The sequence below is a fragment of the Mesorhizobium sp. M0715 genome (assembly GCF_040320355.1).
Taxonomy (GTDB): Bacteria; Pseudomonadota; Alphaproteobacteria; order Rhizobiales; family Rhizobiaceae; genus Mesorhizobium.
The window spans coordinates 1-56,565 of record NZ_JAMYPL010000006.1; the positions used below are offsets into that span (position 1 = coordinate 1).

General features: G+C 63.0%; 54 protein-coding genes and 1 pseudogene (1 of these 55 only partly in view). 31 read left to right on the plus strand and 24 right to left on the minus strand.

Features of this window, described 5'->3' with window-relative positions; genetic code table 11:
• Positions 1–125, plus strand: a pseudogene (locus NKI21_RS09180) (IS5/IS1182 family transposase); the annotation flags it as partial.
• 237 nt (positions 126–362) lie between these two features.
• Here NKI21_RS09180 and NKI21_RS09185 read toward each other — a convergent pair.
• The 7 genes from NKI21_RS09185 to NKI21_RS09215 all read right to left on the minus strand — a co-directional run bounded on the left by NKI21_RS09185 (position 363) and on the right by NKI21_RS09215 (position 5,943).
• Positions 363–854 carry a F0F1 ATP synthase subunit B gene (locus NKI21_RS09185; RefSeq protein ID WP_027035998.1) on the minus strand — a complete coding sequence of 164 codons (492 nt, stop codon included), beginning with the start codon at positions 852–854 and terminating at the stop codon, positions 363–365.
• A gap of 10 nt (positions 855–864) precedes the next feature.
• Positions 865–1,464: a F0F1 ATP synthase subunit B gene (locus NKI21_RS09190; protein WP_352440006.1), complete on the minus strand. Its 600-nt coding sequence runs from the start codon at positions 1,462–1,464 to the stop codon at positions 865–867.
• 63 nt (positions 1,465–1,527) lie between these two features.
• Complete coding sequence (locus NKI21_RS09195; protein WP_006206606.1) at positions 1,528–1,752, minus strand: F0F1 ATP synthase subunit C; 225 nt, start codon at positions 1,750–1,752, stop codon at positions 1,528–1,530.
• Between the two features lie 85 nt (positions 1,753–1,837).
• The gene (locus NKI21_RS09200; RefSeq protein WP_023808677.1) at positions 1,838–2,596 is read right to left on the minus strand and encodes a F0F1 ATP synthase subunit A; all 759 of its coding nucleotides are present in this window, start codon (positions 2,594–2,596) and stop codon (positions 1,838–1,840) included.
• A 59-nt stretch (positions 2,597–2,655) separates the two neighbouring features.
• Complete coding sequence (locus NKI21_RS09205; RefSeq protein ID WP_023808678.1) at positions 2,656–3,063, minus strand: AtpZ/AtpI family protein; 408 nt, start codon at positions 3,061–3,063, stop codon at positions 2,656–2,658.
• A 255-nt stretch (positions 3,064–3,318) separates the two neighbouring features.
• Entirely contained in the window at positions 3,319–4,503 is a 1,185-nt protein-coding gene (locus NKI21_RS09210) for a cell wall hydrolase (protein ID WP_023808679.1), read from the minus strand.
• 144 nt (positions 4,504–4,647) lie between these two features.
• Entirely contained in the window at positions 4,648–5,943 is a 1,296-nt protein-coding gene (locus NKI21_RS09215) for an MFS transporter (protein WP_128302468.1), read from the minus strand.
• 119 nt (positions 5,944–6,062) lie between these two features.
• Here NKI21_RS09215 and NKI21_RS09220 point away from each other — a divergent pair, with 119 nt between their 5' ends.
• On the plus strand, positions 6,063–6,986 hold the full coding sequence (locus NKI21_RS09220) for a LysR substrate-binding domain-containing protein (protein ID WP_352440007.1): 924 nt from the start codon (positions 6,063–6,065) through the stop codon (positions 6,984–6,986).
• A 28-nt stretch (positions 6,987–7,014) separates the two neighbouring features.
• Here NKI21_RS09220 and der read toward each other — a convergent pair whose 3' ends face one another.
• Both der and NKI21_RS09230 read right to left on the minus strand, forming a co-directional pair.
• A complete protein-coding gene (der, locus tag NKI21_RS09225; protein ID WP_352440008.1) occupies positions 7,015–8,451 on the minus strand; it encodes a ribosome biogenesis GTPase Der in 1,437 nt (478 codons plus the stop codon).
• On the minus strand, positions 8,448–9,113 hold the full coding sequence (locus NKI21_RS09230) for a tetratricopeptide repeat protein (RefSeq protein WP_023808683.1): 666 nt from the start codon (positions 9,111–9,113) through the stop codon (positions 8,448–8,450). Before NKI21_RS09230 ends, der begins: the two co-directional genes overlap by 4 nt.
• Positions 9,114–9,327: 214 nt before the next feature.
• Between NKI21_RS09230 and NKI21_RS09235 the strand changes: the two genes are divergently transcribed.
• Positions 9,328–10,326, plus strand: a complete 999-nt coding sequence (locus NKI21_RS09235) for a polysaccharide deacetylase family protein (RefSeq protein WP_023808684.1) — start codon at positions 9,328–9,330, stop codon at positions 10,324–10,326.
• Positions 10,327–10,360: 34 nt separating this feature from the next.
• On the opposite strand, the gene sbmA is transcribed toward NKI21_RS09235, so the two are convergent.
• The 3 genes from sbmA to NKI21_RS09250 all read right to left on the minus strand — a co-directional run bounded on the left by sbmA (position 10,361) and on the right by NKI21_RS09250 (position 13,229).
• The gene (gene sbmA / locus NKI21_RS09240) at positions 10,361–11,620 is read right to left on the minus strand and encodes a peptide antibiotic transporter SbmA (protein ID WP_128302466.1); all 1,260 of its coding nucleotides are present in this window, start codon (positions 11,618–11,620) and stop codon (positions 10,361–10,363) included.
• Between the two features lie 113 nt (positions 11,621–11,733).
• A complete protein-coding gene (locus NKI21_RS09245) occupies positions 11,734–12,894 on the minus strand; it encodes a YbfB/YjiJ family MFS transporter (RefSeq protein WP_128302465.1) in 1,161 nt (386 codons plus the stop codon).
• 113 nt (positions 12,895–13,007) lie between these two features.
• Complete coding sequence (locus NKI21_RS09250) at positions 13,008–13,229, minus strand: hypothetical protein (protein ID WP_128302464.1); 222 nt, start codon at positions 13,227–13,229, stop codon at positions 13,008–13,010.
• A gap of 94 nt (positions 13,230–13,323) precedes the next feature.
• Between NKI21_RS09250 and NKI21_RS09255 the strand changes: the two genes are divergently transcribed.
• From NKI21_RS09255 to NKI21_RS09265, 3 genes are read left to right on the plus strand one after another with little or no spacing between them, the layout of a single operon-like run.
• Positions 13,324–14,316 carry a LysR substrate-binding domain-containing protein gene (locus NKI21_RS09255; RefSeq protein ID WP_352440009.1) on the plus strand — a complete coding sequence of 331 codons (993 nt, stop codon included), beginning with the start codon at positions 13,324–13,326 and terminating at the stop codon, positions 14,314–14,316.
• Entirely contained in the window at positions 14,313–15,569 is a 1,257-nt protein-coding gene (locus NKI21_RS09260; protein WP_352440010.1) for an aminopeptidase, read from the plus strand. The genes NKI21_RS09255 and NKI21_RS09260 overlap by 4 nt, the downstream gene beginning before the upstream one ends.
• Positions 15,570–15,588: 19 nt before the next feature.
• Positions 15,589–15,945 carry a DUF488 domain-containing protein gene (locus tag NKI21_RS09265; protein ID WP_352440011.1) on the plus strand — a complete coding sequence of 119 codons (357 nt, stop codon included), beginning with the start codon at positions 15,589–15,591 and terminating at the stop codon, positions 15,943–15,945.
• Between the two features lie 223 nt (positions 15,946–16,168).
• Here NKI21_RS09265 and NKI21_RS09270 read toward each other — a convergent pair whose 3' ends face one another.
• On the minus strand, positions 16,169–16,516 hold the full coding sequence (locus NKI21_RS09270; protein ID WP_352440012.1) for an ArsC family reductase: 348 nt from the start codon (positions 16,514–16,516) through the stop codon (positions 16,169–16,171).
• 159 nt (positions 16,517–16,675) lie between these two features.
• Here NKI21_RS09270 and NKI21_RS09275 point away from each other — a divergent pair, with 159 nt between their 5' ends.
• Both NKI21_RS09275 and NKI21_RS09280 read left to right on the plus strand, forming a co-directional pair.
• The gene (locus NKI21_RS09275) at positions 16,676–17,032 is read left to right on the plus strand and encodes an ArsR/SmtB family transcription factor (protein WP_352440013.1); all 357 of its coding nucleotides are present in this window, start codon (positions 16,676–16,678) and stop codon (positions 17,030–17,032) included.
• Positions 17,029–17,508, plus strand: coding sequence for an SRPBCC family protein (locus tag NKI21_RS09280; protein ID WP_352440014.1), 480 nt, complete (start codon positions 17,029–17,031; stop codon positions 17,506–17,508). Before NKI21_RS09275 ends, NKI21_RS09280 begins: the two co-directional genes overlap by 4 nt.
• Positions 17,509–17,611: 103 nt before the next feature.
• Here NKI21_RS09280 and NKI21_RS09285 read toward each other — a convergent pair whose 3' ends face one another.
• The 8 genes from NKI21_RS09285 to NKI21_RS09320 all read right to left on the minus strand — a co-directional run bounded on the left by NKI21_RS09285 (position 17,612) and on the right by NKI21_RS09320 (position 24,724).
• Positions 17,612–17,779, minus strand: coding sequence for a SnoaL-like domain-containing protein (locus tag NKI21_RS09285; protein WP_352865345.1), 168 nt, complete (start codon positions 17,777–17,779; stop codon positions 17,612–17,614).
• Positions 17,780–18,076: 297 nt separating this feature from the next.
• A complete protein-coding gene (locus tag NKI21_RS09290; RefSeq protein ID WP_128302459.1) occupies positions 18,077–18,685 on the minus strand; it encodes a 2'-5' RNA ligase family protein in 609 nt (202 codons plus the stop codon).
• Between the two features lie 97 nt (positions 18,686–18,782).
• On the minus strand, positions 18,783–19,868 hold the full coding sequence (locus tag NKI21_RS09295) for an ABC transporter ATP-binding protein (protein ID WP_352440015.1): 1,086 nt from the start codon (positions 19,866–19,868) through the stop codon (positions 18,783–18,785).
• Positions 19,858–20,466: a cupin domain-containing protein gene (locus tag NKI21_RS09300; RefSeq protein WP_352440016.1), complete on the minus strand. Its 609-nt coding sequence runs from the start codon at positions 20,464–20,466 to the stop codon at positions 19,858–19,860. Before NKI21_RS09300 ends, NKI21_RS09295 begins: the two co-directional genes overlap by 11 nt.
• Positions 20,467–20,535: 69 nt before the next feature.
• The gene (locus NKI21_RS09305) at positions 20,536–21,606 is read right to left on the minus strand and encodes an ABC transporter substrate-binding protein (protein WP_023808698.1); all 1,071 of its coding nucleotides are present in this window, start codon (positions 21,604–21,606) and stop codon (positions 20,536–20,538) included.
• Positions 21,591–22,460, minus strand: a complete 870-nt coding sequence (locus NKI21_RS09310; protein ID WP_023808699.1) for an ABC transporter permease — start codon at positions 22,458–22,460, stop codon at positions 21,591–21,593. The genes NKI21_RS09305 and NKI21_RS09310 overlap by 16 nt, the downstream gene beginning before the upstream one ends.
• Entirely contained in the window at positions 22,457–23,341 is an 885-nt protein-coding gene (locus NKI21_RS09315) for an ABC transporter permease (protein WP_023808700.1), read from the minus strand. Before NKI21_RS09315 ends, NKI21_RS09310 begins: the two co-directional genes overlap by 4 nt.
• 102 nt (positions 23,342–23,443) lie before the next feature.
• Positions 23,444–24,724 (minus strand): NAD(P)/FAD-dependent oxidoreductase, encoded by a 1,281-nt coding sequence (locus NKI21_RS09320; RefSeq protein WP_023808701.1) that lies wholly within the window; start codon positions 24,722–24,724, stop codon positions 23,444–23,446.
• A 236-nt stretch (positions 24,725–24,960) separates the two neighbouring features.
• On the opposite strand from NKI21_RS09320, the gene NKI21_RS09325 reads away from it, so the two are divergent.
• From NKI21_RS09325 to NKI21_RS09345, 5 genes are all read left to right on the plus strand, one after another.
• Positions 24,961–26,118 carry a fumarylacetoacetate hydrolase family protein gene (locus NKI21_RS09325; RefSeq protein ID WP_023808702.1) on the plus strand — a complete coding sequence of 386 codons (1,158 nt, stop codon included), beginning with the start codon at positions 24,961–24,963 and terminating at the stop codon, positions 26,116–26,118.
• A gap of 344 nt (positions 26,119–26,462) precedes the next feature.
• Positions 26,463–27,398, plus strand: coding sequence for a substrate-binding domain-containing protein (locus tag NKI21_RS09330; protein WP_013532868.1), 936 nt, complete (start codon positions 26,463–26,465; stop codon positions 27,396–27,398).
• A gap of 114 nt (positions 27,399–27,512) precedes the next feature.
• Positions 27,513–28,499 (plus strand): ABC transporter permease, encoded by a 987-nt coding sequence (locus NKI21_RS09335; protein ID WP_128302453.1) that lies wholly within the window; start codon positions 27,513–27,515, stop codon positions 28,497–28,499.
• A gap of 3 nt (positions 28,500–28,502) precedes the next feature.
• A complete protein-coding gene (locus NKI21_RS09340; protein WP_023808705.1) occupies positions 28,503–29,294 on the plus strand; it encodes an ATP-binding cassette domain-containing protein in 792 nt (263 codons plus the stop codon).
• Between the two features lie 190 nt (positions 29,295–29,484).
• The gene (locus NKI21_RS09345) at positions 29,485–30,507 is read left to right on the plus strand and encodes a LacI family DNA-binding transcriptional regulator (RefSeq protein WP_128302452.1); all 1,023 of its coding nucleotides are present in this window, start codon (positions 29,485–29,487) and stop codon (positions 30,505–30,507) included.
• A 329-nt stretch (positions 30,508–30,836) separates the two neighbouring features.
• On the opposite strand, the gene NKI21_RS09350 is transcribed toward NKI21_RS09345, so the two are convergent.
• Positions 30,837–31,427, minus strand: a complete 591-nt coding sequence (locus NKI21_RS09350; RefSeq protein WP_023808707.1) for a TetR/AcrR family transcriptional regulator — start codon at positions 31,425–31,427, stop codon at positions 30,837–30,839.
• A gap of 243 nt (positions 31,428–31,670) precedes the next feature.
• On the opposite strand from NKI21_RS09350, the gene NKI21_RS09355 reads away from it, so the two are divergent.
• From NKI21_RS09355 to NKI21_RS09365, 3 genes are read left to right on the plus strand one after another with little or no spacing between them, the layout of a single operon-like run.
• On the plus strand, positions 31,671–31,925 hold the full coding sequence (locus tag NKI21_RS09355; protein ID WP_023808708.1) for a hypothetical protein: 255 nt from the start codon (positions 31,671–31,673) through the stop codon (positions 31,923–31,925).
• On the plus strand, positions 31,919–35,095 hold the full coding sequence (locus tag NKI21_RS09360) for an efflux RND transporter permease subunit (RefSeq protein WP_352440017.1): 3,177 nt from the start codon (positions 31,919–31,921) through the stop codon (positions 35,093–35,095). Before NKI21_RS09355 ends, NKI21_RS09360 begins: the two co-directional genes overlap by 7 nt.
• Positions 35,096–35,110: 15 nt before the next feature.
• Complete coding sequence (locus NKI21_RS09365) at positions 35,111–36,262, plus strand: efflux RND transporter periplasmic adaptor subunit (protein ID WP_352440018.1); 1,152 nt, start codon at positions 35,111–35,113, stop codon at positions 36,260–36,262.
• 22 nt (positions 36,263–36,284) lie between these two features.
• Here the strand turns inward: NKI21_RS09365 and NKI21_RS09370 are convergent, their stop codons facing one another.
• The gene (locus NKI21_RS09370; RefSeq protein WP_352865352.1) at positions 36,285–37,217 is read right to left on the minus strand and encodes a LysR substrate-binding domain-containing protein; all 933 of its coding nucleotides are present in this window, start codon (positions 37,215–37,217) and stop codon (positions 36,285–36,287) included.
• Between the two features lie 102 nt (positions 37,218–37,319).
• On the opposite strand from NKI21_RS09370, the gene NKI21_RS09375 reads away from it, so the two are divergent.
• From NKI21_RS09375 to NKI21_RS09410, 8 genes are all read left to right on the plus strand, one after another.
• On the plus strand, positions 37,320–38,108 hold the full coding sequence (locus tag NKI21_RS09375) for a HalD/BesD family halogenase (protein ID WP_023808712.1): 789 nt from the start codon (positions 37,320–37,322) through the stop codon (positions 38,106–38,108).
• A 106-nt stretch (positions 38,109–38,214) separates the two neighbouring features.
• The gene (locus NKI21_RS09380; RefSeq protein ID WP_023808713.1) at positions 38,215–38,907 is read left to right on the plus strand and encodes a GntR family transcriptional regulator; all 693 of its coding nucleotides are present in this window, start codon (positions 38,215–38,217) and stop codon (positions 38,905–38,907) included.
• A 34-nt stretch (positions 38,908–38,941) separates the two neighbouring features.
• Positions 38,942–40,048 (plus strand): mandelate racemase/muconate lactonizing enzyme family protein, encoded by a 1,107-nt coding sequence (locus NKI21_RS09385; RefSeq protein ID WP_352440020.1) that lies wholly within the window; start codon positions 38,942–38,944, stop codon positions 40,046–40,048.
• Position 40,049: 1 nt separating this feature from the next.
• Complete coding sequence (locus NKI21_RS09390; protein ID WP_352440021.1) at positions 40,050–41,234, plus strand: mandelate racemase/muconate lactonizing enzyme family protein; 1,185 nt, start codon at positions 40,050–40,052, stop codon at positions 41,232–41,234.
• A 237-nt stretch (positions 41,235–41,471) separates the two neighbouring features.
• Positions 41,472–43,136 (plus strand): ABC transporter substrate-binding protein, encoded by a 1,665-nt coding sequence (locus NKI21_RS09395; RefSeq protein ID WP_352440022.1) that lies wholly within the window; start codon positions 41,472–41,474, stop codon positions 43,134–43,136.
• Positions 43,137–43,207: 71 nt separating this feature from the next.
• Positions 43,208–44,161 carry an ABC transporter permease gene (locus NKI21_RS09400; RefSeq protein WP_352440115.1) on the plus strand — a complete coding sequence of 318 codons (954 nt, stop codon included), beginning with the start codon at positions 43,208–43,210 and terminating at the stop codon, positions 44,159–44,161.
• Positions 44,158–45,036 carry an ABC transporter permease gene (locus tag NKI21_RS09405; protein WP_352440023.1) on the plus strand — a complete coding sequence of 293 codons (879 nt, stop codon included), beginning with the start codon at positions 44,158–44,160 and terminating at the stop codon, positions 45,034–45,036. The genes NKI21_RS09400 and NKI21_RS09405 overlap by 4 nt, the downstream gene beginning before the upstream one ends.
• Entirely contained in the window at positions 45,029–47,071 is a 2,043-nt protein-coding gene (locus NKI21_RS09410; protein ID WP_352440024.1) for a dipeptide ABC transporter ATP-binding protein, read from the plus strand. Before NKI21_RS09405 ends, NKI21_RS09410 begins: the two co-directional genes overlap by 8 nt.
• 26 nt (positions 47,072–47,097) lie before the next feature.
• Here the strand turns inward: NKI21_RS09410 and NKI21_RS09415 are convergent, their stop codons facing one another.
• Positions 47,098–48,000 (minus strand): LysR family transcriptional regulator, encoded by a 903-nt coding sequence (locus NKI21_RS09415; protein WP_023808720.1) that lies wholly within the window; start codon positions 47,998–48,000, stop codon positions 47,098–47,100.
• A 113-nt stretch (positions 48,001–48,113) separates the two neighbouring features.
• Here NKI21_RS09415 and NKI21_RS09420 point away from each other — a divergent pair, with 113 nt between their 5' ends.
• The 7 genes from NKI21_RS09420 to NKI21_RS09450 form a co-directional block, all read left to right on the plus strand.
• Complete coding sequence (locus NKI21_RS09420; protein WP_023808721.1) at positions 48,114–49,769, plus strand: ABC transporter substrate-binding protein; 1,656 nt, start codon at positions 48,114–48,116, stop codon at positions 49,767–49,769.
• An 89-nt stretch (positions 49,770–49,858) separates the two neighbouring features.
• Positions 49,859–50,656: a DUF427 domain-containing protein gene (locus tag NKI21_RS09425; RefSeq protein WP_245273042.1), complete on the plus strand. Its 798-nt coding sequence runs from the start codon at positions 49,859–49,861 to the stop codon at positions 50,654–50,656.
• Between the two features lie 79 nt (positions 50,657–50,735).
• Entirely contained in the window at positions 50,736–51,500 is a 765-nt protein-coding gene (locus tag NKI21_RS09430) for an SDR family oxidoreductase (RefSeq protein WP_127291028.1), read from the plus strand.
• A gap of 419 nt (positions 51,501–51,919) precedes the next feature.
• Complete coding sequence (locus NKI21_RS09435; protein ID WP_127291030.1) at positions 51,920–52,894, plus strand: ABC transporter substrate-binding protein; 975 nt, start codon at positions 51,920–51,922, stop codon at positions 52,892–52,894.
• A 78-nt stretch (positions 52,895–52,972) separates the two neighbouring features.
• Positions 52,973–54,058: a quaternary amine ABC transporter ATP-binding protein gene (locus NKI21_RS09440; protein WP_352440025.1), complete on the plus strand. Its 1,086-nt coding sequence runs from the start codon at positions 52,973–52,975 to the stop codon at positions 54,056–54,058.
• Entirely contained in the window at positions 54,055–56,037 is a 1,983-nt protein-coding gene (locus NKI21_RS09445) for an ABC transporter permease (RefSeq protein WP_352440026.1), read from the plus strand. The genes NKI21_RS09440 and NKI21_RS09445 overlap by 4 nt, the downstream gene beginning before the upstream one ends.
• A 7-nt stretch (positions 56,038–56,044) precedes the next feature.
• Positions 56,045–56,565, plus strand: partial view of a hypothetical protein gene (locus NKI21_RS09450; protein WP_352440027.1) — the 5' portion only. 280 nt of this gene lie beyond the right edge of the window; 521 of the gene's 801 nt are visible here — the first part of the coding sequence; it begins with the start codon at positions 56,045–56,047; its stop codon lies off the right edge, out of view.

Consider the following 56,565-nt stretch of genomic DNA (forward strand, 5'->3'; position numbering starts at 1 on the left):
CCACCTTGAAGAACCGCATGCGGCTTTGCGCCATCCGCTACCGCGGCTTGGCCAAGGCGGCAGGACAGATCCTCATCGCCGCCATCGCCTTCAACATGCGCCGCTGGGTGACGCTGGCGACCTAATACAGGGTCGCATTGCGCCCGAAATCCGCCGAACCCGTCAAACCCCAGCCAATCCGGCCTCAAACCCGAGCCGCAAGGCACCCCACATTGGCCTGACCCTCCCTCCTTGCCCCTATAACTTAATAACGCAACGGGCCCTTGTGGGGAGATTGACCGCTTCCGCGTCTCACGCACTCTCCAAGCAAAAAAGCCGCCAGGTTGCCCGGGCGGCTTTAATTGTATGAGGGCTGTGAGGGCTCAGTTCAGCTTCGACTTCACGTCCGCAAGCGAAGCCTTGAACAGATCGGCACCGGCCTTGGCGTCGATCTTGCCGGCAAGCAGCGCGCGCGCTGCCTCGACGGCGATATCGACGGCGCTGGCGCGGACTTCGCTGATGGCGTCACGCTCGGCCTGGCCGATCTTCTGTTCGGCAAGCGCGGTGCGCCTGACAACATAGTCCTCGGTTTTCTTGTGCGCCTCGGCGGCAAGCATATCGGCTTCGCGCTTGGCGGCGGCGACGATGTCGGCGGCCTCCTGCTCGGCTTCCTTGCGCTTGCGCTGATACTGGCCAAGCAGTTGCTGGGCCTCCTCGCGCAGTCGGCGTGCTTCGTCCAGTTCATTGCTGATCCTGGCGGCGCGGGCGTCGAGCGCCTTGGCGATCAGGCGAGGCACCTTGATGTAGACGGCAATGCCCAGGAAGATGACCAGGGCAACCGTGGCCCAGAGCGTTGCGAGAGATGTGGCGTCCATGATGCGCTCCTCACCGGGCCACGGATTTGACCGCGGCCGCGATCTCGGCCTTGCTGGCCTTGCCGCCAACCAGGGCTTCGACGATCGCCGAAGCGGTGTCCTCGGCGATGCTGCCGACTTCCTTCATGGCATTGGCCTTGATGGAAGAAATGCGGGCTTCGGCTTCGCCAAGCTTGGCGTCGAGCGCGGCCTCGACCTTCTTGCGCGCGGTATCGGCCTCGGCCTTGGCCGCGTCGCTGGCCTGCTGGCCGATCGCGTTGGCCTTGGTCTTGGCTTCCGCCAGTTCCTGCTCGTAGGCAGCAACGGCGGCGTCGGCCTCGCCCTTCAACTTGGCCGCCTGATCAAGGTCCTGCGTGATGCGATCGTTGCGGACATCGATGATGCCGCCGACGCGCGGCATCACCACCCGCTTCAGGAAGAGATAGAACAGCCCGAAGGTGATCGCCAGCCACAGAAGCTGCGACGGGAACGTCGCCGGATCGAATGGCGGAAACGTGCCATGCGCTTCAGCAGGCACGCTGGTGCTGGAATGCGTGTCGCCTTCCGTCGCAGCGTGGCTGGTATCGGCTGATGGCGCGGACTCTTGCGCAAAGGCAGATGTCACGAACATGGACTATCCCCGAAATTCAGGCCCGCCGCTCGCGCGGCCGGCCTGTCCAATCTTCCCGAGTGCTCAGCCGAACAGGGCCAGAAGCGCGATGAGAAGCGAGAAGATGCCCAGAGCTTCGGTCACGGCGAAGCCGAAGATCAGGCGGCCGAACTGGCCATCGGCAGCCGACGGGTTGCGCAGTGCGCCCGCCAGGTAGCTGCCGAAGATGTTGCCGAGGCCAATGCCCGCGCCACCCATGCCCAGGCAAGCGATGCCGGCGCCGATGTACTTTGCTGCTTCTGCGTCCATTTGTTCAACTCCTTTGGATCTAAAATTCCGTTGCGATTCCATCCGGCGCCTATGTTGGAAATTCCTGGGCCGGAAACTTTTGGACCTAATGCCCGGGGTGCAGGGCGTCGTTGAGATACATGCAGGTCAACACGGCAAAGACGTAGGCCTGCAGGAAGGCGACCAGCAGTTCCAGTGCCGTCAGCGCCACCGCCATCGCCAGAGGCAGGATAGAGCCGGCGACGCCGACCGCGCCGAGCGCGCTCAGGCTGACCACGAAGCCGGAGAACACCTTCAGCGTGATGTGGCCGGCGAGCATGTTGGCGAACAGACGAACCGAGAGGCTGACCGGGCGCGACACGAAGGAGATCACCTCGATCAGCACCACCAGTGGCAGCAGGAAGACCGGCACGCCATGCGGCACGAACAGTTTCAGGAAGCCAAAACCATGCTTCATGAAGCCGTAGACGACCACGGTTGCGATCACCAGCACGGCAAGGCCGAAGGTGACGATGATGTGGCTGGTGACGGTGAAGAAATACGGGAACAGGCCAAGCAGATTGGCGACGAGCACGAACATGAACAGCGAGAACACGAGAGGGAAGAACTTCATGCCTTGCGTGCCGGCGGCATCGCGCAACATGTTGCCGACGAACTCGTAGGCCATCTCGGAGACCGACTGAAGCCGCCCGGGAACCAGGCTGCGGCTCGACGTCGTGAGAAACAGGAATCCAGCCGCGACGATCACGGTTGCGACCATGAACAGCGCCGAATTGGTGAAAGACAGGTCATAGCCGCCGATGTCGATCGGAATCAGCTTGTTGATATGGAACTGGTGGATCGGATCGACCTTGTCAGCTGCCACGTTCAAACCCCGTCAATGCCGCGTACGGCCTCGTTACCATTACCGCACATGAAGCGCGGTCATTTCTTGTCGTCTTGGTCACGGCGCGATTTATCGCCCTGTCCAAATTCTGCCACAACGCCGGCGGAACGCATCACATTGAGCACTCCGGCGCCAAAACCAAGCAGCAGAAACACGATCAGACCCCATGGCGATGTCCCCGCCAGACGGTCGATGATCCAGCCGATGCCGGCACCCACCACCACCCCGGCGATAAACTCGCTGGAGAGTTTGAGCGCCTGACCATAACCGGCCACACTGCCCGCTTTCGCGTCGTCTTTCCCCTCGAGCCGGCCCGGCCGCCTTGTCGCAAGCGAAGCTTCAAGGTCACGGCGGCGGCGCTCAAGATCGTCGTCGCGGATATCGGGTTCATGCTGATTGCCGCGGCCGGTTTTTCCGGTTCCGTCTGGCCCATTCTTGTCGGCCATCGCAACCCCCCCTGCCCGGTCAGACCGTCACCGTCCGTCCGCTTCTAAAGTCGCCGGCAACATAGTTAGAGGGTTTGCGCCCGTCAAGCCACGGGCGGAAGTTCATTGCCATGTATTTTAGGCAATAAAATCAATCAATTAGAAAGGTGCGACATCGTGCCCGCCATGATGACGAGGATGCATGGCGCGAATCCCCTGCGCAATGGCTCTTCGATAGGCTGCGCGCCACATCAAAGATCAGCGGCTGCTCTGCACTCAGCTCCAGCCGCCGCCATAGGTCCGATAGAAGATATGCAGGCCGATCTTGGTCATCTTCTGCATTGTGCGCGCCCAGCCGGGATGGACATATTGGGCATAGTAGTGGGTCGACGATCCGACCTCCGGGATGAAGATCTTGCCGGCAGTGACGGCCATGGCGATCTCCTGGGCGGTCTTGTAGGCGGCTGGGCTATCGATGCGCTTCTTCCTGCCGTCGCAGGCGAAGGAGAACTGGCAGCGGTTGAACCAGCTGTCGTTCTGGTAGACGACGCCGCAGATCGAATTCGGATAGGTCGGATTGCGGACGCGGTTGAGGATGACCTGGGCGACAGCGGCCTGGCCGCGCACGGATTCGCTCCTCGCCTCGAAATAGATGCCGTTGGCAAGGCATGCCTGCTCCTTTTGGGAGAAGACACTGGCGGGCAGCGGGTTCTGGATCCACGAATGATCGCCCTTCGCCATCGGCGGAATGAAGCGGCCCTCATTGGGCTGCTCGTCCTGAAGGAGGGCTTCGAAGGGCGATGCCTTGGCATAATCAGGCTCGGACTGCGCGTAGGCGGTGGCCAGCACGTCCGGATGGTCGTTGTTGACCAGCGCTGCCAGCATGGCCGGCACGCCGGGATCCGGCTTCTTGTCCTCGCGCGCATGGAATGCCGCGGCGATCTGGATTTCCTTGCCTTTGATCTGCGGCTTGGCGAAAGCCATTTTCAGGCCGCTGTCCATGCTGGGCCGCAGCAAGGAGGAGGTGCGCTCGAAGATCGAGCCGGCGTTGAAGTTCTTCGGCGGTGCGACGGGAGACATCTGGACGATGCGCCCTTTCTTCTCGGCGCGCACGACGCGGTCCTCATCGGGCGTGCCGCTGACTTTGCCGCCCTTGCCGCGAAACGACACGTTGCCGACACCGGCCAGGTGGACACCCGATCCGGAGATGGAGCCGGTGACATCAGAATCGGCAAAGGGCATCTCGGCCGCATGGGTCGAGCCGGCGACGGATTTCTCGACATAGGAATTCCAGCGCGTGCTCGATGCTTCGAGGCCGGAAACCAGGCTCGTCATGTCCTGATAGGCGGCGACCGTCGGAAAGCCGATCCAGATGCCGAAACCGATGACGAGCGGAGCCAGAAAGCCACGTTTTCTCTCACCGGCGGCGGCAACCAGCCGCTTCAACACACGTCGATGCACGGAACACTCTCCAGGAACGCGACTGACCCCACTGGAGAGCAAAATGATGCATTAACCTTGATGGGACGTTAACGGCTTCGATCGGGTTTTCCCGGCCGACCCGAGGTCGTGGTTGCGAAGTCAGGCGATTTTGCGGCCGACTATTCAGGCCGGACGCAGGAAGATCGGCCGGGCGATCAGCGCGCAGATGGCGGCCGCCAGCCAGACGCCGGACCAGGACCAGAGGTGCAAGAGCCCCGGAATGGCCACCGGTACCAGAAAGAAGCCGACAAAAACAAAGGTGTTGGCAAGACTGAGCGCGGTCCCGACATGGCTGGCGCCGGCAAGGGTGGCAAGCTCGGTGTATGCGACGCCGTGCCAGGCGGAGACGGAGATGCCTGCGACAATAAGCACGACTGGAAGGACCGCCAAGCAGATGAGCTGGCCGCCCGGAACGGTTGGGCCGAACAGGACCAGCAGCCAAAGCATGGCGAAGGCAAGGGCGCTGAACGCGCTGCACAAGCGAAGAAATTGGCGGCGGTTGCCGTGACGGTCGGTGAAGCGGCCGCTCCAGATGCGCATGACCATGGCGCCGATCTGAACGGCGGCGAGGCTCGCGCTGATAGCCGCCGTTCCCAACCCAACGAAATCGTGCAGGAACACGGAGGCGAAGGTGAGCACGGCCACCTGCGGAAAGCAGAGCAGGCCGATGGCGGTCGCGATACGCCAAACATCGCGGTTGCGCAGCGGCGCCGGTCCGGCCACAGCCGAAGCGAGATGGCCCTCCCCCGCCGTCGGCGGCTCGTGCAGCCAGCGCCAGGCGAACAGGGCAGACAGAGCGGATGCGCCCGCCAGCACCCCGAACACCGCGCCAAAGCCGAAAGCCAGCGCAAGCGAGGGCAGCACGAGCGCGCCAAGGCCGCCGCCGAGCGGCACCGCCGTCTGCCTGATGCTCATTGCGAAGCCGCGCTCGTTTTCCCGGAACCAGCCCATAATGGCGCGGCCGCTCGAACCGTTGACGCTGCCGCCGAGCAGTCCGGTGATGAGCAGGCTCGCGGCGAGCAGCGTGACGCCGGGAGTACCGGCCTTTGTCGGCACAACCAGCATCGCCATGACCAGGAGCCACACCGCCGTCGCGCCGAGCCCGATCAGGAGCACGCGGCGATCGCCCCAGCGATCGGTGAGCAGGCCCCAGGGCAGTTCGCTGAGCGCGACCCCCAGCCCGAGAAGGCCGAGCGCCAGGCCGAGCTCGGCATTGCCCAGGTGATAGCCCTGGCGAAGAACGACCGCCGTCGCCGGGATGCCGGAGAACGTAGCCGAGAAGGCGGCATTGGCGGCGACGCCGATGCCCAGAACCTTCCAGCGATGGCCGGGCTTGAATACCCTTTCGGCGGAACCGGCTGCCGTATCTTCCAGGAGTTCTGACGGCTGCCGGTCGGTGCAATTGACAATGGCGGACATGACTTCATTTCCCGTGCTGGCCAGTGGTCCGGCCTTGACGATCTGTCCCTACCGCCATAATTTCATCCTGAAAATCAGGAAGTTTTGGACATACAATCCTGAAAATCGGGACTTCACACATGCGACGCGTAACTTTCGACCTCGACGTCCTGCGCAGTTTCGTCACCGGTATGGAGCTGGGTAGCTTTGCCAAGGCCGCTGACCGGCTTGGCCGGTCGACGTCGGCGGTCAGCGCGCAATTGAAGAAACTGGAAGAACAGGCAGCGACGCCGATCTTCCGCAAATCAGGACGCGGCCTCGCTTTGACCGAGGCCGGCGAGACTATGCTCGGCTATGCGCGCCGGCTGATCGAATTGAATGACGAGGCGGCATCCGCCATCCATGATGTCGAGTTGGAAGGCTGGGTACGGCTCGGCTTGCAGGAAGATTTCGGCGAGGCGGTGCTGCCGGACGTGCTCGGCCGATTTGCCCGGGCGCACCCCAAGGTCAAGATCGAAGCCAGGATCGCACGCAGCCACGACCTTGCCGAAAGGGTCATGTCAGGCAGTCTCGACATCGCGCTCGCCTGGCACTGCGGCGAAACGCTGCCCTACAGCCAGCATGTCGCCGATGTGCCGATGCGTTGGATCGGGCCGGCAAAGCGCATCGAGACCAGCCTGCGCCACGGTGAGCCACTGCCGCTGGTGGCGCTCGAGGCGCCATGCCTTTTGCGTACGGTTGCAACTGAAACGCTCGACCGTGCCGGCCTGTCGTGGCGGATGGCCTTTTCCAGCCCAAGCCTTGGCGGCATCTGGGCCGCGGTTGCTGCGGGGCTGGGGCTGACGATCCGCACCGACATCGGCCTGCCGGCCAGCGTCAGCGCAATGACGCCGGAGATCGCCGGATTGCCCGCCCTGCCCAAGATGGCGTTGTTCCTGCATCGCAAGGACGCCGAGGCGGAGCCGGTGGCGGCCCGCCTCGGCGATATCCTGCTGGACGCCGCACGGCAAGCGCTGCCCGAAAATGCGCGGGTCAGCGACAACGGCCTGCGCAACGTGGCGTGATCATGAAGCGCCAGGTGGGCGCCGACGATCAGCTGCGTTTCTTGTTTGACCTGCCGGCGAACGGGTTGTCCGACGTGCGCAGCGCAATGCGGATCGGCACGCCGGGCATGTCGAAGGCTTCGCGCAGGCTGTTGGAGAGGTAGCGGACATAGGATTGCGGCATCGCGTCGGGCCGCGAGCACTGGACGACGAAGCCCGGCGGACGGGTCTTGGCCTGGGTGACGTACTTGACCTTCAGCCGGCGCCCGGCAACAGCAGGCGGCGGATGATGCGCCAGGATGCCCTCCAGCCAGCGGTTGAGCTTGCCGGTCGAGACGCGGCTGTTCCACACCTTGTGGGTCTTGATGACGGCATCCATCAGCTTGTCGAGGCCGCGCCCGGTCTCGGCCGAGACGGGTACGGCCTGCATGCCGCGCGCCTGGGGAAGAAGCCGTTCCGTCTTCTCGCGCAGTTCGGCCAGAAGCTCCTGGGGATGGTCGATCAGATCCCATTTGTTGAAGGCGATCACCGGCGCCCGGCCTTCCCTGATGATCAGGTCGGCGATCTGCAGATCCTGCTTCTCGAAGGGGATGGTGGCGTCGAGGACGATGATGACGATCTCGGCAAACCGGATGGCGCGCAGACCGTCCTGCACCGACATCACTTCCAGCTTTTCGTGGATCCTGGCCTTGCGGCGCATGCCGGCCGTGTCGAACAGTTTCAGGCGGCGGCCATGCCAATCCCAATCGACCGAGATCGAATCACGGGTGATGCCGGCTTCCGGTCCGGTGAGCAGCCGCTCTTCACCGATCAGCGCGTTGATCAGCGTCGACTTGCCGGCATTGGGGCGGCCGACGACGGCAATGCGCATCGGTTTGGTGTCGTCATAGGCGTGCTCGGCATCCGGATCGGCGATATCCTCGCCGATCAGCACCTCGCCGGCAGCGACGTCTTCGTCTTCGCCATCTTCTTCTTCGCCGAAGGCGCGCGCTTCGCCGAGCGCGCCGATCACGGCGTCGCGCAAATCGGGCATGCCCTGGCCATGCTCGGCCGAAACCGGGATCGGCTCGCCAAGGCCGAGCTCCCAGGCTTCCAGCATGCCGCCCTGGGCGCCCTTCGCCTCGGCCTTGTTGGCGACCAGCACGACCGGCTTGCCGGACTTGCGCACGATCTCGGCGAAGGTCCTGTCGTCAGGCAACAGGCCGGACTTGGCGTCGATGGTGAAGAAGATCAGGTCGGCTTCGCGGATGGCGATCTCGGTCTGCGCACGCATGCGGCCGGGCAAGGTCGAGGCGCCAGCGTCCTCGAAGCCGGCGGTGTCGATGACATCGAAATGCAGGTCGTAGAGCTTGGCGGCATGGACGCGACGGTCGCGGGTGACGCCCGGCGTGTCGTCGACGAGCGCCAGCTTCCTTCCCACCAGCCGATTGAAAAGAGTCGATTTGCCGACGTTAGGTCTGCCGATGATGGCGACTTTGAAGGTCACGACGCACTGCCCGACCCGCGGATCAGCTCGGACATCAATGTTGCGCGCTCGCGGGTGTTGCGCGGGGCGCCGTCATCGGCGGCGATCTGGTCGAACAGTTTCAGCGCATCCTGCGTCTTGCCTTCCTTCCAGGCGGAAAGGCCGAGTGCCTCGCGCGCCGTGTGGCGCAGCGTGTTGGTGTCGGATGTGAGCGCTTCGACACGGCTGGAGACGTCGGCAAAGGAGCCGTGGTCGACAAGCAGCAGTGCTGCCCGCAGGCGCGCCATGTCGCGAATGCCCTGGGGAATGGCCGTATCGGCGGCGACTTCGTCGAAATCCTTGACGGCGGCGGGGACGTCACCCTTGTTCGCCTTGACGGTCGCGCCGCGCATGCGGGCGAGCAATGGATAAGCGCCGTAGCCATCCTTCTCCAACTGATCGAGCGCGGTCAGCGCCTCATCGTTCTTGCCGTCATTGGCGAGCTTCAGCGCCTGCGAGAACGCATCGCCCGAGCGGTTGGCGCGCGTCTCGTCCCAATAGCGGTAGCCGACGAAGGCGGCGGTGCCGAGCACCACGAGGATCGCAACGACAATCAGAGCGGGGCCAAAACGGTCCCACAGCGCCTGCGCCTGTTCGCGACGGATCTCGTCGTTGACTTCACGGATGAAACTGTCGTCGGACATCAAATCAAACCATTCCTGCCCCGTCGGGCCTTTGTCAGCCCGCGTTTTAGCGAAATTTTGCCGGCATGGAAGGGGTTCAACCGGAAAATCGCCTATTGTCCGGGGCAAACGGATGTTTGCCCCGGACAAGCAGCCGAAAAGGCTCATCGCACCCACGCCACATTTAGGCGATAGCCGGCTTGCAGACGTTCCCCGAGTGAAGATCAGATTGCCTATGCTTCGTCCGTTCCGCGTTGTTGCGTTTTCGCTTGCCGCGCTCACCACTGGTGGCGGGGCTTTGGCCGATCCGCCGGTGCCGGCAAAGCCGAAACAGGTCGTCATCATCTCATTCGACAGCGCCCGCGATATTTCGCAATGGAAACGCAGCCGGGCATTGGCTGAGCGCACCGGCGCGCATTTCACCTATTTTCTGTCCTGCGTCTTCCTGCTGTCGACGGAGACGCGCAAGGAGTACACCGCACCCGGCAAAAGCGCCGGCAAATCCAACATCGGCTTTGCCGCCTCCAAGCAGGAAGTCACCGAGCGGCTCGAACAGATCGGCCTTGCCGCGCATGAAGGCCACGACATCGCCAGCCATGGCTGCGGCCATTTCGACGGCAAGGACTGGAGCAAGGCGGACTGGCTGAAAGAGTTCAGTTCGTTCGAGCACATTCTCGAAAACGCCTATGCGATCAACGGCATTGCACCCGAACCACAGGGCTGGCGCGATTTCGCGCGGCATGCGGTGGTCGGCTTTCGCGCGCCGTACCTGTCGACCAGCAAGGCGCTTTACGAAGCGCTGCCGGCGGCCGGATATCAATTCGATGCCAGCGGCGTCTCGCAAGGCCCTGCCCGACCGACGGCCAGCAACGGCATCATGCACTTTTCCCTGCCTCAGATTCCCGAAGGACCGAAGTCGCGGCCGGTGATTGCCATGGACTACAATCTCTATGTCAGGCATTCCGGCGGCTTCGAGCGGCCAAGCCAAGCGGGCGAGTTCGCCAACCGGACCTATGCTGCCTTCCGCGCCGCCTTCGACAGGCAGTATGCGGGAAAACGCATTCCGCTGGAACTCGGCTTCCACTTCGCGCTGATGAATGACGGCGCCTACTGGAACGCGCTGGAGCGCTTTGCCGGCGACGTCTGCGTCAAGGCGGATGTCGAATGCATCAGTTTTCGCGACTATGTTTCGCGCCAGGATGCTGGCCAAAGGCAGGTCTCGGTCGGCGGCTGAGCCGCCAACCCGGTTCGATTTCCAACCTCGGTCTTTAGGCTGGGTCCTCGGCGCCCTGCCTTGCCAGATAGCGCTGGTCGATTTCAGGCAGCGGCTCGCCTTGGAGCGTCGCCTCGAAGGCGCGCAGGCGCTTGTGGACCGATTGCAGCTCGACGATGGTCGACCAGGAGGTGAGCAGAAACTGCAGCGAACCGGTCACCTTGCCGAACGCGTTCGAAATCTGGTTCAGCGCGCCGAACGTTATCTTGTGCGCCACCAGCGAGGGACCGAGGATCAGCAGCGAGAAAATGTTGTCGGCCTGCAGGTAGGTGTAACGGACGACGTTGAAATAGATGTAGTGAAAATAGAGCCTGAAATAATTGTGACGAACATTCTCGAACAGCTCGGCAGTGGTGGCCGGCTGGGCCCGGTCCGCATGATCCTCGCCGTAGACGAGTTCCTTGCGGTAGGCGGCTTCGACACGCTGGTTGCGGAACTGCAGCCCTGGAAGCTTCAAACCGGCAACCATGACCGAGATCGTCCCGAACAGACACCAGGCAAGGGCCGCGACAACCAATGGCTGCGGGATCGCGCCGATAATCGGCAACTCGGTGATATGGGCCTGCAACTGAATCATGACCGGCAGGAATGCGATCAACGTCATGATCGACTGGACGAAGCTGGAGCCGAGATCTTCCATGATCTGCGAGAACCGCATCGTGTCTTCCTGGATACGCTGCGAGGCACCCTCGATATGGCGCAGCCTGCCCCAGTTCTCGACGAAGTAGTTGTTCATCGCCGTGCGCCAACGGAAGATCCAGTGACTGACGATGAAGGCATTGACCACCTGCACATTCATGCCGACCAGCGCCAGCCACGAAAAATCGGCCAATCCGATATAAAATTCGCTGTTGGTAGACTTTCCAGTCCCCGACATCAGGCCCTGCACATAGTCGAAGAAAGGCCCATACCAGGCGTTGACGGCGACACTGACCTGCACATTGAAATAGATGAAGAACAGAATGACCGCGGTCATCAGGATCGACCAGCGCTGCCATGGATGCGGCGAATACCAACTCCAGAATGCATAGAAGACGAGCACGCAGAACGCGAAATAGAGATAGAACCAGAGGAACGGCTTCGATACGAGGATGGCGATGCCGATGAGGGGCGGCGCGCCGGCCGCGGCGGGCGGCAATCCGAAAACCGCACCCAATTGTTCACCACCGAAGAACCAGAACAGGATCGCCGCAAGGCTCCAGATGGCGGCCGAAGTGAAAAAGAGCTTCGGCTGCGGGAAAAAGGATACGAACACTGTGGCGAATTCCTCGATCTAGGCGCAAATCAGCTGACGACAGCGGGCATAAAGTCACACATTAGTGGGAAAGAAAATGCCCGTGCCCGATGCCCGGCACAGCAAGCCCACAATCATGGCGATTTTGGCGCAGCCGACCAGGTGATGGCGCCCGAGACGACCAGCATGGTTGCGGCGGTGATCGAGGCGAGGAAGAAATCGCCGGACATTTGCGCCAGAAATCCGGCTGCGACCGGACCGATGATCTGGCCAAGGCCGAACGCAGCCGTCATCAGGGCAAAGATCCGCCGCGGCGCCTCTGGCGCCTGCTGCCGGGCGGCTTGCAGGCCAAAGGCGGTAATGGCAATGAAGGTGCCGCCGAGCAGCACGCCGGCAAGCAGCGGCCCGGTGGCTCCGCCGATGGCGACGCTGGCGGTGACGCCGGCAACTTCGATGAAGCACGCCAGCGCATAGGCGGCATAGAGGCCGGTCCGGGCCGCGATCTTCTGCCAGAGCCAGACGGAGGGAAAGCCCGCAAGACCGGCGACCATCCACACCATGGCCTCGAAGATGCGGCTGCCGCCGCCTTGCCGAACGATGGCGACCAGGAATGTCGCCGTCACCACATAGCCAAAGCCGAACAGGCCGTAGGCGATGATGACCTTGACCAACGACCGGTCCATCCGCAGTGCCGGCTCGCGGGTGACTTCGCCGTTGCCGAGCGGACCCTCATTGACCAACAGAGCGACGAGGACGAAACCACAGGCCGAAATCGTCGCCGACCACAGCCAGCCTGCCGCCCAGCCCGAATGCTCGGCGACCAGCACCGCCATCATCGCCGCCGATGCCGCTATGCCGAGCCCGACGCCGCCGAAATGCCAGGCCTGCAGGTCGTTGCGACCGGCAGCCGCGATATGGCTGAACACGATGCTGGCCATGAACACCATGACGAAGGCGCTGGCCAGACCGGCCAGAAAGCGGATGGCGAGAAAGGCCGCCATCGCTTCGGTCAGCCCCATCAGCGCGGCAAGGACCGCACTGGCGCCAAGCCCCGCCAGCATCAGCAGGCGCTCGCGCCCATGCGCCCAGCCGCCCGCCGCTGCCAACGCGCCGACGAGGTAGCCGAGATAATTGGCCGACGCGATCCAGCCGGCATCGGCAGGCGACAGATGCAGTTCCTGCATCATCCCGGGCAGGATCGGCGTGTAGACGAAACGGCCGATGCCCATGGCAATCGCCATGGCAATCATGCCGGCGAGAGCGAACCGCAGCGCTGTCGAGGTGGCTGATGTCATTGCACTGCACAATAAGTGCAGGGATCGCTGAAACAATCGCCATCTGTTGGGCCAGTGCGTACGCGGGACGTGCTCGCCTCGACTTTCCTCGAGCCGGAACGCTTGGCACCTGCTCAGCAGCGACCGCCGGCGCATAGTGGAACCGTCTCGTGCACTGTCCGCCGTGCCGTCAGCCTGAACGGCACATCGCCCAGTTCGCGCTCCGACATGGTGTTCAGCACCGGATGCGAAAGCGGATCGATCAGCCATCTCTGCGTTTCGCTGTCCTGGCGCGGCTCATGCGAAGTAGTCGCAGCGAAAAAGACCCTCAGCGATGACGACAAGATCCTCAGCATTTCCGGCTCCACGGGTCTGTCTCTCCCGACAAAATCTGCCGTTTAGACATGCCTTTCAATTGAGATTTCAGCCGGATCAGTTTAGAAAAACTCAATGGCCATGCTCAACCGCGTCCATCTCAACGGCCTCCGCGCCGTCGAAACCGTTGCCCGGCTCGGATCGCTGGCGGCGGCGGCCGGTGAACTCAACGTTTCCGTCAGCGCCGTCAGCCAGCAGATAAGCCGTACCGAAAAACAGCTCGGCCAGGCGCTGTTCGAGCGAACGGCGAGCGGTCTGGTGCTGACTGAGTTCGGCACCGTCTTCGCGGTCCGCCTTGGTGCTGGATTTCGTGAGCTTTCCCAGGCCGTGGCGCTGGCCGACGAGGCTACGCAATGCACATTGGTGGTTTCGGTGGCGCCGGCCTTTGCCTCGAAGTGGCTGTTGCCCAGACTATCTCGCCACTTCGACCGGCATCCCAACGTGCTGCTGCGCATCGACGCTTCGGTGCGGCTGGCCAATCTCGATCACTCGGACATCGACATCGCCATCCGGCTCGGCGACGGCAAATGGCCGGGCGGGCGCACGGAACTGCTCCTGGCGCAGGAAGTCTTCCCGGTCTGCGCGCCGGCGATCGCCCAAAAACTGAAATCGATCGAGGACCTTGCCCAGACCTGCGCGATTACCGACGAGCGGGCGATGATCAACTGGGAAAGCTGGTTCGAAACGGCCGGTGTCCCACCTGTCACCTTCCTCAAGGGTGCGCGTTTCACCGACCCGATGCTGTGCCTGGAGTCGGCGATTGCCGGCCATGGCGTGATGCTGGGCTGGCAATTGCTCGCCGCGGATGCGCTGGCCGACGGGCGGCTGGTGGCGCCTTTCGGAATCCGCGCCCAGAGCGGGCTCGGCTATTGGCTGGTGACCTCGTCCGTCAAGGCGGAAAGCCGCAAGGTCCGGGATTTCAAGCTCTGGATCAGGGAAGAGATCGAGGCAACCATGGCGCGGTTCGGGTCCGCGAACGCAGAACCCACCGTCGCGATCGCGGTGGAAAGGACGGGGGCACCGAGCTATGTAGAGTCGGACATCAAACTACGACAGGCAGGATCATGACCACACATTCGCGCGGCGTTTCCGCATCGATCGACCCGGTGAAGCTCGACAGGCTGGCGGAAGTCGCCATCAAGGTCGGGCTGCAATTGCAGCCAGGCCAGGATCTGGTGTTGACTTCGTCGATCGCGGCACTGCCGTTGACCAGGCGGATCGTCGAGCATGCCTACAAGGCCGGCGCCGGGCTGGTGACGCCAATCTTCAACGATGACGAGATGACGCTGGCCCGCTACCGTTTCGGCGCCGACGCGAGCTTCGACCGCGCCGCCGGCTGGCTTTATGAGGGCATGGCGAAAGCCTTTGCCAACAATGCGGCCAGGCTTGCCGTGCGCGGCGAGGATCCATCGCTGTTGTCGGCTCAGGATCCGGCGAAGGTGGCGCGCGCCAACAAGGCGAATTCGATGGCGTATCAGCCGGCGCTGGAAAAGATCACCGGCTTCGACATCAACTGGAACATCGTCGCCTATCCGGACCTCGCCTGGGCCAGACAGGTCTTCCCCGGCGATGCCGACGACGTTGCCGTGGTGAAGCTTGCCGATGCCATCTTCGCCGCCTCGCGGGTCGATGTGGAGGACCCGATCGGCAACTGGAAAGCGCACAACGCAGCGCTGCGCAGCCGCACCGAATGGCTCAACGGCCATAATTTCCATGCGCTGCATTTCACCGGGCCAGGCACCGACCTGACCGTTGGGCTGGCGGACGGCCATGAATGGATGGGCGGCGCCTCGACCGCCAAGAACGGCATCACCTGCAACCCCAACATCCCGACCGAGGAGGTCTTCACCACGCCGCACGCAAGGCGGGTCGAGGGTCATGTTTCCTCGACCAAGCCGCTGTCCTACCAGGGCACGCTGATCGACGACATTTCGGTGCGTTTCGAAGAAGGCAGGATCGTCGAGGCCAAGGCATCGAAGGGCGAGGACGTGCTGAAGAAGGTGCTCGATACGGATGAGGGCGCGCGCCGCCTCGGCGAGGTGGCGCTGGTGCCGCATTCCTCGCCGATCTCGGCGAGCGGGCTGTTGTTCTTCAACACGCTGTTCGATGAGAACGCCGCCTGCCACATCGCGCTCGGCCAGTGCTATTCGAAGTGCTTCGTCGACGGCGCCTCGCTCAGCCAGGACGAGATCGCGGCGCGCGGCGGCAACAAGAGTTTTATCCACATCGACTGGATGATCGGCTCGGACAAGATCGACATCGATGGTGTCCACAAGGACGGCGCCCATGTGCCCGTCATGCGCAAGGGCGAATGGGCCTGACCGGCTTACGGAGGGTCCGATGGCCTTCGACCTGGCGGTCAAGCGTATCTACGAGCCACCCGCGCCCGATGACGGGCAACGGGTTCTGGTCGACCGAATCTGGCCACGCGGCGTCAGCAAGGAGGACGCCGCGCTGGCGCTGTGGCTGAAGGACATCGCGCCGAGCGACGATCTGCGCAAATGGTTCGGCCATGAGGCGGCGCGCTGGGCTGAGTTTCAGAAGCAGTACCGAGTTGAGTTGGACGGGAATGAAGATGCGGTGGGTGAATTGCGCGGCCTGCTTCGCCACGGCAAGGTGACACTGCTCTACGGCGCGCATGACGAGGCGCACAACAATGCGGTGGCGCTGGCGGCATTTCTCAGAAAGACGGATTGAAGGGCGCCCACAATCTGTAAGGTCGGCGATTGGCCAATCTCCCCCCTTGCGGGGGAGATGCCCGGCAGGGCAGAGGGGGGTGCTGTCCCGCCGACCTGTCAGCCAATCACCGGCCAAATTCTGAGACGAACAGTCAAAGGGTGGCGATTCTTCACACCCCCCTCTGACCTGCCGGCCATCTCCCCCGCAAGGGGGGAGATTGCAGCGTCGCCGTCTCGCTACGCTACCTCACCGCCGCTTCATAAACATCAGCCTTGAATCCAACCAGCACCCGATCCCCAACCTCCAGCACCGGTCGCTTGATCATGGCCGGCTTGGCCAGCATCAGCGCCTTGGCCTTCTTTTCGTCGAGGCTCTGCTTGTCGTTGTCCGGCAGCTCGCGAAACGTGGTGCTACCCTTGTTGAGCAGCTTTTCCCAGCCGACCTTGCCCGCCCAGCCATCCAGCCGCTTCGCGTCCAGTCCCTCTGCCCTGAAATCGTGAAACCGGTAGGCCACGTCATGGCCTTCCAGCCAGAGGCGCGCCTTCCTGACCGTGTCGCAGGTGGTGATGCCGTACATGGTGATCGTCAAAACAGTGGCCCTTCGGATTTCGAATCTGACCGCAGATTAAGGACGCTCTGCGCGCTTTGCCAGCGCTCTCCGGCGTGCCTTGCTTTTGCGCTTGCAAATACTAAGGATTTTTCCTAAGTTTTTGTCGAGCCGCTTTTTGACGGTGCCCAGGGACCGACCATGACAAGCCTTCAGACCGCAACTCCCAGCCCTCCGCCAATCGATGGCATCTTTCGCGCACTGTCCGATCCGACGCGGCGACGCGTGGTGGAGCGGCTGAACCGCAGCCCTGCCTCGGTCAGCGAGCTTGCCCAACCGTTCGACATGGCCCTGCCCTCCTTCATCGAACATCTCAAAATCCTCGAGGGTTGCGGGCTGGTGCGCTCGCAAAAGACCGGCCGGGTCAGGACCTATCAACTGGCACCCGAGCCGCTGAAGCTTGCCGAAAACTGGCTGGCCGAACAGCGCACGCTGTGGGAGCGCCGTCTCGATCAGTTCGACGCCTATGTGATGAGCCTCAAGGAGAACGAAAAATGAGCTATCCCCTCAAGCCGGATCCCAGACTGGACCTCGTGCTGGAGCGCATCATCGATGCGCCGCGCGAATTGCTGTGGCGCGCCCTGACGACGCCGGACCATGTCAAGCAATGGTTCACGCCGAAGCCCTGGATGGTGACCGACTGCGAGATCGACCTCAGTCCGGGCGGGCTGTTCCGCACGCGCATGCAGTCGCCCGACGGCAAGGAGGTCAACGACCGCCATTGCTGCTATCTCGAAATCGTGCCGAACGAGCGACTGGTGTGGACGGATGCACTGCTGCCGGGCTATCGGCCGTCAGGCGAGCCGTTCATCACAGCGGTCATTTCCCTGCAACCGGACGGCAAAGGCACGCGCTACACCGCCACCGCCATCCATCGCGACGAGGCGACCCGAAACAACCATGAAGAGATGGGTTTCTTAGACGGCTGGGGCACGGTGGCCGATCAGCTTGCGCAGTACGTGAAGACCATTTGAGCCTCTCACATGGCGGCCTGGGACATCGTCCCGGCCGCCATGCTTATTTTTCAACCTCCAGCGACGAGATCGAGCTCCCGCAAGCCGATGGTATTTCACGGCCTCAATAATAGAAGCGCTCTTCGGTGATCTTGCCGTTTTTGACCGTGTAGAGGCCAACTTCATCCATGGTGACACGCTCGCCGGTAGCCTTGGGCGTTATGTCGAACTTGAAGCGCACCGCGAACTGGTCTCCGTTGACGTAGGGGCCCTCGACCGAGCCGCCATGCACTTCATTGTTCTCCTGCCACCATTGGCCCTTCTGCCTGAGCGCCTCCTTGCCATGGGAGATGCCATCGGCCCCGCCATGGCTTCGAGACTGATTATATCATCGGCGTTGTACTTCTCGGCAGCAGCTTCGTTATCGCCCTGCTTGAGCAGCTCGGTGAAATCCTTGGCAATTTCCGCGATGGTCATTTGTATTCCTCCTGTCAGACGCACTGCAAATGGGGAACAGCTTGCTGGCCTCCATCGTCGGAACGTGCGGTAGCTGACAATCCGTGTCAGGACGGATCGCCCAGCTTGCGAACTACGATGCCAACGGCAAAGGCCAACGATCCAGGAAGAGGTATTTTGTCAGGCCGCGCAGGCTGTGAACAAAGATGAAGTCATGGGCAACGAAGCTGATCGGTTCGATGGGCTGCCGAGAGATGAACTTTTGATCGTAGGCAAGTGTCAGATGCGGAACGAAATGATCCGACGCTTTGAGCCCATTCCTGAGCATCTCGACACCAAGCAATTTGTGAAGTTCAAAAACCGGTCCATCATCGGCGAGAAGCACAAATGGGCGATGAGGTGGCCTGCCCCTTGTTGCCGGGCGACCGGGAAAGCTGCCGACGTGGCCAAACGTGACCTCGAAAGCAGGCATGTGGACACGCTGACCCGATCGAGATCCCGCAAAGACGGTCTTGGACCGCAGCCGCTTGTAGTCGCCGGCATGTTGCAGGCTCAGATGGAACCGTTCAGCCGACAGCAGCGATTCACCGACTTCATGTCGATGACAAAGCTGCGTCTGCAGATTGGCGAATGAACCATAGTCCTTCGGCTGCAAGAACAACCCGAAGAAGGCACGATCCGGCCGCTTCGGTTGCCACGGAGGCTCTGGTATGCCGAAATCGAATTCACCTTGCCGATACATACCCATACGCCCGGCGAAGAACGCTCCTGTTTCTCATCTACGGTTAGAACAAAACAGGAACAATCCTTGGAGTCAAGCGTGGATTTGATCGATGAAACTAACCTGGTAGCACCGGGCAGTTGGCACCACGGCGCAGGCTGATATGCGCCACGTCGCCGACCTGGAATTGAAAACCCTCGGCTTGGCGCGGCGCGTCTATGACAACAGGTGCGCCCTGCCCGAGTTCAGCGTGCAGACGCAACGTGCGGCCGTGAAAGACGATGCTGTTGACGCGTGCCGGCGCTGTGCCGGGCGCGGCCTCGGTCATCGCCAGGAGATCTTCCGGCCGCACGCCGACGGTGTGCATGGCATCCTCGGCGAGAGCTTCGCCGGTTTCAGAAATGGCCTCCAGCGGTAGGGCGCCGGCGGCGAAGCGCAGGCGATCGCCGTCTCGGCCGACGAAGCGCGATTGCAGGAGATTCATGGTGCCGATGAAGCTCGCCACAAACTTCGTGGCGGGCCGGTCATAAAGTGTGGCCGGCGGCGCAATCTGCTCGATGCGGCCCTTGTTCATGACGACGATGCGGTCGGAGATCGACAGCGCTTCGGTCTGGTCGTGGGTGACCATGACGAAGGTGGTGCCGAGCCGCGACTGCAGCCGCTTCAGTTCAACCTGCATCTGCTCGCGCAGATGCGCATCGAGCGCCGACAGCGGCTCGTCGAGAAGCAGTACGCGTGGCTCGCAGACGATGGCACGCGCCAGCGCGACGCGCTGGCGCTGGCCGCCAGACAGTTCGGAGACGCGGGCGCCAAGCTTGTCGGCGAGGCCGACCATGTCGAGGGCTTCGCCGGCGCGCTTTGCCTGTTCGGCTCCAGACAGTTTGCGCAGCGACAGGCCAAAGCCGACATTTTCGGCGACATTCATGTGCGGGAACAGTGCGTAATCCTGGAACACGGTGTTGACCGGCCGGTCGAACGGCCGAAGGGCCGTGATATCGCGACCATCGAGCAACACCTTGCCGCTCGACGGGCTTTCGAAACCGGCGATAACGCGCAGGCTGGTGGTCTTGCCGCAACCCGACGGCCCGAGCAGCGTGACAAACTCGCCGCTGATAATGTCGAGATCGACGGCGTCGAGCCCGACGATGCCGCCAGGAAAAATCTTCGAGACCGCCTGCAGCCGCACAAGTGGATCAGGCGCCATCGCGAACCTCGGACGGCTTCGTGGTGTTGACCCAGAGGATCTGGCAGCGCTCGGCGCCCGGATTGCGGAAGGCATGCAAAAGCGTGCTCTTGAAGGCAAAACTGTCGCCGGCCTTCAGCACGTATTTGGTCGAATCCACCACCAGCTCGACCTCGCCCGACAGGACGAAGCCGAACTCATGGCCGGCATGGGCATAGGCTTCGGCCGTGCCGCCGCGGGCTTTCACCGTCACCAGCATGCCGGTCAGCGTCGCGCCCGGCGGAGACAGCAATGCCTTGGCAATGCCTTCCGATTTGACCGGGATTTGCCGCCGCTTGTCGGCACGCACGCAATAGAGATCGTTGACGGCATCGTTGCCGTCGGCGATCAGCGCCGACGGCTCGATGTCGAGGGCGGCGGCGAGCGGCCAGATCACTTTGACGCGCAGCGAGGACATGCCGCGCTCGATCTGGCTCAATGCACCGATCGACACGCCGGCTTTTGCCGCAAGATCGGCCAGCGACAGGTTGCGCTCCAGCCGCAGCGCCCGCACGCGCCGGCCGACCCGCACATCGGCATCGTCCTTCGGCTTCTCAGCAGCTTCGTCCAGTATGTCCATCAATTCCCGACCTCGTTTGCAGTGTCTCGGGTGACACCGCGTGGCTGACGCCGCGCGGTGCTCTAGGGTTCAGCCGCCTGCCTTGACCTTTTCGAACATCTTGGCGAGGTCGTCATTCTGTTTCATCGGTCCGGTGAAGATGGTGGTCTTCAGCATCACTTCCGGGTCGGATGGCAGCTGCAATTTCTCCAGTTCCTCCTTCGGCACGGTGGCAAAAGCGGAGCTCAGCGAACTGCCATAGCCATAGGCCTCGATCAGGTATTTGCCGGAGTCGGCTTCCAGCCGGCTGTTGATGAAGTCATAGGCGAGGTCGACATTCTTGGCGTCCTTGAGCATGACGAAGCCGCAGGCCCAGGTCAGCATGCCCTCCTTCGGCTTCATGAACTCGACCGGCACGCCCTGCTTCTTCAGCGAGGTGGCCGACGCGTTCCAGGTCATGGCGGCGACCAATTGGCCGCTGGCCAGCGCCTGTTCGACGGAGGTCATGTCGGTGGTGTAATTGGAGAGCAGCGGGCGCTGCTCGCGCAGCTTCTCGGCCACCTTGTCCATTTGCTCCGGCGTCATGTCGAACGGATTAACGCCGGCGAGCAGTGCGGCAACGACCGGCGTGTCGTGCACCGCGTCTATCGTCGCCATGCGACCGGCATACTGCTTGTCCCACAGAAGATTCCAGCTCGCTTCCGGGTTCTTCACCAGATCGGTGCGGTAGAGGATCGAGGTGTTGCCCCAGTCCCATGGCACCATCCAGACCTTGCCGTCGCCGGCCTGCAGGTCGGGCAGGTTCTTGAACACCGGGAAGATCGAGTCCCAGTTCTTGATCCGCTTGGTGTCGATCGGCTGCAGCAGGCCTTCCTTGTTCCAGCGCGCCACCTTGTCATAACAGGGATGCGCGATGTCGGGGCGGAAGCCGGCCTTGACCTTGGTGAAGGCGTCATCGTCGTCACCGAAGATCGAGGCCTCGACGCCGTCGGGGTGCGCAGCCAGAAAGCTCTTGTTGAAATCGGGCAGTTCATAGCCCGACCAGGTGAAATATTGCAGCTTGTCGCCGGCGAAAGCGACGGTCGACGACAGCGCCAGCGCGAACGCCGTCAATCCAGCGCAAACAGTCTTTGCAGAGATCGATTTCAGGTCGAATGCCATTGCAGTTCTCCTCTCTTGGTTTGTTTTGGTTGTGACGGATCCGCGGGCTTTGGCGCCGTGGCGGACAAGCCGCGATGGCGCAGGATTTCAGCCGCTGCAGCGATGATGAAGGACACAGCCAGGATCGACGTGCCCAGCGCCATCACCGTCGGCAGCGACTTTGGAAAACGCAGCTGGCTCCAGATGTAGAGCGGCAGCGTCGGCTCGGTGCCGGCCAGGAAGAAGACGACAATGAATTCGTCGAAGGAGATCAGGAAGGCCAGCATGAAGGCCGAAACGATGGCCGGCAGGCTGAGCGGCAGCATGATCCGCCGGAACGTCGTCCAGTCGGAGGCGCCGAGATCGAGCGCCGCCTCGCGAATGGTTTTCGGGATGGCGGCGAAGCGGCTGCGCATGATCACCACGGTCGTCGGCAGCGCCACCAATATGTGACCGAGAACGATGGCGATGCGCGATGGCCCCAGACCAATGAGATTGATGAGGATCAGCAGCGATATGCCGACGATGACGCCGGGGATCAGGATTGGCAGCCGGGCGATGGCGCTGATGGTGGCGGCCAGCGGCGAGCGGCCGTAGAGGTCCATGTAGGATACGGTGATGCCGCACAGCGTCGCACTCGTGGCGGCAATGGCGCCGATGACGAGGCTGTTCAGGAGTGCACCGGTCAGCGCCGAATTGCCGAACAAAGTCGCGTACCATTGCAAGGTGAAGCCTTGCAGCGGAAACGCTGCCTGGATCGAGTTGTTGAAGGAAAACAGCGGGATCAGCAGCACCGGCAGATAGAGAAAGACCAGATAGGCGACGACGTAGACGCCGAGCCAGCGGCCGCCTCCCTGCGTGCGTGCAGCGCTCATGTGCGGCTGCCAAATCTGCGGTCGGCGAAACGCGCGACCAGCACCACGCACAGGATGACCAGCATGACGGCGACGGAGAGTGCGGCGCCAAACGGCCAATCGTTGGCCTTGCCGAATTGCGCCTGGATCAGCGTGCCGATCATGGTGCTGGCCGGGCCGCCGACGAGCGCCGGCGTGACATAGTCACCGACCGTCGGCACGAAGACGACAAGGGCTGCCGCCAGCACGCCCGGCATCGAATTGGGCAGCACGACACGGCGGAAAGAGGTGAAGGGCCGCGCGCCGAGATCGGAAGCGGCCTCGATCAGCGATTTCGGGATGGTGTCCAGCGCCACGTAGATCGGCAGGATGGCAAAAGGCGCGTAGGCGTGCGCCAGCGTGACGACGACGGCGGCCGGCGTGTTGAGAAAGGCCAATGTCGGCTCGGACCAGATGCCGCTTTCGATCAGCGCCGAGTTCAAAACGCCATTGTAGGCGAGCACGATCTTCCAGGCGAAGACGCGCAGGAGATAGCTGGTCCAGAATGGCAGCGTCACCAGAAACAGCAGAAGGCCGCGCCGCCGGCCGGCGTGGAAGGCAAGATAGTAGGCGACGGGATAGGCAGTGACGACGGTCGCCAGCGTGACCAGAGCGGCAATGATCAGCGAACGCAGCGTCACCGTCCAGTACAGCGGATCGGACACCACAGTTGCGAAGTTCGCCAAGCTGAAACCGGCACCGAGCAGCGAACCGTCATTGTTGCGGAAGGCGAGGAAAAGCACGAGGCCGAGGGCAAACAGGATCAGCAGGAAAGTGACCAGAGCGCCCGGGAGCAGCATGGCGACCCGGAAGCCCTGAGAAGACCGGGCCTCTGGCGCTGATGTTGCAACTAGGGTCGACATCGACCTGCCTATCGGAATTTGAAATTGGCTTAGAGTTTTTCATATCCATGAAACTGTCAAGCGGAATCCCAAACGGAAACCCATTGACAGGAATTGCTTTGGTCAGCGCTCCAACGCATCGAGCAGCCGGTACCAGGCGATGGTCGCGGCGACGCCGACTTGGCGGAAGGCGTGAAACGGGATCGGTCGGATCGGCGAGACCGGGAAGGGCAAATGCCTGGCGTCGCCACTTTGGAGATAGCCGGCGATGCGCTCGCCAAGAGCGGTCATCAGGCCGACACCACGACCCTGGCAGCCGACCACGGCGAGCAGGCCCTGCTCCGGCTCGTGGATGTGCGGCAGATGGTCCGGCGTCATCGCCACGCGGCCGAACCAGCGCTTCTCGATGGCGATGCCGGACAGCATGGGATAGAGCCGCCGCAGCGCCCGCTCGAGATGCGCCCAGTCGCTGGCGCTCGTCGGCAGCGCCATGCGACCCCGCCCGCCAAGCACCAGCCGGCCGTCGGCGCTCTTGCGGTAGTAGACGAGGATGCGCCTGGAGTCCGACACCGCCTGCCCTTCCGGCAGGATCGGGGCCGCCTGACCGGACGACAGCGGTGCTGTGGCGATCTGAAAAGAATGCAGCGGCACGATCGTCTGCGCAAGGCCGGGGATCAGACCGTCCGTATGGGCGTTGGTCGCCAGAACGACCGCCTTTGCCTGCAATTCCAGGCCATTTTCGGTCGAAATACGCCAAACGCCGGCGGTCTTGGTGAGCCGCACGACCTTTTCGCGCTCGGCTACCCTCACGCCAGCCGCGGTCGCGACACGGGCGAGTTCAGATGTGTAAGCGAGCGGATCGATAACACCGGCGCGGCGATCGAGCCAGCCGCCGAGATAGCCCTGCGCACCGGTCTTGGCCGCGATCTCCGCTGCGTTCAGCAACTGGACATCCGCGCCCCGTGCGCGCCATTGCCGGTCACGGTTTCCCGCCGCCTTCAGCGCGGCCTCGGTGTGCGCCGCCTGGATCCAGCCATTGCGAACGAACGGCACCGCCAGCTTCTCGTCGCGGATCAGCTCGAACACCGCATCGGCGGTCGACGCCGCAAAATTGACAAGCGCCTCGCCGCGCTCAAGGCCAAAATGCTCCAGCAGCCATTCCGGATCGTATTTCAGGCCGGGAATGACCTGACCGCCATTCAAGCCTGATGCGCCCTGGCCGATCTCGCCGGCGTCCAGCACCTGCACCGACAGGCCAAGCCGGGCGGCATGCAAGGCGGTCGATAAGCCCATGATGCCACCGCCAACAATGGCGAGATCGACACGTTCGCCATTGGGAAGCGATTGAAACGTGGAAGCTGCCTGTGGCTTGAGCCAGATCGGATCGGAGAATGCTGTCGCCAAGGGTCACCTGAATGCGCTGCGATTGGTGAAAATCCTAGTCAGAATTTCACATTTTTGAAAGAGCACTCCGGCTTTCGTCTGTGGACTGCCGCCGAGGCGATCGGAGACCCAGAGTTCCGATCGCCTGCGACGGGATAGACCTTTGACGGGAATCCGGTGAAAGTGCCGCGCCGATCCGGCCGCCCACATTGACGATCACTTCGCCACATTGTCGATCACTCAGAGGACAGAGCGCTATGACGAACCCGACCCACCTGCCCACCGAGGGCCTTTTTGTCGGACGCGCCAGAGGTAGCGATGCCGCATACCCGCTGGTCGTCACGGTGCGCGATGGCACAGTCTTCGACATCACCTCGCGTGCGGCACCAACCATGCGAGACCTTTGCGAGATGGCCGACCCCGCTGGGCATGTCCGCTCGGCCGAGGGCAGACCGATCGGATCGCTCGATGACATCGCCGCCAACAGTTTTGAGACCGGGCGCGATCCAGCAAAACCCTACCTGCTCTCACCGGTCGACCTGCAGGCGGTCAAGGCATCGGGCGTCACCTTCGTCGTCAGCCTGCTGGAACGGGTAATCGAGGAACAGGCGCGCGGTTCGGCTGAAAAAGCCGATGCCATCCGCGCCGACATTGCAGGACTGATCGGCCACGATCTGTCGAAGCTGAAGCCCGGTTCGCCCGAAGCGATGGAGATCAAGGCCAAGCTGATTTCGCGCGGCGCCTGGTCGCAATATCTGGAAGTGGGCATCGGCCCCGATGCCGAAATCTTCACCAAGTGCCAGCCGATGGCCTCGGTGGGCTTCGGCGCCGATGTCGGGCTGCACCCGGTGTCGACCTGGAACAATCCGGAACCCGAGATCGCCATGATCGCCGCCTCCAGCGGCAGGATCGTCGGCGCGACCATCGGCAACGACGTCAATCTGCGCGACGTCGAAGGGCGTTCGGCGCTGCTGCTCGGCAAGGCCAAGGACAACAATGCCTCGGCCTCGCTCGGCCCCTTCATCCGCCTGTTCGACGACAAATTCTCCATCGATGACGTCAAGCGCGCCGTCGTGCGCCTGAAAGTCGAGGGCGAGGACGGGTTCTCGTTGGAGGGCGCAAGCTCGATGGCCGAGATCAGCCGCTCGCCGGAGGAACTGGTCGCCGCGGCCATGGGGCCGCACCACCAGTATCCGGACGGGCTGGCGCTTTATCTCGGCACCATGTTCGTTCCGTCCAAGGATCGAGGCGAGAAGGGCAAGGGGTTTACTCACAAGGTCGGCGACATCGTCACCATCTCGTCGGAGAAATTCGGTGCGCTGGTCAACCGGGTGCGGCTCTCGCCCGACTGCCCGCACTGGACCTATGGCGCCAGCCATCTGATGCGGGAGCTAGCCAGAGCCGATCTGATCTAGCAACTGGTATCGTCGACGCCCTGCCAGGGCGCTACGGACCTGGTCCCCTGGGCGTAGGATGATCGCCGGCGTGACCCTTGTCGACGCAGGCCGCGTTCGCGCGACCCGAAACAATCACACCAATTATCCGACAGTCGGAAAATCACCTCAACTGATGCAATCTGATGGGACCGCTGATGACGACCCGTCAGGCGCCCACTACACCTGCAGATGGAGGCTTGGCAGATGGAGGCTTGCCATCCGTCGAAAAAGGGGATGCTCTGACGCATTCAACCGGCGCTGGCAAAAGACGCGGAACAAGGGACGGATTTTGAACTGACCATCTACAAACGGGAGGAAATCAAATGCTGACACGGCTAAGACTCGTTCTATACGGCCTGTTGGTGGCGCTGATGGTGGTACCAGCAGCGGCACAGGCCAAGACGTTCTACTGGATTTCGCATGGCGGCCCGGCCGATCCGGTCTGGACCTACTTCCTGGCCGGCGCCAAGCAGTGGGCCAAGGACACCGGCAACACGGTCAACACCTCGTTCCACAATGGCGATGTCGCCTCGCAGCAGGAAGCGGTTCGCGCCGCCCTCTCCGCCAAGGCCGACGGCATCGTCACCACGAGCCCCGATCCGGGCAGCCTGATCGAGATCGTCAAGGAAGCGCGGGCGGCGAAAGTGCCGATCATCAATTTCAACACGCCCGACCCCAAAGCCGACTTCAACGCCTATGTCGGCGGCGACAATGTCACCTTCGGCAAGCATTGGGCACAGTATCTGGTCGACAAAGGCCTGGTGAAGAAAGGCGACTTCGTCTGGATGCCGGTCGAGATCCCCGGCGCCACCTACGGCGTGCAGGAAGAGGAAGGCATCAAGAGCGTCTTCGAGCCGCTCGGCATCACCTATGAAATCACCGAAGCGACGCTCGACCAGGCTGAAGTGATCAACCGCATGGTCGACTACCTCACTGCCAACAAGGCCAAGGTCAAGGCGATCATCGGCCTGGGCGATCTCGTCACCGGCTCGATCAAGCGGGTGTTCGACCAGGTCGGCATCAAGCCGGGCGAAATCCCGGTTGTCGGCTGGGGCAACTCGCTCGACACCACCCAGGAAGTGCTGAACGGCTATGTCAATGCCGGCCAGTGGCAGGACCCGCAGGCGACCAGCTATGTCGCGCTCTCGCTGGCCAATATGGCCGCCGGCGGCATTCCTCCGGGCTTCAACGTCATCACCGGCGCGCTCTACGAAAAAGACACCGCGCAAATCTACGACGACATCCTGTCCGGCAAGTAACATCCAATCTCGACAGTCGCGGCCGCCCAACGGTCGCGACTGGCTCTCCATTTCGCCGAGCCCTTCGCACGCGATGTGCAACGCTCAGCCTTCCACTCATGTCGCGGATTGCCTGTGGAAAATCATTCGCTCGTCCAACGCCTGATCGCACGGCCGGAATTCGGCCCTTTCGTGCTGCTCGTCGTCGAGATCGCCGTTTTCTGGAGTTTCAACCACGACTTCCTGTCGCCGCAGAACATCTCCAACACGCTGGCCTTCACGGTCGAGCTCGGCCTGATCGCGCTGGCGATGACGCTGTTGATGACGTCGGGCGAGTTCGACCTCTCGGTCGGTTCCCTGTTCGGCTTCTCGCCGGTCTTGATGTGGACCCTGTTCAACAGCGGCCTGACCTCCCTTGAGGTCGGCTTTGTCGCCGCGCTGCTGGTCGCCGCCATCATCGGGCTGGTCAATGGCTGGTTCGTGACGCAGCTCAAGATCCCATCCTTCCTGGTGACGCTCGGCATGCTGCTTGTGGTGCGCGGCACCGCCCTTTTCGTCACCGACGGTTTTCCGCAGCGCACCTGGAGTGCGGAGGGCAGCTGGCTGGCCGAAGCGCTGGTCGGCGATTTCTTCATCGGACCGTTCCGCATCTACATGTCGCTGTTCTGGTTCATCGCCGCGGCGATCGCGCTCGGCTATGTGCTGACGCAAAGCCGCACCGGCAACTGGATCCAGGCGGCCGGCGGCAACCCGAGTGCTGCAAGGGCGCGCGGCGTCAATGTCAGCGGCGTCAAGATCGGCCTGTTCGTGCTGTCGTCGGTCATGGCTTCGCTTGCCGGCGTCATCTCGTCGCTGCGCACCTCGGCGGCCAACCCCAACAGCGGCACCGGCTATGAACTGGAAGTCATCGCCATGGTGGTGATCGGCGGTACCGCGCTGACCGGCGGGCGCGGCACGATCATCGGCACCGTGCTCGGCATCCTGATCCTGCGCGTGATGCGCAACGGCATCGTGCTGATCGGCGTGCCCGGTCTTGCCTACAACATCTTCATCGGCGCCATCATCCTTGGCATGATGGCGCTGCATTCATGGCTGGAACGCCGGCATCAGGCAGGGACTTGAACCATGGCCGAGCCACTGATCCGCATGACGAACATCCGCAAGTCCTACGGCCGCGTGCAGGCGCTGGAGGATGCCAATTTCCACGTCAATGAACGGGAGATCGTCGGCTTGCTCGGCGACAATGGCGCCGGCAAGTCGACGCTGATCAAGGTGCTCTCGGGTGCCGTTCCGCTGACCAGCGGCGACATCTTCATCCGCGGCAACAAGGTGAGCCTGCGCAGCACCAGCGACGCCATCGCCCACGGCATCGAGACCATCTACCAGGACTCGGCGCTGGTCACGCAACTGTCGATCGCCCGCAATCTGTTCCTCGGACGCGAGCCGATCAAGTCGCCGCGCTTTCTCAACCGGATGGACCAGGACGCGATGAACACGGTTGCCCGCGACTTGCTCAAGCAGGTCGGCATCTCGAAGAACATCCCGCCGACGACGCCGATCGGCTCGCTCTCCGGCGGCGAGCGCCAGGCGGTGGCGATCGCGCGCGCCATGCATTTCGACAGCGACCTGATCATTCTCGACGAGCCGACCAACAATCTCGGCGTCGCCGAAACACAGGGTGTGCTGAGCTTCGTGCGCAGCGCCCGCGATTCCGGCCATTCCTGCATTTTCATCGCCCACAACATCCACCATGTCTTCCAGGTGGTCGACCGCATCGTCGTCATGCGCCGGGGCAAGGTGGTTGCTGACGACATAGACCCCAAGAAGACCAGCGTGGCGGAGGTCGAACGGATCATTACCGGCATGTCGGACAAGGAGATCCGCGATGCCATCGCCGATGGCAAGCCATCGCACTGAGAATGGTGATGGGCGGCAATCACCCGTCACCTCAGATCGCATCGCTTGTCTGACGCGCCATCGCATGGCGAACAGGATTGCAGCATGAAAGCCACAGTCTCGGATACCGCACGCAACTGCGGGCTGTGGGTTACGGCATGAAAGCCACTGTCTCCGATATCGCTCGTAGCTGCGCGCTGTGGGTTACGGCATGAAAGCCACTGTCTCCGATATCGCTCGTAGCTGCGGGCTATCGACCGCAACGGTCGACCGGGTGCTCAACAACCGGCCGGGTGCGAGTGCGGCCAACCGCCAGCGCGTCATGGAGGCGGCCAAGCAAGTCGGCTATCTGCCGGTCGCCGATCAGGTGACGCTACCCTCGCGGCCCGCCCACCTTGAATTCCTGCTGCCGATCGGCAGCAATGCCTTCATGCGCGATCTCGCCGGGCACATCGAGGACTACGCCGCGCGCCTGCCGCTTGTTGCCTCGTGCCGGATCCATAACCTCGCCGGTATCTCGCCGAACGCGCTGCAGAGCGCTGTCGAAAACCTTTCGCTCAGGGCCAATGGCGTCGGTGTCATCGCCGTCGATCATCCGCGTACGCGCAACATCCTGCACGACATCGTCGATGCCGGCATGCGCCTGGTGACGCTGGTGTCCGATGTTCCGGCGGCACCGCGCGCGGCCTATGTCGGCATCGACAACCGGGTGGCGGGACGAACGGCGGCGCTGCTGATGGGACGCTTCCTTGGCGGCCGAATCGGTCATCTGGCGATGGTCGTCGGCTCACGTTCCTATCGCGGCCACGAGGAACGCGAAATGGGTTTCCGCTCGGTGCTCAGTGAGGAGTTTCCCAATCTGACCGTCAGCAGCGCCGTCGAGGTCAACGACGAGCCCGATGCCAGCTACACCGAGACCATGAAGGCGCTGCACGACGAGCCGGAGCTGCTCGGCATCTATTGCGTCGGAGCTGGGCATTCGGGCGTTGCAAAGGCGATCCGCGAGGCCAGGCCGAACCGCAAGCCGGTGTTCATCTGCCACGACTTGACCAAGGACACGCGTGGTCATCTCGTCGACGACCTGCTCGATGTCGTCATCGACCAGAATGCCAGGCTGATCGCGGAACAGTCGGTCATTCGCCTGCTCGGCTCGATTGCCTCCTCGGCACCCTATCTGACGCGCAAGTTCATCGAACCGCGCTTGATCTTCAGGGAAAACGTCCCCGTGCAATAATGCGAAATGGCTTGGCTAAACCGGGTTTCCGGATTTGTACGATAATTGGCACGGCAAATCTGCACAGCAGCTATGCAAGTTTCTTTGTTGCCGAATCGTTGGGCAACTCGTAGGTTCTGGTTGTCGGCCATCTACTCCTCCCAGATGCGATGCCGACGCTGAATGGGGTGCACCTCCTCCCGCGCCACATTCGAAAATCGAGCCCGCTGCCACCTCCTCCCGGCAGCGGGCTTTTTTCGTTTGGCCGGCAGGAATGGCGGTACAGCGACACCAAAGCACGCCCAGTCATCGCAGATGGAATGACGCACGTTGACAGGCCACGGGTCCCGTCAACCGGCGGCGGCGCCCCGGAAAGAAGCGATCAATCCTTCAGCCATGCGCACGAACTGCGTGCTCGGACCTTCCGAACCCACGGTCTGTACACTAACCCGCGCACCCTCGAGCAGAAGCGACAGCGTATCGGCGAGCAGTTCAGCCTGGCCGATGCCCGCGTCCCGACATAGCGTCACAAGGCGCTCGCGCTGGGCTTCTTTGAGTTCCTTGATCACCAGCCTGGCCGGATGGTCCGGCTCGGTCAGTTCAGCGGCGGCGTTGGCCATGTCGCAGCCGCGCCCGTCCGCATTGAGCATGGCAGCCGCCTTGCGAACCCAGGCATGCAGCTGGGCAAGCTTGTCACCAGGAAATTCGGCATCGAACGCATCCCACATAGCGCCGGCCTTGGCCGCATTGGCGCGCAGGCATTCGACGATCAGTTCGTCCTTGGATTCGAAGTGACGATAGAGCGTCATCTTGTTCGTGCCGGCAGCTTCGGTGATGGCGTCGACGCCGACGCCCTTGATGCCATGCTTGTGGAACATGTCGCGTGCCGTCTCCAGGATCCGATCCCGGGGACGAGAGCGCTCCACGATGCCGTCTGTCATCATGATCTCCTTTCGTTTCCAAAAAACCCTCGGCCACCTCTTGACTAGGGTGTTACCGGTCTGTAACTTCCAGAATGTTACTTACTGGTAACACCTATATCGTCCACCGTCAATAACAAGGCCGTGAACGGCCCTGCCAGACGAGAGGGGCGAGAAACTGCCAATCATGCGGCCTCGGCCGGTGAAGAGATTAAAAACGGTTCGCGAGCATGGGCTGCGAATCGACAGACAAGGAGCCGGCCAATGCCACAGCGCCGCGATCTTACCATAGATGAGGCCGTCCGGGATCCGATGATCCGGCTGGTCATGAAAGCCGATGGCGTCGACCCGCGCGCCTTCGAGACGATGCTGCGCTCGCTTGCCGATGCGCAGCGCAACGAGGTGCCGTTGCTGCATTCGCGGGACGACCTCGGTGACAAGCGCGGTCAAAGACTGTCCAGCGTCGCCAGCGCCTTCGGGCGGGCAAGAGCAGCCGGGGAGGCTTGCGTCTCGTGGTAAACTTTTTCATCCACCGTCCGATCTTCGCCTCGGCGATCGCCATCATCATGGTGCTCGCCGGGTCGATTTGTTATTTCCTGCTGCCCGTCTCGCAGTTTCCCGACATCACGCCACCGCAGGTCGTGGTCAGCGCCCACTATCCAGGCGCCAGCGCACAAGTGGTGGCCGATACGGTGACGACGCCGCTGGAGCAGCAGATCAACGGCGTGCAGGGCATGACCTACATGTCGTCGACGAGCTCCAATGACGGCTCCTCGACCATCACCATCACCTTCGATGTCGGCTATTCGCTGAGCACCGCCGCCGTCGACGTGCAGAACCGCGTCTCGCAGGCGGCTTCGTCGCTGCCGGCGATCGTCAACCAGGGCGGCGTGACGATCAAGAAGCAGAATCCGAACTTCGTCCTCATCGTCAACCTGACCTCGCCCGACAGTTCGGTCGATCCGGTGGCACTGAGCAACCTTGCCTATCTGCAGGTGGTCGATCCGCTGAAGCGGCTGCCCGGCGTCGGCGATGTGCAGATCTTCGGCGAGCGGCGCTATTCGATGCGCGTCTGGCTCGATCCCGACAAGCTCGCCAATCTCGGCATCACCGCCGTCGATGTGCAGAACGCCATCGCCGAGCAGAATGTCCAGGTGGCGGCCGGCAAGATTGGCCAATCGCCGGCCCCGGCCGGCACCGCCTTCGAGATGCAGGTCAACGCCGTCGGCCGGTTGAGCGATCCAAAGGAATTCGGCGACATCGTCGTGCGCGCCAATACCGACACCGGCTCGCTGGTCAGGCTGCGCGACGTCGCCCGCATCGAGCTCGGCGCGCTGCAATATTCGTCGTCGGCCTTCTTCGGCAAGGACCCGACCGTGGTGCTTGCCGTCTACCAGATGCCCGGCTCCAACGCGCTCGATCTGCAGCAGCGCGTCAAGGACAAGATGCAGGAGCTGTCGGGCCGCTTCCCGAAGGGCGTGTCCTATGCGATGCACTACGACACGACGCGCTTCGTCTCGGCATCGATGCATGACGTGCTGATCACGCTCGGCGAAGCGCTGGTGCTGGTCGTCGCCGTGGTGTTCCTCTTCCTGCAAAGCTGGCGCACGACGATCATCCCGACCATCGCCATTCCGGTGTCGCTGGTGGCGACGCTGGTCGTCATGGAGATGCTCGGCTTCTCGCTCAACATGCTCTCCCTGCTCGGCATGGTGCTGGCGATCGGCCTCGTCGTCGACGACGCCATCGTCGTGGTTGAGAATGTCGAACGACAGCTGGAGGCCGGGCTCAAGCCGCTTGCGGCGACCAAGGCCGCAATGCGCGAGGTCACCGGACCGATCATCGCCACCACCGCGGTGCTGATGGCGGTGTTCGTGCCGGTCGCCTTCATTCCCGGCGTCTCCGGCAAGCTCTACAACCAGTTCGCGCTGACCGTGGCGATCTCCGTCGGCATCTCCGCCTTCAACTCATTGACGCTCAGTCCCGCGCTCAGTGCGGCCTTCCTGCGCCATCGCGGCGAGACGCAGTTCGCCCCGTTCCGCTGGTTCAACGCCGGCTTCGACAGGCTATCGCACGCCTACGCCAATGGCGTACGCATTCTCATCCGCTTGCGCTGGATCATGCTCGGCCTGTTCGCGGCCGGCCTGGTCGCCACCTACTTCGTCTGGCAGCGGCTGCCCTCGACCTTCCTTCCGGTCGAGGACCAGGGCTATTTCTTCGTCGTCATCCAGTTGCCCGACGGCGCGTCGCTGGAACGCACCGACGCGGTGGCGCAGAAGGCGCGCGACATCCTGCAGGCGACGCCCGGCGTCGAGATTGTCGGCTCGATCAGCGGCCTGAATTTCCTGACCAGTGCGGCGCAGTCGAATTCGGCGGTCGAATTCGCCATCCTGAAGCCCTGGGAGGAGCGCGGCCCCGACCAGAGCGCGTCGAAGCTCGTCGCCGATGTGCGCGGCAAGCTGATGCAGATCCCGGAAGCTTTCGCGCTGAGCTTCGATCCGCCGTCTATCCCGGGTATCGGCACCACAGGCGGCTTCGAATTCGTCGTCGAGGATCTGACCGGCCGCGGCAGTTCAGCCCTCAACGATGCGACGCAAGCCGTGATCGCCGAGGCGCGCAAGCAGCCGGAAATCAACCCGCAGCAGCTGTTCTCGCCGTTCTCGACCTCGACGCCGCAGTTCAACTACGACCTCGACCGCAGCAAGGCCAAACTGCTCGGCCTCAACCTGCCCGATGTCTTCAACACGCTGCAGATCTATCTCGGCTCGCTCTACGTCAACGACTTCAACCTGTTCGGCCGCACCTTCCGGGTGACCATCCAGGCCGACAAGGATGCACGTGCGGGTGCCGCCGACATTTCGCGGCTCTATGTACGCAATGCCTCCGGCGGCATGGTGCCGCTCTCGACGCTGGGCAAACTCGTGCCCTTCGTCGGCCCGGAGACCGTGCCGCATTACAACAACAATGCCTCGGCCTCGATCAATGGCGGTGCCGCACCCGGCTTTTCCTCAGGCCAGGCGGTTGCCGCGATGGAACGGGCCGCCGCCATTGCGCTGCCAAGGGATTTCGGTTTCGAATGGACCGGCATCACCTTCCAGGAGCTCAAGGCAGGATCGATCGCGTCCGTCGTCTTCGGCCTCGCCATCGTCTTCGTCTTCCTGATCCTGGCGATGCAGTATGAGAGCTGGGCGATGCCGTTCATGGTGCTGTTGGCGGTGCCACTGGCCCTGTTCGGCGCCTTCGTGGCCTTGTTGCTGCGTGGCATGCAGATTGACGTCTACTCGCAGATCGGCTTCGTCATGCTGATCGGCCTGGCGGCCAAGAACGCGATCCTGATCGTCGAGTTCGCAAGGCGACGGCGCGAAGAAGGCCTCAGCATCGTCGACGCGGCGATGGAGGCGGCACGGCTCAGGCTGCGGCCGATCCTGATGACGGCCTTCGCCTTCATCCTCGGCGTGCTGCCGCTGATGTTTGCGACCGGCGCCGGTGCGGCAAGCCGGCAGTCGATCGGCACCACCGTGTTCGGCGGCATGGTCGCGGCGACCATCCTGTCGCTGGTGTTCGTGCCGGTGTTCTACGCGGTCATCGAGCAGCTGCGCGAACGCCGCGGCAGTGACGAGCCCGCCTCTCAAGACAATGAACCAACGACTGAGCACGCTATCCCGCCCCTGGCGGAAGCGGCCGAATAAGATTGGAGACTGATCATGCGTAAATGGAAAATCGCGTTGGGAACGGCCGTCGCACTGGGAGCGATCTCGGTGGCCAGCGTCCACCTGCTCGACATGGGCAATCTCAGCCTCAATGCCGGCACGGCCGCAGCGACGCCTGCTCCGGCGGCATTCGTCATGCCGGTGCCGGTGGTCAGCGTCGTCAAGAAGACGATCCCGATCTACCTGGACTACGCCGCGCGGACGGAACCGATCCGCAGCATCACCTTGCAGGCCAGGATTCCAGGCTATCTGCAGGAGCAGGCCGCCGACGACGGTGTCGATGTCCGGCAAGGCGACCTTCTCTACAAGATCTCGCCTGACGACTTCCAGGCGGCTCTCGACCAGGCCAAGGCGCAAGTGCAGCGCGACACGGCGACGCTCGACTATGCCCGGTCCAATCTCGGTCGCGGCACCGAGCTCGCCAAGAGCGGCTACCTCGCCAAGGACGGGTTCGACCAGCGCACCAGCACCTTGCGCGAAGCGCAGGCGTCGCTGGCGGTCAACCAGGCGGCGGTCCGCACGGCAGAGCTCAATCTGGGCTATGCCGAAATCCGCGCGCCGTTTGGCGGGCGCCTGGGCCGCAACCAGGCCTCGGTCGGAACGCTGGTCAGCGTTGCCGGTACCGTGCTCAACACGCTGGTGCAGCTCGACCCGATCTACGTCACCTTCAACCCGAGCGAGACGGATCTGGCCGAGATCGAGCAAGCCCGTGCCAACGGCCCGATCGAAGTGGAGGTCCTGCTCCCCGGCCAGACCGAGGCCAGCCAAAAGGGTGAGCTTACCTTCATCGACAATTCGATCGACCGCTCGACCGGCACCATCACCGCGCGCGCGACGATCGGCAATGGCAAGTTCACGCTGCTGCCGGGCCAATATGTTCGTGTCCGGCTGCATGTGAGAGAGCAGGCCGACGCGCTGATGGTGCCGCAGACGGCGCTGGGCTCGAGCCAGCTCGGCAAATATCTCTATGTCGTCGGCAAGGGCAACACCGTCGACCAGCGGCTGGTTTCGCTAGGACCGACGAGCGGCGATCAGGTCGCCATCCTCAGCGGCGTCGCCGAGGGCGACCAGGTGATCACGGGCAATCTGCAGAAGATCGGACCCGGAGCGCCTGTATCGCCGATACCGGAAAAGCCGGCCACCTGAACACCCCCGTCAGGACCCGGCTTCAGCGCGGCGCCCCCACCGTACCCCAGGTACCGGGCCCCGCGCGCCGGTGCAGTTCCACCAGACCGGCAACATCGGCGCGGTCGGCCTTGGCCGGCGGCATAAACGCACAGTAGGGATGCCCGAGGCGCACCGAGACGGAGGAGAGCGCAATCAGCCGACCGGCCTCCAGATCGGCGCGCGCCATGACCCGCTGGCCAAGGGCGATGCCCAGACCCAGTCTTGCCGAGGCGATCGCCAGGCTGGACAGGCCGACGCGCCGCCCGTGCGACGGGTCGGGCGAGCGACTGCCGCCGGATGCCGCGAACCAGTCCGCCCAGGTCGGGTGCGAGGCATAGTTCGGCCCCCAATTGGTGTGGATGAACTGGCTCTCGTGCAAATCCGCCAGACTGGGATCGCCATTGCCGTGCCGGTGCCAGAATTCCGGTGCACAGACCGGCAGGACATCGTCATGGACGAGACGAACAAGTTTCAGCCCGGGATAGTGATAGTCGCCATAGCTGATGCGCAGATCGATGTTCTGGCGCATCAGGTCGACCGGATCGTCCTCGACCCGAACGTCGATCGCCATCTGCGGAAAGGCATCGAGAAGTACCGCCAGCCTCGGCGCCAGCCACAGTTCGGCCAACGAGAATGGCACACTGACGACCAGACGCGTCCGCACCCCGCCCTCCAGCATGCGCTGGCCTATGGTGGCGATGTCTCCCAAAGCTTTCGCTGTCTGCGGATAGATGGCGTGGCCGGCGTCGGTGAGCGCGATGCGATTGCCGCTACGCACAAACAGCTGCTTGCCGAACCAGCTCTCGAGGTTGCGGATCTGCTGGCTGACCGCCGCCGACGATACGCCGAGTTCAGAGGCGGCCAAAGTGAAGCTGCCGGCACGCGCCGCAACCTCGAAAGCCTTGATCGCATTCAGCGGCGGCAACCGTTCCACATCGAGTCCGTAAGTTTTTCTTGGCCAATCCTAACTATTTTCGACGTTGAGAGAAAGATTTTTTTGCCGTCTCATAAGCTCACAACCTTCGGAGCCATGACGATGAAAGACATCCTCGATCTCAACCGCTATCCGCTCGACCGCGAAGGCAGCGCCGAATGGCAGCGCCTTGTCGAACAATCCGTCGCCGCGCTCGAAGCCGACGGCATGTTCAATCTGGAAGGGTTTTTGCGCCCCGGCGTGGCGGAACAAGCCGTGCGCGAAATCCAGCCGGTGATGGCCGCGCGCTCGCATGCGCACAAGCGCATGCACAACATCTACTTCAAGCCTGACATTCCCGAGCTTGCACCCGACCATCCGGCGCTGCGCAAGGTGGAGACCATCAGTCACACCGTCTGTGCCGACCAGATTCCTGGCAGTGTCGTGCTCGCCATCTACGAATACGAACCGCTACTGCGCTTCCTGGCAGCGACGATGGGCAAGCCCAGATTGCATGTCATGCAGGATCCCCTGGCCCGTACCAACGTCATGGCCTATCGCGCCGGCGAGGCTTTGAACTGGCATTTCGATCGTTCCGAATTCACGACGACGCTGTTGTTGCAGGCAGCGGAGCGTGGCGGCGACCTCGAATACCGCACCGATCTGAGGTCGGACGACAATCCCAACTATGACGGCGTCGCAAGGCTGCTGGAAGGGCGCGACCCCGATTCCAAGATCCTGTGCATGAAACCGGGCACACTCAATGTCTTCCGCGGCAAGAACACCGCGCATCGCGTCACCACCGTCGAAGGCGAGCGAGAGCGCATGATCGCGGTGTTTTCCTACTATGAGAAGCCCGGCGTGATGTTCAGCGCCGAGGAGCGCGTCGGCTTCTACGGCCGCGCCGCCTGAGACCGAAGAGGCAATATGCCAGCGGCCCCAAGAATCCGAAGATGACCTCTTGTTAGATTGTCGACAATCTGCTTGTCTTGCTTTCGATTTCCCTGGGAGCGGCCGAATGGCGAAAGCGGATTTCAGTCCGATTGCGGACACGACGCGACGCGCCGAGATCGTCGCGCTGTTGCGGCGCGCGATCCTGACCGGGCAGCTCGCACCCGGCCAGAAGCTCAACGAGCTGCGGATTTCCGAACAAATGCGGGTCAGCCGCGCGCCGTTGCGCGAGGCAATGCGCGAGCTGGTGCAGGAAGGCATCCTGACCAGCATTCCCTATGCCGGCACCTTTGTCATCGAGGTCACAGCCAAGGACATCGACGATGCCTATTCGTTCAACAAGGTGATGGACGAGCTGGCCATCGAGCGGGCGTGGCCGCTGCGCGACCAACGCTTCTTCGACGAGCTCGACCGGCGCCACGAAGCCGTGAAGCAGGCGACCCGTGCGTTGGACACGACACGCCAAATCGAAACCGCGCTGCAACTGCATGGCCTGATCTACGAATGGGCCGACAATTCGGTGCTGCTGGAAACCTGGCAACGGCTGACCAGCCGGCTGCAGATGTATTTTGCGCTCCACCAACATGCCCGCAATGAGCCGGTTCCGGCCGAAGACGTTCACGAAACCTATGTGCGGTTGCTGAAGGGCAAGGACATGCGTGCCGCCCAGCGCCATGCCAGGGAGCACATCGATCTCGATTTCGAGGAGTTGCTTGCCTACGCGCGCGGCCTCGAACAACGCCCGTCGAGGGGCGCCTGACCCGTTCCCAACTCACAGACAGCGGACAAGACACGTGCAGATCGAAACCATCAAGGCCTACCACGTCGTGCAGCCCTTCGTGGACGGGCCATACCGCATGTCGAAGGGGCGCGAAGCCGACGCATTCGACGCGGTGATCGTGTCGATCACCTCCGACAGCGGCCTTACCGGCTGGGGCGAGATGGCGCCGCTCGGCAATTTCTATTCGGCAGCCTTCCCGGCCGGCACCCGCGCCGGCGTGCCCGAAATCGCGCCGCACCTTATCGGCCACGATCCGCGCGGGCTGGCAAGCATCGGGCGGCTGATGGATACGGTGTTCAAGGGCCATTCCTACATCAAGTCGGCGCTCGACATGGCCTGCTGGGATCTGGCGGCACGAGCCGCCGACGTGCCGCTGGTAACGCTGCTGGGCGGCAAGGAGAGCGAGACGGCCGAACTCTACAAGGTCGTCACGCACGGCAGCGTCGACGCCATGGCCGCGCTGGCCAAGCGCATCGTCAAGGATGGTTTCCACCGGCTGCAGGTCAAGGTCGGCGGCAATGTCCATGACGACATCGAACGCGTCGCCGCGGTCGCCGCCTCGGTGCCGAAAGGCACGGTCATCTTCTGCGATGCCAACGCCGGCTGGACCCCCTACCAGGCGCGCCAGTTTGCCGACGCGACGCGCAGCATCGACTACACGTTCGAGCAGCCCTGTACGACGATCGACGAGAACATGTCGGTTCGCCGCATGCTCGACAAGCCAATGGTGCTCGACGAATCCGTCACCTCGCTCGAGGAGATGCTGGAAATCCATCGTCGGGGCGCGGCCGACGGGCTAACGCTGAAGATCTCGCGGCTGGGCGGCGTGACCAAGACCCGTCAGATCCGCGATGTTGCCGTCGATTTGGGTTTCATGATCACGGTCGAGGACACTGGTGGCGCCGAGATCGACACCGCTGCGATGGCACACCTGTCGCTGTCGACGCCCGAGGAGCGCCGGCTGCACGCCATCGCCTTCCATGAATGGGTGACGGTGCGCACGGCGTCGAACATGCCGCCGGTCACCGGTAGCCGCATGGGCATTCCGGACGGACCGGGCCTCGGTATCGACGTCGTTCCCGATCTGCTGGGCAAGCCTTTCTTCGAAGTCGGCCGCTGAGATGAAAATCCGCAGCATCAAAGCCACGCCGATCAATTTGCGCCTCGAGGCGCCCTATGCCTGGGTGTTCGGCGAACTCGACGGATTTTCGCCGACCATCGTCGAAGTCGAGACGGAGGATGGCTTGATTGGCCTCGGCGAAGCGCCGACGCCGGCGGCGGCCGCGATCATCAACGATGTCCTGGCGCCATGGCTGGTCGGGCGCGATGCCTTCGACATCGCCGGCGCCGAGCATGTCTGCCTGCCCTTCTGGACCGGCGTGCAGTCGATCAACGACCGCACCCGCATCATGGCTTTCGGCGCCATCGAGATGGCTTTGTGGGACCTGCGCGGGAAGGCGTGGAACCAGCCGCTCTACCAGTTGCTCGGCGGCGCCGTGCGCAAGGACATCCCGTTCACCGACTATTTTTCGCTGCGCGGTGACGGGCCAAAGGTGAAGGGCGAGACGACGCCGGAGGAAGTCGCCGACTATTGCGTCGAATTGCACGAGACGCATGGAACGACCTTCTTCGAAGGCAAGTTCTCGACCGAAGATCCGAAAATCTCGCTCAGGATGGTCGAGCTGATCCGCAAGAAACTCGGCGACGATGCGATGATCCGCATCGATTCCAACCAGGCCTATTCGCTCAGCACCGCGCGTCGCCTAGCGCGGTCGCTGGAAGACCTCGGCGTGCGCAACTGGGAGGATCCGGTGGCGACGATCGAGGAGATGCGCGAATTGCGGCGCCATTGCTCGATCCCGTTTTCGACCCACAACATCGACATTGCGCGCGCCATGGAAACCAAGGTGCCGGACGCCTTCGTCGGCAACCCGACGACGCATGGCGGCATAGGCCGGCTGTTGCGCTTCGTCGGCGCCTGCGAGCATGCCGGCATCGATTTCTGGTGCTACAGCGGTGACAGCGGCATCGGCAGTGCCGCCTATCTGCACCTGTGCGCGGCACTAGGCTGGATCAGGGAGCCTAACCAGTCGCTGTTTCGCATGCTGCCGATGGATGTCACCGAGGAAGGGCCGTTTTCGCCGAGAAACAATTTCGTGCGCGTTCCGGAAGGTCCCGGTCTCGGCGTCACCTTATCGCGCGAAAACCTCGCTGCCTGTCACAGAGACTTTACCGAGAAAGGACCGTGCAACAAGTATCATGACCCGGCAAAGCCCGGAACCTATCGCCGTTTGCCGCTGAACTAGATGACGGCAAGACCGACGGCCAGGCACGAGAAGCCAACCACCGCGACTTCGGCCGGGAAGGTTGGACAAAGACGATGGAAGCAGTGCAGCCAGCAATCCGGCGCGTCCGTGCCACGACTAGATACCGGGCAAAACCGCATGCTAAGATTCCGATCGACAGGCCTCTCTGGCGATCCGAAATGGAGCAATCCACGAAATTTCGTCAACCATAAGAAATAGGGGAAAGGGTAAAAACCTATGAGCAAGAACTACACCATTCTCGACCTGATCCGGCGCAATCGCACGCCGCTTGAAAATCACCTGATCGACGGCCTTGTCGACGGTCGTGTCAGCCGCCGCGACTTCGTCCGTCACGGCAGCCTGCTCGGCCTGTCGCTGCCGCTGCTGGGCCGTATCGGCATGGCAGCCGGCCTCAGCGGCATGCCGTCGCTGGCGCGCGCCCAAGGCGCGCCCGGCGCCACCATCCGCGTCGCCAGCAGCGTGCCGGCAGCGACAATCGACCCGGTCACCATCGCTGACGCAGGCGGCCTGCTGGTCATGCAGCAGGTTGCCGAATTCCTTTGCGTCGACGGCCCTGACCTCGTTCTTCAGCCGGCCTTGGCCGAAAGCTGGAAGCCGAACGACAATGGCACCGTTTGGACCTTCAAGCTGCGCAAAGGCGTAAAATTCCACAGCGGCGGCGAGATGAAAGCCGACGATGTCGTGGCCAGCATCGACCGCCTTGCCGATCCGGCCAATTCGTCCAATGCGCTGTCGGTGTTCACCGGCATCCTGCAGAAGGGCGCCTCGAAGAAGGTCGACGACTACACGGTGGAATTCCACCTCGATGCGCCGAACGGCAACTTCCCCTACATGCTGTCGTCCGACAACTATAACGCCGTCATCATCCCGGCGAGCTACAAGGGCGACTATGAAAAGAGCTTCGACGGCACCGGGCCGTTCAGAATAGAGAAATACACGGCAAAGGTCGGTGCGTCCTTCGTCCGCAACGAGGACTATTGGGGGCCGAAGGCGCTGCCGGAACGCACCGAGTTCACCTTCTTCACCGACATGCAGCCGCAGATCCTGGCGCTGCAGGGCGGCCAGGTCGACATCATCAACCAGATGCCGGTGCTGGCCGGCGTCGCTCTGCTCAACGATCCGAACGTCGACATCATCAGCTTGAAGTCGTCAGCCCATCAGCAACTGCACATGCGCTGCGACGAGGGCCCGTTGAAGGATGCGCGCGTGCGCCGTGCCATTGCGCTCTGCCTCGATCGCGACAAGCTGGCCGCCGGCCTCATGAAGGGACGCTCCGCTCTGGGCAATGACAGCCCATTCGCCGCCGTCTATCCTTCGACCGATACGAGCGTGCCGCAACGCAAGCAGGATATCGCCCAGGCCAAGCAGCTCATGGAAGCAGCCGGCTTTGGCCAGGGCTTCAAGATAACCCTGACCACCGAACGCTACCTAGAAATCCCTGAATACGCCCAGCTCATCCAGAACTGGGTCAAGGAGATCGGTGTTCAACTCGACCTCAATATCCTCGACCAGAGCGGCTATTACGGAGACGCGGTGTTCGGCAAGTCGAACTGGCTGGATTCGGTGATGGGCATCACCGACTATGGTCACCGCGGCGTGCCGAATGTCTATCTCGCGGCACCGCTGAAGAGTGAAGGCACCTGGAACGCGGCACACTTCAAGAACAAGGACTATGATGCGCTGGCGACCAGCTACATCGCGGCCCTTGACCTCGAGGCGCAGAAGGCCGACGCCGGCAAGATCCAGAAGCTGCTGCTCGAGGAAACGCCTGTCATCTTCGGCTATTTCTACGACTATCTGACGGCGACGGCGAAGGGCGTGGCCGGCGTACAGCCGACCGCCATGTCGCAGCTGTTCCTCGATAAGGCATCGAAGGCCTGAGCGGAAAGGAAAAGCCAATCCTCTAACAGCCAGCTCCCGCATGGGGGCTGGCTCCACAAGGAGTCCTAGCCATTCTCTCCTTCCTTGTCCGGCGTGTCTCGCTGTCGCTCGTCACGCTGTTCCTGCTCAGCATCATGGTGTTCCTGGGCGGCCAGGTGCTGCCCGGCAATGTCGGGCGCGCAATATTGGGTCCGTTCGCAGACCAGCGCGCGGTCGACACGCTCAATCACACGCTCGGTGTCGATCGTCCGCTGCTGGCGCAGTATTGGAGCTGGATCTCCAATTTCGTCCAGGGCGACATGGGCACGTCCTACATCTTCCGCTCGCCGGTCGCGCCTTTCGTCATCGATGCGCTCGGCAATTCGATGAAGCTGGCGGCGGTCGCCTTCGTTCTGGTGGTGCCGATCGGCATTCTCGGCGGCGTCATTGCAGCGCTCAACCTCAACCGGCCGCTCGATCGCATCATCAGCCTTGGCGGCCTGTCGGTGACGGTGCTGCCGGAATTCGTCACCGGCATCATCCTGATCCTGATCTTCGGCGTGTGGCTGCGCTGGCTGCCGATCTCGGCCGCATGGCCGCGCGATGCCGGCTTCTTCACGCAGCTCTATTACCTGATCCTGCCCTCGCTGCCGCTGTTCCTGGTGCTGTTCGGCTACATCGCCCGCATGGCACGCTCCGGCATGATCGAGGCGCTCGATTCCGACTACACGCGAACGGCCGTGCTGAAGGGCCTGCCCTGGCGCACGGTGATCTGGCGGCATGTGCTGCGCAACGCGCTGCTGCCGACCATCACTGTCATCGCGACGCAGACCGGCTACCTCATCGGCGGCCTTGTCGTCATCGAAACGCTGTTTCGCTATCAGGGAATCGGGTCGCTGATCTTCACCGCCGCGCGCGGCAAGGATTTCCCGATGCTGGAGTCGGGCATCCTCACCATCGGCATTGTCTATGCCGTGGCCACCCTTGTCGCCGACTTCCTCTATTCCGTGCTCAATCCGCGTATCCGTCTGGGGTCAGATCAATGAGCGCCGTCCAAACCAGCTCTCCGACACCAGACGACACGCGCCGGCGCGGCCCGCTGGCGGAGGTCTTTTTCTCGCTGTTGCGCTCCCGAACATTCCTTGTTGGTTTCGCCATCGTGCTGTTCTGGGTTGCCTGTGCGCTGTTCGGCGAGCATTTCGCACCTTATGATCCACTTGCGGACGACATCATCAACGCGCTGGCGCCGCCCTCTTCCGAACACTGGTTCGGCACCGACCAGATCGGCCGCGACGTCTTCTCGCGCGTCATCGTCGGTTCGCGCGACATCCTGACCGTCGCACCGCTGGCAACCTTGCTGGCGACAGTGGCCGGCACGGCGCTCGGCCTCCTTACCGGCTATTTTCGCGGTCTCGTCGACGATGTCGTCAGCCGCATCCTGGAAGCCTTCATGGCGATCCCGGTGGTCATCGTCGCGCTGCTGGCCATCGTTGCGCTCGGCACCTCGAAGACGACCGTCATCGTCGTCATCGGCCTGAGCTTCGCGCCGATCATCGCGCGCACCGTGCGCTCGGCGGTGCTGGCCGAGCGCGAACTCGACTATGTCGCCGCCGCACAGCTTCGGCATGAAAGTGCGCTGCATACAATGTTCGTCGAGATCCTGCCCAACGTCATCCCGCCGATCCTGGTCGAAACCACCGTGCGGCTCGGCTATGCCATTTTCGCCGTCGCCACGCTCTCCTTCATGGGCTTTGGCATCCAGCCGCCCTCGCCCGACTGGGGGCTGTCGATCTCCAACAATTACGGCATGATCGGCGGCGGCTTCTGGTGGACGGTGCTGTTCGATGCGCTCGCCATCGCTTCGCTGGTGATCGGCGTCAATCTGGCGGCCGACGGCGTTCACGGAGCGCTCAATGACTAACTCCGCCAAGGCCGGAAACGCACTCGAACTCACCGATCTTTCGGTTGCCTACCGCGTCGCCGGCCGCAATCGCGCCGTGCTGCGCAACCTCAGCCTCAGCATCGGCCAGGGCGAAGCCTACGGTCTGGTCGGCGAATCCGGTTGCGGCAAGTCGACAGTGGCGCTCACTGTCGTGCGTTATCTTCCTAGAAACGGTTCGATCACCGGCGGCGCCATCTCCCTCGATGGCCAGAATGTGATGAAGCTGGACGCCGAGGCGCTCAGGCGGGCGCGCGCGGAAAGCGTCTCCATGGTCTATCAGGACCCGGGCAAGGCGCTGAATCCGTCGATCCGCGTCGGCCGTCAGCTGACCGAGATTTTTGAACTCGGCGGCATTTCGGGACAAGCGGCCACCGACCGGGCGATTGCGATGCTGAACCGCGTGCGCATCTCCGACCCCGTCAGCGTCATGCAGCGCTACCCGCACCAGCTTTCCGGCGGCATGCAGCAACGCGTGGCGATTGCCATGGCGCTGGCCAACGATCCGTCGATGCTGATCCTCGACGAGCCGACCACCGGCCTCGATGCGACGGTGGAGGCCGAAGTGCTCGACCTGATCGCACAGCTCAGGCAGGAACTGTCGGCCTCTATCCTGTTCATCAGCCACAACCTCGCGGTCGTTTCCAACATGTGCGACCGGGTTGGCGTGCTCTATGCCGGCATGCTGGTCGAGGAAGGGCCGACGGAGGTCGTGTTCAACGATCCGCGCCATCCCTACACGGTGGCGCTGCTGCGCTGCCTGCCGCGCGGTGGCCAGCGCAAGGATCAGGGCCGCCTCGACACCATTCCGGGGTTTCTGCCCGGCATCGGGGCCGACATCAAGGGCTGCGCCTTCGCCGACCGCTGCGCGCTCGCCGACGACCGTTGCCGCACCGAATTGCCGCCGCTCTATGATCTGAGTGACGAACGCGGGAGGCGCTTGTCACGCTGCCACTATCACGACAAGGCGCAAGCGTTGCCGCGTGCGACACCGAGCGATGTGGCGCCGGCGCCAAAGGTGGCAGCAGCACCGGTGCTGCGCGTCGCCGGGCTGAACAAGACCTATGCCAGCCACGGCCATGCACTGCGCGCCGTCAAGGACGTCTCGCTTGATCTCAGACCCGGCGAGACGCTCGGGCTGGTCGGCGAGTCCGGCAGCGGCAAGACGACCTTTGCCAGGCTGCTGCTCGGCCTGGTGCCGCCAGACGCAGGCGGCACCATCGAGCTGGAAGGCAAGGCGCTGGCGCCACGGCTGGAGAACCGCAGCGACGACCAGATCAAGGCGATGCAGATCGTCTTCCAGAATCCGGATTCCGCACTCAACCGCTCGCATTCGATCCGCCACCTGATCGGCCGCGCGCTGAAGCGGCTGGCGGGCCTCTCCGGCAAGGCGCTGGAGGCTCGTCTCAACGACCTCGTCCGCTCGGTGCGGCTCACAGACCGGCATCTTGCCGTCAAGCCACGCCAGCTTTCGGGCGGCCTGAAGCAGCGCGTTGCCATCGCGCGCGCCTTCGCTGGCGATCCGCGCATCGTCGTCTGCGACGAGCCGACCTCGGCGCTCGACGTGTCGGTACAGGCAGCGATCCTCAATCTGCTCGCCGACCTGCAATCCAAGGAAGACGTCAGCTACATCTTCATCTCGCACGACCTTGCCGTGGTGCGTTACCTCTCCGACAAGATCGCCGTACTTTATCTCGGCCGCATCATGGAACTAGGACCGTCGGAAGACGTCTTTTCCGGCCCGCATCATCCCTATACCGAAGCGCTGCTGTCGGCCGTGCCCAAACTCGACCAGACCGAGACGGCGCGTATTCGTCTCGATGGCGAAATCCCCAGCGCCACCAACCCGCCGTCGGGCTGCGTGTTCCACACGCGTTGCCCGCGCAAGATCGGCCCGATCTGCGAACAGCAGGAGCCGCCACTCAGCGAAGCCCAGCCCGGCCATTCGATCCGCTGCCACATTCCTTACGCCGAACTGGCTAGGCTGCAGAGGGCGGTCGCAACCGAGCCGGCATAGCGCTGTCGCTCGCGTGGCTTGGCCGGTCAGATCTGCCCGGCCATGCCGAGGGAACGGTCACCTTCCGAAAAGCCCTGAACTTCAGCCCAGTCCCTGGCCAGCGTGCGCAGCCCGGTGAGCGCGACATCCAGGACATCCGAAGACACGGGATTCGAGGGATAGGCGAGGTAGATTGGCCGCTGGAATACCGGTGTGTTGTCGATGCGCCGCATCTCACCGCGCTCGATATGGCCGCTGACGGCGCTGAGCGGCAGATAGGCGGCGGCTTGCTGCGACAGGACATGCTGGAGGCCGATGAAGACCAGCCCGGCCGATATGGCCGGCTTGACCATGCCGGCAAAGGCGCGGTCGTGCTCGATGCGGAATTCCAGTCCCCAGTCCATCAGGATATAGTTTTCGGTCCATGGCTTGGTCTGTGCGGCGTGCTGGACGAGCACGACCTGATCGACGGCCAGCGTCTCGTAGACAATGCCGGGATGCGGTCGCGGAAGATAGAGGATGCAGATGTCGAGCAGGCCTTCTGCCAGCTGGTCGATCGCCAGATCCGGGAAACTGCCTTCAAGCCGCAGCGCCACGTTCGGCCGCCTGGCGCGCATCCACTCGACCCAGGGCGAGGTGATGCGGTCCCAGAGATAGGCCGGCGCGGTCAGCCGCAGCAAGGTTTCGTAGCCATCGGGAACGGCGATATCCTGCCGTGATTGCTCCCAGGTGCGGGTGATGGACGATGCGTGCGGCAGGAATTGCCGGCCGGCCGGCGTCAGCGTGACGCCATCGCGGTCGCGCACGAACAGCCGGCGTCCCAACTGATCCTCCAGTCCCCTGATCCGCGCACTGACCGTGGACTGGGCGAGGTTGAGCCGGCTGGCCGCGACGGTAAAGCTGCCATGGGTGGCGACTTCGAGAAAGCTGCGCAGATTCTCAGTGTCCATACCCACCTCTTGCATCGAAAATTTCGATGACCCCTATCAAAAAATATCGCTTTCCGGCGGCAGTCAACAATGAACTAGATGACTGAATCCCAAGACAAGCGAGGAATCCAGCCATGCCCAAGCATTTCCGGATGATCGACAACGCTCGCAGAACGCTCACTGCAATCGAAAATTCCGCTGTCGACGAATTGCTGGCCGGCAGGATGGGCCGGCGCGACTTCCTGCGCCATGGCAGCGTGCTTGGCCTCTCCCTGCCGTTCCTGGGCAGCCTTGTCGCAGCAGTTGGCTTCGGTACACAGCAGGCACGCGCCGAGGGCAAGCCGGGCGGCACGGTGCGCGCCGGCGTGGCGACGCCGGGCGGCGCCATCGATCCCGTCACCTACTATGACAGCGGCAGCTATCAGCTGGTTTTCCAGACCGCCGAGTTTCTCTGCATCACGCAGCCGGACCTCACCTTGAAGCCGGTGCTGGCGGAAAGCTGGGCGCCGAACGAGGACGGCAGCATCTGGACCTTCAAGCTGCGCAAGGGCGTGAAATTCCACAATGGCGAGGACTTCAAGGCCGACGACGTCGTCGCAACCTTCGATCGGCTGGCCGACCCCAACGGTGCCTCCAACGCGCTGTCGGTGTTCAAGGGGCTGCTGTCGAAGGGCGGCACCCGGAAGGTCGACGACCACACCGTCGCCTTCCATCTCGATGCGCCGAATGGCAGCTTTCCCTATTCGGTGTCGATCGACAACTATAACGCCGTCATCCTGCCGGCGAGCTACAAGGGCGACTACGAAAAGACGTTTGAAGGCACCGGGCCGTTCCGGCTGGAGACCTACACGCCGAAGGTCGGCGCGACCTTCATCCGCAACCCAGACTATTGGGGTGAGAAAGCGCTGCCCGACCGGCTCGAGTTCAAGTTCTACGGTGACGTGCAACCGCGCATCCTGGCGCTGCAGGCGGGCGAGGTCGACATTCTCGATGCTGTTCCGCTCGATGTCAGCCAGGTCGTGCTGAACAGTCCTGATATCACCGTGTTGCGTGTCGCTTCGACCGCGCACCGCCAGCTTCACATGCGCTGCGACACCGGCCCGTTCACCGACAAGCGCGTACGCCAGGCGCTGGCGCTGTGCATCGACCGCTCCAAGCTGGTCGACGGCTTGTGCCGCGGCATGGCGGCGACCGGGAATGACAGCCCGTTCGCGCCGGCCTTCCCTGCGACCGACAAGTCGGTGCCGCAACGCGTCCAGGAGATCGCCAAGGCCAAGCAGTTGCTCGAGGCGGCGGGTCTCGCCGAAGGCTTCGACATCACGCTGACCACGCTGCGCTATTCCGACATTCCGGGCTATGCGCAATTGTTCCAGAATTTCGCCAAGGAAATCGGTGCCCGCATCTCGCTCAACATCGAGGACCAGGACAAATATTACGGCAAGGCGGTGTTCGGCCAGTCGGACTGGCTGGACAGCCCGCTCGGCATTACCGATTACGCGCATCGCAGCGTGCCGAACGTGTTTCTCAAGAGCCCGCTGGTCAGCGACGGCCCGTGGAACGCGGCGCATTTCAAGAGCCCGGCCTATGACGGCATGGTCACCAGCTATCTCAAGGCGCTCGATGTCGGCGCGCAGCGCGCCGCCGCCTCCGACATCCAGAAACTGCTGCTCGACGAGACGCCTGTCATCTTCAGCTATTTCCCCGATCTGCTGGTGCCGGTGCGCAAGAATGTCAGCGGCCTGCCGCCGATCGCGGCCGGCCTGCTGCTCGACCGCGTGTCGTTGAGCTGATCGTGCCCCAACGCCCGATGACAAAAGAAACAAAACGGGAGACTACCATTCGCAAGCCTCATTTGCGCGGCCGTGGGCCGCATTTTCCCTTGCTGGACACCCTCGTGCAGTATGAATTCGAGCCGGGCTACATAGCCTTCACCATGCCGACGCAGAAGCGACTGCGTGTGCAGGTGGGGTCGATGACCGTGGCCGATACGACCAATGCCTTGGTGTTCTACGAATCCGATCACCTGCCGGTCTACTATTTCCCGATCGGCGACGTTCGCGAGGAATTCCTGCTGCCGAGCAAGACCACGACAGAGGATCCGTTCAAGGGCACAGCCACCCACTACTCGCTCAACACCGGCATCACGCTGGTCGAGGACGCGGCCTGGCGCTATCTCGATCCGGTCAAGGGCTGTCCGCCTATATCGGACTACATGTCGTTCACCTGGAGCAAGATGGGCCACTGGTTCGAGGAGGACGAGGAGATCTTCGTCCACGCCCGCGATCCGTTCCGCCGGATCGACTGCCTGCCGTCGTCGCGGCGCGTGCAGGTCATCCTCGACGGCGAACAGGTCGCCGATTCACGCCGCGGCGTGTTCCTGTTCGAGACCGGCCATCCGGTGCGCCACTATCTGCCGATCGCCGACACGCGGCTCGATATGTTCGCGCCCAGCCGCTACATCTCGCGTTGTCCTTACAAGGGCATCTCCAGCTATTATCACGTGACGACGAAGGCCAAACGTCACGAGAACCTCGTCTGGTATTATCCGGAACCGGTGCACGAGGCAGAGCGCATCAAGGGGCTGGTCTGCTTCCACCACGAACTGGTCGACAAGATCCTGGTCGACGGCGTCGAAATCCCGAAGGAAGCCACGGCCGCGTCGAGCGGTTATTTCTGAGCATCGACGCCGCCTGCGCGCGGGCGCTTGATCGAAACACGGCTCAGCCATACCCTCTCCGAGGCAGGGAGGGCACTCGATGGATCTTTTCAAGCTGGATGGCGATGTCGCGCTGGTCACCGGCGCCGGTAGCGGCATCGGCCAGGCAATCGCGATCGGGCTCGCCGAGGCAGGTGCCGACGTCGCCTGTTTCGGCCATACATCGAAGGGTGGGCTGGACGAGACCGCGCACCGAATCGCGGCACTCGGCCGCAAAGCGCTGGTGCTGACCGGTACAGTGACATCGCAGAGCGATCTCGCGGCTGCGATCGATCGCGTTGAAAGCGAACTCGGTGCGCTCACCGTCGCCGTCAACAATGCCGGCATTGCCGGCTCCGAACCCGCCGAGACGATGCCGCTGGAGACATGGCAGAAGGTTCACGACGTCAATGTCGCCGGCGTGTTCCTGTCCTGTCAGGCCGAAGCGCGCAAGATGTTGGTGCGAGGCAAGGGCTCGATCATCAACATCGCCTCGATGTCGGGCACCATCGTCAACCGCGGCCTGACGCAGGCGCACTACAACTCTTCGAAGGCCGCCGTCATCCACATGTCGAAGAGCTTCGCCATGGAGTGGGCCGATCGCGGCCTGCGCGTCAATGTCGTCAGCCCGGGCTACACGCTGACGCCGATGAACAAGCGGCCGGAGGTGGCGGAAGAGGTGAAGATCTTCAAGCGCGACACGCCGATGGGGCGCATGGCGGCGCCGGAGGAAATGGTCGGGCCGACGGTGTTCCTCGCCAGCCGCGCAGCGAGCTTCGTCACCGGCCTCGACCTGATTGTCGATGGCGGCTACGTCTGCTGGTAAGAGCTCAGCTTCGCCTGCAGTCTGAATTTGTACGTCTCGCGAAGCGTTAGTCGTTGCACGACATGAACCTTGGTATATATAATTTCATCCTATGAAACGGCCTTGGCGCGATGGGGCTTACCAGGCGGGTAGCCGAGATCATAGGACCTTGATGGCTCGCACCTTGCAGGGCGCCGCAGGACTGGCAATCGATCCGCGGATGACCGCTCCCTCAGCGATCCGTCGGCACTCATGACGCCGACACTCCAATCCTATCCCATCATCACCGAAATTGAGCACCATCTTGCCTGCGCTGGCCAAAGCCGGGGCAATAATTTGGCGCCGACGGCCTTGCGCAAAGACCAGCCTTTCCAACACAATCAAGAAAAGCCGCAAGAAGGGAACGAACGATAATTTTCACAGCTTGAAGGAGAACAAGCATGTCACTTCGCAGTGTGATTTCGAACTTAACAATGGGAGCCTTCGCGCTTGCCGCCGCAAGTGCGCTTACATCACCGGCTTACGCAGCCGCGCCGGAATCGAACGACCCGATCAAGATCGCGCTGTTCGACTGGACCAGCGTCAACCTGAACGCCAAGATCCTCGGCGGCATCCTGGAAAAGCTCGGCTACACCGTCGAGTATCCGACCGCCGACTACCTCTCCAGCCTGACCACAGGCCTCACCAATGGCGATCTCGATGTCGGCATGGAATTCTGGGACACGACCGCCGGCGAGGCCATGAAGGCCTCCGATGCGACAGGCCAGACCGAACGGCTGGGCAAGCTCGGCCCGAAGGCCAAGGAAGAATGGTGGTTTCCCGAATACATGAAGGAGAAGTGCCCCGGCCTACCCAATTGGGAAGCGCTGAAGGACCCGAAATGCGCCGAAGCCTTCTCGACGGCCGAGACCGCACCGAAGGGGCGCTATCTCGGCGGCCCGGTGACCTGGGAAGGCTTTGACGACGAGCGCGTCGAGGCACTGAAGCTGCCCTTTACCGTCATCCATGCCGGCACCGACGCGGCGATGTTCGCCGAACTGGACTCGGCCTATCAGCGCAAGGCGCCGATCATGCTGTGGATCTATTCGCCGCACTGGGCGCCGGCCAAGTACAAGGGCGAGTGGGTGGAATTCCCCGAATACACGCCCGAGTGCTACAACGACCCGAAATGGGGCACCAATCCCGACGCCAAATATGATTGCGGCAAGCCGCATGGCGAGATCTGGAAGTACTCCTGGTCCGGCATGAAGGACAAATGGCCGGTCGCCTACAAGGTGGCCAAGGCCTACACGGTCGACACCGACGAACTCAACAAGATGAGCGGCGAGATCGATCTCGGCGGCAAGACGCCGGAAGATGTCGCCGCAGCCTGGATCGCCGCCCACGAGGCCGACTGGAAAGCCTGGGCGCAGTGATCGTTCCAACTGGAAAAATGAGACCCGGCTGCTTGATCAGCCGGGTCTCAATTCTTGATGTTCCAGAAGGACGTTTGAATGACGGACAAGACTGAACGGGAGCCAAACGTGGTGGGCACGCCAAAGGATGCCCGTCCGATAAAGCTCGCCTGCCGCAACGTCTGGAAGCTGTTCGGATCGAACGCGGCCAACTTCATCCGCGAACGCGACGGCAAGGCCAGCATGGCAGACGTCACTGCTGCCGGGCTGGTCGGCGCGGTGCGCGCCGTCGACCTCGAAATCCGCCAGGGCGAGATTTTCATCATCATGGGCCTGTCGGGCTCCGGCAAGTCGACGCTGGTCCGCTGCATGTCGCGGCTGGTCGAGCCGACCCATGGCAAGGTCGAATTCGAAGGCAATGACCTCCTGAAAATCTCCGATGCAGCACTCATCGAATTGCGGCGGCACCGCATGGGCATGGTGTTCCAGAACTTTGCCCTGCTGCCGCATCTCAACGTGCTGGAGAACATCGCCTTCCCGCTCGGCATCCAGGGTCAGGACCGGGCGACACGCGAAGCGCGGGCGCGCGAGGTCATCGAACTTGTCGGCCTGCGTGGCCGCGAGCATTTCTATCCGCGCGAGCTGTCCGGCGGCCAGCAGCAGCGTGTCGGCATCGCCCGGAGCCTGGCGACAAAACCGGAAATCTGGTTCCTCGACGAGCCGTTCTCGGCGCTCGATCCGCTGATCCGCCGCGAAATGCAGGACGAGCTGATGCGGCTGCAGACCATGCTGCACAAGACCATCGTCTTCATCACCCATGATTTCGACGAGGCCATCCGGCTGGCCGACCGCATCGCCATCATGAAGGATGGCGAGGTCATCCAGATCGGCACGCCGGAGGAGCTGGTGGTCAATCCGGCGACCGACTATGTCGCCGAGTTCACCCGGGACGTCGACCGCGCCAAGGTTATTTCAGCACGCAGCCTGATGCGCGCCTGCGACGGCTCGGAACATGGCGGCACCGTTGCCCCGGATGCCAAGATCGCCAGCTTCTCGGCCGGCATCGTTGCCGCCAACAAGCCGTTCGCGGTGGTCAACGGCACCGGCAAGCCGATCGGCGAGGTGACGCCGCAAGCGGTGATCGATCTGCTGGCCGGCATCGATCGCTCAAGGGTCGGCGCATGACGGTGACAGCAAGCGCCAGCGAGGCAAGGCCACGGCCGATTCAGGTATGGCTGCTGATCTGGGCGGCAGCGCTTACCGTTGTGCTTGTCGTGCTCCTGCTGCAGGATCGCCTGCCCTGGGCCGTCAATTATCCGGCCAGCGCCGTCGTGCCGGTCGCCGATTGGGTCAGCGCGCTGATGCGCTGGATCAAGTCGAACCTGTCCTGGTTGACCCGCTCGATCACCGCTGTGCTCGGCGTTCCCCTCGATTTCGCGCTCAATCTGTTGGCCAAGAATTTCAAGATCGGCCACGGCGCTGACGCCTATATCCTGCCGCGCCTGTCCTGGGTCGGCGTCTGCGCCGCCGCCTTCCTCGCCGGTCATGCCGTTGGCGGCAGAAAACTCAGTCTGCTGGTAGGCGGCTGCTTCCTCTACATCGCCCTGTTCGGCCAATGGACCAGTGCCATGCTGACGCTGGCGCTGATTTCCATCGCGGTGCCGTTCTGCATCGTCACCGGCCTGTTCGCCGGCATCTGGGCGTGGCGCAAGCCATGGGCGGAAAGGCTTGTCGTCTCCCCTGCCCTTGACCTGATGCAGACGATCCCGACTTTCGCCTATCTTATCCCGATGCTGCTGCTGTTCGGCAACAGCCCGGTGTCGGCGATGATCGCGACCGCCATCTTCGCCACGCCGCCGATGGTGCGGGCAACGATGCTCGGCCTGTCGCGTGTACCCTCGGAAATCGACGATTTCAGTGAGATGGCCGGCTGCACGGCGCGGCAGAAATTGTGGCGGGTGCTCTTACCCTCGGCGCGGCCGACACTGATGATCGGCGTCAACCAGGTTATCATGCTGGCGCTGAACATGGTGATCATCGCTTCGATGATCGGCGCCGGTGGCCTCGGCTACGACGTGCTTCTGGCGCTGCGCGCGCTGAAGGTCGGCGAAGCGATGGAAGCCGGTCTTGCCATCGTCGCGCTCGCCATCGCGCTCGACCGGCTGAGCCAGGCCATCGCGCACAGCCAAGCAAAGGGCCATGTCCATCAGGAGGCAAGCCTCGGCCTCTGGCGGCGCTACCCCAATCTGACACTGGCCATCGCCATCCTTGTCATCACCACGCTGCTTGGCCTGTTCGTGCCGGCCTTCGCGGCAGTGCCGAAAGCGATCACCTTCACCACCGCGCCGCTATGGAGGGCAGCGGTGAACTGGGTGACGATCAATTTCTTCGACACGATCGAAGCGTTTCGCGTGGCGCTCATCCTCAATGTGCTGAACCCGCTGCGTGCCTTCTGCGAAGGCTTTCCCTGGCTGGGTGCCGTCTTCCTGCTTGGCCTCGCCGGCTACCAGCTTAGCGGCTTCCGCCTGGCCATATTGGTCGCCGCATTGACCGCCTTCTGTGCCGTCACCGGGCTGTGGGAAAAGACCATGGCGACGGTCTATCTCTGCGGCATCTCGGCCTTCATCGCCTGCCTTATCGGCATCCCCATCGGCCTGATGGCCGCGCGCAGCGACCGCTTCGAAAAGATCGTCACGCCTGTCATCGATACGCTGCAGGTGCTGCCGTCCTTCTGCTTCATCATTCCGGTGGTGATGCTGTTTCGGGTCGGCGACGTCACTGCGATGATCGCCACCGTCGCCTTCGCCGTGGTGCCGGCGATCCGCTACACCAATCACGGCATCAGGCAGGTGCCGCCGGCGCTGATCGAAGCGGCGAAGGTGTCGGGCTGCACGCCGCGCCAGACCTTCTTTCGCGTGCAACTGCCGCTGGCGCTGCCGGAGATCATGCTGGGCGTCAACCAGACGATCCTGATGGCACTGGCGATGATCATCATCTGCGCCATGGTCGGCACGCGCGATCTCGGCCAGGAAGTGTTCATTGCGCTGTCCAAGGCCGATTCCGGTCGTGGTATCGTTGCGGGCTTGGCCATCGCCTTCATCGGCATCGTCGCCGACCGGCTGTTCAATGCCTGGACGGCGAAGGCCAGGGCAAGGCTGGGATAGAAGCCGGATGTCCGAGCCGGGCGAGCCACCCTTCGCCGTCCTCGTTTTCGATATGGCCAGAACCGGCGAGCCGGACGGCGAGCACCTGATATCCGGCTTCGGCACGCTGGAGGCGGCGACGAACTATGCGATCGCGCGGGTCCGCGCCTCGGTGGAGGAACTGCGAAAGCCCGGCATCGCGGCAGCGGAGTTGCGAAAGCTCTGGCACCTCTACGGCGAAGACTGCCCGGTATTGAGCAGCCCGGTGCGCGGCAGCGATCTTCTCGACGAGTTCATCGCGACGCCGGCGACACCTGCCGAATGCGACTGGCCGGCGCTGGCGCCAAGGCTGCGCCGTTTTCGCGCCACTCTGCTGATCTCCAACGACACCAACGAATCCGTCTGGTGCGGCGGCTTCTTCCGCGCGACCTACAGGCTGTCGGGGCAAGGCCTGCTCGAGCGATTCCATGAGGACGCCGTTGCCGCCTTCAAAGCCAAGGGCATCGCGCCTGATGTGCCGACAAAAATTCATGTCGCCAATTACTTCGA

Bases quoted from the DNA above. Each gene is read 5' to 3' on its own strand.
- NKI21_RS09185 (WP_027035998.1), bottom strand. From the start codon at position 854: ATGGACGCCACATCTCTCGCAACGCTCTGGGCCACGGTTGCCCTGGTC.
- NKI21_RS09190 (WP_352440006.1), bottom strand. From the start codon at position 1,464: ATGTTCGTGACATCTGCCTTTGCGCAAGAGTCCGCGCCATCAGCCGAT.
- NKI21_RS09195 (WP_006206606.1), bottom strand. From the start codon at position 1,752: ATGGACGCAGAAGCAGCAAAGTACATCGGCGCCGGCATCGCTTGCCTG.
- NKI21_RS09205 (WP_023808678.1), bottom strand. From the start codon at position 3,063: ATGGCCGACAAGAATGGGCCAGACGGAACCGGAAAAACCGGCCGCGGC.
- NKI21_RS09215 (WP_128302468.1), bottom strand. From the start codon at position 5,943: ATGTCCGCCATTGTCAATTGCACCGACCGGCAGCCGTCAGAACTCCTG.
- NKI21_RS09220 (WP_352440007.1), top strand. From the start codon at position 6,063: ATGCGACGCGTAACTTTCGACCTCGACGTCCTGCGCAGTTTCGTCACC.
- NKI21_RS09230 (WP_023808683.1), bottom strand. From the start codon at position 9,113: ATGTCCGACGACAGTTTCATCCGTGAAGTCAACGACGAGATCCGTCGC.
- NKI21_RS09235 (WP_023808684.1), top strand. From the start codon at position 9,328: ATGCTTCGTCCGTTCCGCGTTGTTGCGTTTTCGCTTGCCGCGCTCACC.
- NKI21_RS09245 (WP_128302465.1), bottom strand. From the start codon at position 12,894: ATGACATCAGCCACCTCGACAGCGCTGCGGTTCGCTCTCGCCGGCATG.
- NKI21_RS09250 (WP_128302464.1), bottom strand. From the start codon at position 13,229: ATGCTGAGGATCTTGTCGTCATCGCTGAGGGTCTTTTTCGCTGCGACT.
- NKI21_RS09255 (WP_352440009.1), top strand. From the start codon at position 13,324: ATGGCCATGCTCAACCGCGTCCATCTCAACGGCCTCCGCGCCGTCGAA.
- NKI21_RS09260 (WP_352440010.1), top strand. From the start codon at position 14,313: ATGACCACACATTCGCGCGGCGTTTCCGCATCGATCGACCCGGTGAAG.
- NKI21_RS09265 (WP_352440011.1), top strand. From the start codon at position 15,589: ATGGCCTTCGACCTGGCGGTCAAGCGTATCTACGAGCCACCCGCGCCC.
- NKI21_RS09275 (WP_352440013.1), top strand. From the start codon at position 16,676: ATGACAAGCCTTCAGACCGCAACTCCCAGCCCTCCGCCAATCGATGGC.
- NKI21_RS09280 (WP_352440014.1), top strand. From the start codon at position 17,029: ATGAGCTATCCCCTCAAGCCGGATCCCAGACTGGACCTCGTGCTGGAG.
- NKI21_RS09290 (WP_128302459.1), bottom strand. From the start codon at position 18,685: ATGTATCGGCAAGGTGAATTCGATTTCGGCATACCAGAGCCTCCGTGG.
- NKI21_RS09295 (WP_352440015.1), bottom strand. From the start codon at position 19,868: ATGGCGCCTGATCCACTTGTGCGGCTGCAGGCGGTCTCGAAGATTTTT.
- NKI21_RS09300 (WP_352440016.1), bottom strand. From the start codon at position 20,466: ATGGACATACTGGACGAAGCTGCTGAGAAGCCGAAGGACGATGCCGAT.
- NKI21_RS09305 (WP_023808698.1), bottom strand. From the start codon at position 21,606: ATGGCATTCGACCTGAAATCGATCTCTGCAAAGACTGTTTGCGCTGGA.
- NKI21_RS09310 (WP_023808699.1), bottom strand. From the start codon at position 22,460: ATGAGCGCTGCACGCACGCAGGGAGGCGGCCGCTGGCTCGGCGTCTAC.
- NKI21_RS09315 (WP_023808700.1), bottom strand. From the start codon at position 23,341: ATGTCGACCCTAGTTGCAACATCAGCGCCAGAGGCCCGGTCTTCTCAG.
- NKI21_RS09325 (WP_023808702.1), top strand. From the start codon at position 24,961: ATGACGAACCCGACCCACCTGCCCACCGAGGGCCTTTTTGTCGGACGC.
- NKI21_RS09330 (WP_013532868.1), top strand. From the start codon at position 26,463: ATGCTGACACGGCTAAGACTCGTTCTATACGGCCTGTTGGTGGCGCTG.
- NKI21_RS09340 (WP_023808705.1), top strand. From the start codon at position 28,503: ATGGCCGAGCCACTGATCCGCATGACGAACATCCGCAAGTCCTACGGC.
- NKI21_RS09345 (WP_128302452.1), top strand. From the start codon at position 29,485: ATGAAAGCCACTGTCTCCGATATCGCTCGTAGCTGCGGGCTATCGACC.
- NKI21_RS09350 (WP_023808707.1), bottom strand. From the start codon at position 31,427: ATGACAGACGGCATCGTGGAGCGCTCTCGTCCCCGGGATCGGATCCTG.
- NKI21_RS09355 (WP_023808708.1), top strand. From the start codon at position 31,671: ATGCCACAGCGCCGCGATCTTACCATAGATGAGGCCGTCCGGGATCCG.
- NKI21_RS09365 (WP_352440018.1), top strand. From the start codon at position 35,111: ATGCGTAAATGGAAAATCGCGTTGGGAACGGCCGTCGCACTGGGAGCG.
- NKI21_RS09375 (WP_023808712.1), top strand. From the start codon at position 37,320: ATGAAAGACATCCTCGATCTCAACCGCTATCCGCTCGACCGCGAAGGC.
- NKI21_RS09380 (WP_023808713.1), top strand. From the start codon at position 38,215: ATGGCGAAAGCGGATTTCAGTCCGATTGCGGACACGACGCGACGCGCC.
- NKI21_RS09390 (WP_352440021.1), top strand. From the start codon at position 40,050: ATGAAAATCCGCAGCATCAAAGCCACGCCGATCAATTTGCGCCTCGAG.
- NKI21_RS09395 (WP_352440022.1), top strand. From the start codon at position 41,472: ATGAGCAAGAACTACACCATTCTCGACCTGATCCGGCGCAATCGCACG.
- NKI21_RS09405 (WP_352440023.1), top strand. From the start codon at position 44,158: ATGAGCGCCGTCCAAACCAGCTCTCCGACACCAGACGACACGCGCCGG.
- NKI21_RS09410 (WP_352440024.1), top strand. From the start codon at position 45,029: ATGACTAACTCCGCCAAGGCCGGAAACGCACTCGAACTCACCGATCTT.
- NKI21_RS09415 (WP_023808720.1), bottom strand. From the start codon at position 48,000: ATGGACACTGAGAATCTGCGCAGCTTTCTCGAAGTCGCCACCCATGGC.
- NKI21_RS09420 (WP_023808721.1), top strand. From the start codon at position 48,114: ATGCCCAAGCATTTCCGGATGATCGACAACGCTCGCAGAACGCTCACT.
- NKI21_RS09430 (WP_127291028.1), top strand. From the start codon at position 50,736: ATGGATCTTTTCAAGCTGGATGGCGATGTCGCGCTGGTCACCGGCGCC.
- NKI21_RS09435 (WP_127291030.1), top strand. From the start codon at position 51,920: ATGTCACTTCGCAGTGTGATTTCGAACTTAACAATGGGAGCCTTCGCG.
- NKI21_RS09440 (WP_352440025.1), top strand. From the start codon at position 52,973: ATGACGGACAAGACTGAACGGGAGCCAAACGTGGTGGGCACGCCAAAG.
- NKI21_RS09445 (WP_352440026.1), top strand. From the start codon at position 54,055: ATGACGGTGACAGCAAGCGCCAGCGAGGCAAGGCCACGGCCGATTCAG.